The organism is Rhizobium sp. WCS2018Hpa-16, from assembly GCF_031843705.1.
Classification (GTDB): Bacteria; Pseudomonadota; Alphaproteobacteria; order Rhizobiales; family Rhizobiaceae; genus Agrobacterium; species Agrobacterium tumefaciens_C.
This window is the reverse complement of record NZ_JAVTIX010000002.1, coordinates 115,344-172,034: the sequence shown is the minus strand read 5'-3', so window position 1 is coordinate 172,034 and position 56,691 is coordinate 115,344. Positions and strand designations below refer to the sequence as shown.

The 56,691-nt window shown below is 57.9% G+C and carries 56 protein-coding genes (1 of these 56 cut by a window edge); 17 read left to right on the top strand and 39 right to left on the bottom strand.

Going from position 1 to position 56,691, the window contains the following annotated elements; translation table 11 throughout:
- On the bottom strand, window positions 1-764 hold the 5' portion of the coding sequence (locus tag RQI55_RS06960; protein ID WP_042616254.1) for a microcin C ABC transporter permease YejB. It extends 328 nt beyond the left edge of the window; the window shows 764 of its 1,092 coding nt (coding positions 1-764); its start codon is at window positions 762-764; the stop codon falls past the left edge of the window.
- A gap of 145 nt (window positions 765-909) precedes the next feature.
- A complete protein-coding gene (locus tag RQI55_RS06955; protein WP_243256825.1) occupies window positions 910-2,754 on the bottom strand; it encodes an extracellular solute-binding protein in 1,845 nt (614 codons plus the stop codon).
- Window positions 2,755-2,938: 184 nt separating this feature from the next.
- On the opposite strand from RQI55_RS06955, the gene mepA reads away from it, so the two are divergent.
- From mepA to phnN, 9 genes are all read left to right on the top strand, one after another.
- Window positions 2,939-3,997, top strand: coding sequence for a penicillin-insensitive murein endopeptidase (gene mepA / locus RQI55_RS06950; protein WP_311272438.1), 1,059 nt, complete (start codon window positions 2,939-2,941; stop codon window positions 3,995-3,997).
- Window positions 3,998-4,088: 91 nt separating this feature from the next.
- Complete coding sequence (locus RQI55_RS06945) at window positions 4,089-4,472, top strand: methylglyoxal synthase (protein ID WP_042616398.1); 384 nt, start codon at window positions 4,089-4,091, stop codon at window positions 4,470-4,472.
- Window positions 4,473-4,496: 24 nt separating this feature from the next.
- Complete coding sequence (locus tag RQI55_RS06940; protein ID WP_243256827.1) at window positions 4,497-5,513, top strand: glucokinase; 1,017 nt, start codon at window positions 4,497-4,499, stop codon at window positions 5,511-5,513.
- 96 nt (window positions 5,514-5,609) lie between these two features.
- Complete coding sequence (locus RQI55_RS06935) at window positions 5,610-7,394, top strand: ABC transporter ATP-binding protein (RefSeq protein WP_042616397.1); 1,785 nt, start codon at window positions 5,610-5,612, stop codon at window positions 7,392-7,394.
- Between the two features lie 17 nt (window positions 7,395-7,411).
- Window positions 7,412-8,239 carry a 4-hydroxy-tetrahydrodipicolinate reductase gene (gene dapB / locus RQI55_RS06930; protein ID WP_243256828.1) on the top strand — a complete coding sequence of 276 codons (828 nt, stop codon included), beginning with the start codon at window positions 7,412-7,414 and terminating at the stop codon, window positions 8,237-8,239.
- Between the two features lie 24 nt (window positions 8,240-8,263).
- A complete protein-coding gene (locus RQI55_RS06925) occupies window positions 8,264-8,899 on the top strand; it encodes a 2,3-bisphosphoglycerate-dependent phosphoglycerate mutase (RefSeq protein WP_243256829.1) in 636 nt (211 codons plus the stop codon).
- A gap of 438 nt (window positions 8,900-9,337) precedes the next feature.
- The gene (locus RQI55_RS06920) at window positions 9,338-10,045 is read left to right on the top strand and encodes a DUF1045 domain-containing protein (RefSeq protein ID WP_243256830.1); all 708 of its coding nucleotides are present in this window, start codon (window positions 9,338-9,340) and stop codon (window positions 10,043-10,045) included.
- On the top strand, window positions 10,042-11,178 hold the full coding sequence (locus RQI55_RS06915) for an alpha-D-ribose 1-methylphosphonate 5-triphosphate diphosphatase (RefSeq protein WP_243256831.1): 1,137 nt from the start codon (window positions 10,042-10,044) through the stop codon (window positions 11,176-11,178). Before RQI55_RS06920 ends, RQI55_RS06915 begins: the two co-directional genes overlap by 4 nt.
- On the top strand, window positions 11,175-11,753 hold the full coding sequence (gene phnN, locus RQI55_RS06910) for a phosphonate metabolism protein/1,5-bisphosphokinase (PRPP-forming) PhnN (RefSeq protein WP_243256832.1): 579 nt from the start codon (window positions 11,175-11,177) through the stop codon (window positions 11,751-11,753). The genes RQI55_RS06915 and phnN overlap by 4 nt, the downstream gene beginning before the upstream one ends.
- On the opposite strand, the gene RQI55_RS06905 is transcribed toward phnN, so the two are convergent.
- From RQI55_RS06905 to hutC, 5 genes are all read right to left on the bottom strand, one after another.
- Window positions 11,754-12,743 (bottom strand): Ldh family oxidoreductase, encoded by a 990-nt coding sequence (locus tag RQI55_RS06905; protein WP_243256833.1) that lies wholly within the window; start codon window positions 12,741-12,743, stop codon window positions 11,754-11,756.
- Window positions 12,744-12,844: 101 nt separating this feature from the next.
- The gene (locus RQI55_RS06900) at window positions 12,845-13,765 is read right to left on the bottom strand and encodes a TonB family protein (RefSeq protein WP_243256834.1); all 921 of its coding nucleotides are present in this window, start codon (window positions 13,763-13,765) and stop codon (window positions 12,845-12,847) included.
- Window positions 13,762-14,238 (bottom strand): TonB system transport protein ExbD, encoded by a 477-nt coding sequence (gene exbD, locus RQI55_RS06895; RefSeq protein ID WP_243256835.1) that lies wholly within the window; start codon window positions 14,236-14,238, stop codon window positions 13,762-13,764. Before exbD ends, RQI55_RS06900 begins: the two co-directional genes overlap by 4 nt.
- Window positions 14,239-14,240: 2 nt before the next feature.
- Complete coding sequence (exbB, locus tag RQI55_RS06890) at window positions 14,241-15,338, bottom strand: tonB-system energizer ExbB (RefSeq protein ID WP_243256836.1); 1,098 nt, start codon at window positions 15,336-15,338, stop codon at window positions 14,241-14,243.
- Between the two features lie 200 nt (window positions 15,339-15,538).
- Entirely contained in the window at window positions 15,539-16,273 is a 735-nt protein-coding gene (gene hutC, locus RQI55_RS06885; protein ID WP_192063198.1) for a histidine utilization repressor, read from the bottom strand.
- Between the two features lie 160 nt (window positions 16,274-16,433).
- On the opposite strand from hutC, the gene RQI55_RS06880 reads away from it, so the two are divergent.
- On the top strand, window positions 16,434-17,147 hold the full coding sequence (locus tag RQI55_RS06880; RefSeq protein WP_243256837.1) for a YoaK family protein: 714 nt from the start codon (window positions 16,434-16,436) through the stop codon (window positions 17,145-17,147).
- Between the two features lie 2 nt (window positions 17,148-17,149).
- On the opposite strand, the gene RQI55_RS06875 is transcribed toward RQI55_RS06880, so the two are convergent.
- The gene (locus RQI55_RS06875; protein ID WP_192063818.1) at window positions 17,150-17,569 is read right to left on the bottom strand and encodes a hypothetical protein; all 420 of its coding nucleotides are present in this window, start codon (window positions 17,567-17,569) and stop codon (window positions 17,150-17,152) included.
- 187 nt (window positions 17,570-17,756) lie between these two features.
- Between RQI55_RS06875 and RQI55_RS06870 the strand changes: the two genes are divergently transcribed.
- The gene (locus tag RQI55_RS06870; RefSeq protein WP_042616394.1) at window positions 17,757-18,392 is read left to right on the top strand and encodes a trimeric intracellular cation channel family protein; all 636 of its coding nucleotides are present in this window, start codon (window positions 17,757-17,759) and stop codon (window positions 18,390-18,392) included.
- Between the two features lie 73 nt (window positions 18,393-18,465).
- Here RQI55_RS06870 and RQI55_RS06865 read toward each other — a convergent pair whose 3' ends face one another.
- Window positions 18,466-18,723 carry a DUF1150 family protein gene (locus tag RQI55_RS06865; RefSeq protein WP_042616240.1) on the bottom strand — a complete coding sequence of 86 codons (258 nt, stop codon included), beginning with the start codon at window positions 18,721-18,723 and terminating at the stop codon, window positions 18,466-18,468.
- 60 nt (window positions 18,724-18,783) lie between these two features.
- Window positions 18,784-19,209: an Hsp20 family protein gene (locus tag RQI55_RS06860; RefSeq protein ID WP_243256838.1), complete on the bottom strand. Its 426-nt coding sequence runs from the start codon at window positions 19,207-19,209 to the stop codon at window positions 18,784-18,786.
- Window positions 19,210-19,392: 183 nt separating this feature from the next.
- Between RQI55_RS06860 and RQI55_RS06855 the strand changes: the two genes are divergently transcribed.
- The gene (locus RQI55_RS06855) at window positions 19,393-20,337 is read left to right on the top strand and encodes a nucleoside hydrolase (RefSeq protein WP_243256839.1); all 945 of its coding nucleotides are present in this window, start codon (window positions 19,393-19,395) and stop codon (window positions 20,335-20,337) included.
- 142 nt (window positions 20,338-20,479) lie between these two features.
- On the opposite strand, the gene RQI55_RS06850 is transcribed toward RQI55_RS06855, so the two are convergent.
- On the bottom strand, window positions 20,480-21,340 hold the full coding sequence (locus RQI55_RS06850; protein ID WP_243256840.1) for an LOG family protein: 861 nt from the start codon (window positions 21,338-21,340) through the stop codon (window positions 20,480-20,482).
- 137 nt (window positions 21,341-21,477) lie between these two features.
- Here RQI55_RS06850 and dapD point away from each other — a divergent pair, with 137 nt between their 5' ends.
- From dapD to RQI55_RS06835, 3 genes are read left to right on the top strand one after another with little or no spacing between them, the layout of a single operon-like run.
- On the top strand, window positions 21,478-22,332 hold the full coding sequence (gene dapD, locus RQI55_RS06845) for a 2,3,4,5-tetrahydropyridine-2,6-dicarboxylate N-succinyltransferase (protein WP_042616236.1): 855 nt from the start codon (window positions 21,478-21,480) through the stop codon (window positions 22,330-22,332).
- An 18-nt stretch (window positions 22,333-22,350) separates the two neighbouring features.
- Window positions 22,351-23,547 carry a succinyl-diaminopimelate desuccinylase gene (gene dapE / locus RQI55_RS06840; protein ID WP_311272437.1) on the top strand — a complete coding sequence of 399 codons (1,197 nt, stop codon included), beginning with the start codon at window positions 22,351-22,353 and terminating at the stop codon, window positions 23,545-23,547.
- On the top strand, window positions 23,531-24,127 hold the full coding sequence (locus RQI55_RS06835) for a hypothetical protein (RefSeq protein ID WP_243256842.1): 597 nt from the start codon (window positions 23,531-23,533) through the stop codon (window positions 24,125-24,127). The genes dapE and RQI55_RS06835 overlap by 17 nt, the downstream gene beginning before the upstream one ends.
- Window positions 24,128-24,140: 13 nt before the next feature.
- On the opposite strand, the gene truA is transcribed toward RQI55_RS06835, so the two are convergent.
- The 3 genes from truA to def are packed head-to-tail and all read right to left on the bottom strand — an operon-like array spanning window position 24,141 to window position 26,446.
- On the bottom strand, window positions 24,141-24,947 hold the full coding sequence (gene truA / locus RQI55_RS06830; protein ID WP_311272435.1) for a tRNA pseudouridine(38-40) synthase TruA: 807 nt from the start codon (window positions 24,945-24,947) through the stop codon (window positions 24,141-24,143).
- Entirely contained in the window at window positions 24,947-25,882 is a 936-nt protein-coding gene (gene fmt / locus RQI55_RS06825; RefSeq protein ID WP_042616232.1) for a methionyl-tRNA formyltransferase, read from the bottom strand. The genes truA and fmt overlap by 1 nt, the downstream gene beginning before the upstream one ends.
- A gap of 51 nt (window positions 25,883-25,933) precedes the next feature.
- Window positions 25,934-26,446, bottom strand: coding sequence for a peptide deformylase (def, locus tag RQI55_RS06820; RefSeq protein ID WP_243256844.1), 513 nt, complete (start codon window positions 26,444-26,446; stop codon window positions 25,934-25,936).
- A gap of 150 nt (window positions 26,447-26,596) precedes the next feature.
- Between def and RQI55_RS06815 the strand changes: the two genes are divergently transcribed.
- Entirely contained in the window at window positions 26,597-27,793 is a 1,197-nt protein-coding gene (locus tag RQI55_RS06815; RefSeq protein WP_243256845.1) for a DNA recombination protein RmuC, read from the top strand.
- 61 nt (window positions 27,794-27,854) lie between these two features.
- On the top strand, window positions 27,855-28,754 hold the full coding sequence (locus tag RQI55_RS06810; protein WP_243256846.1) for a ribokinase: 900 nt from the start codon (window positions 27,855-27,857) through the stop codon (window positions 28,752-28,754).
- Window positions 28,755-28,761: 7 nt separating this feature from the next.
- Here the strand turns inward: RQI55_RS06810 and RQI55_RS06805 are convergent, their stop codons facing one another.
- From RQI55_RS06805 to RQI55_RS06685, 25 genes are all read right to left on the bottom strand, one after another.
- Window positions 28,762-29,460: a tRNA (guanosine(46)-N(7))-methyltransferase TrmB gene (locus tag RQI55_RS06805; RefSeq protein WP_311272434.1), complete on the bottom strand. Its 699-nt coding sequence runs from the start codon at window positions 29,458-29,460 to the stop codon at window positions 28,762-28,764.
- Between the two features lie 107 nt (window positions 29,461-29,567).
- Window positions 29,568-30,833 (bottom strand): methionine adenosyltransferase, encoded by a 1,266-nt coding sequence (metK, locus tag RQI55_RS06800; protein ID WP_042616230.1) that lies wholly within the window; start codon window positions 30,831-30,833, stop codon window positions 29,568-29,570.
- Window positions 30,834-31,023: 190 nt separating this feature from the next.
- Window positions 31,024-31,443 (bottom strand): helix-turn-helix domain-containing protein, encoded by a 420-nt coding sequence (locus tag RQI55_RS06795; RefSeq protein WP_243256848.1) that lies wholly within the window; start codon window positions 31,441-31,443, stop codon window positions 31,024-31,026.
- Window positions 31,444-31,587: 144 nt separating this feature from the next.
- The gene (gene lnt, locus RQI55_RS06790; RefSeq protein WP_243256849.1) at window positions 31,588-33,177 is read right to left on the bottom strand and encodes an apolipoprotein N-acyltransferase; all 1,590 of its coding nucleotides are present in this window, start codon (window positions 33,175-33,177) and stop codon (window positions 31,588-31,590) included.
- A 194-nt stretch (window positions 33,178-33,371) separates the two neighbouring features.
- Window positions 33,372-34,508 (bottom strand): hemolysin family protein, encoded by a 1,137-nt coding sequence (locus tag RQI55_RS06785; RefSeq protein ID WP_243256850.1) that lies wholly within the window; start codon window positions 34,506-34,508, stop codon window positions 33,372-33,374.
- A gap of 17 nt (window positions 34,509-34,525) precedes the next feature.
- Window positions 34,526-35,032 carry an rRNA maturation RNase YbeY gene (gene ybeY, locus RQI55_RS06780; RefSeq protein ID WP_243256851.1) on the bottom strand — a complete coding sequence of 169 codons (507 nt, stop codon included), beginning with the start codon at window positions 35,030-35,032 and terminating at the stop codon, window positions 34,526-34,528.
- An 8-nt stretch (window positions 35,033-35,040) separates the two neighbouring features.
- On the bottom strand, window positions 35,041-36,096 hold the full coding sequence (locus tag RQI55_RS06775; RefSeq protein ID WP_192063184.1) for a PhoH family protein: 1,056 nt from the start codon (window positions 36,094-36,096) through the stop codon (window positions 35,041-35,043).
- A gap of 46 nt (window positions 36,097-36,142) precedes the next feature.
- Window positions 36,143-37,540, bottom strand: a complete 1,398-nt coding sequence (miaB, locus tag RQI55_RS06770; protein ID WP_311272433.1) for a tRNA (N6-isopentenyl adenosine(37)-C2)-methylthiotransferase MiaB — start codon at window positions 37,538-37,540, stop codon at window positions 36,143-36,145.
- A gap of 50 nt (window positions 37,541-37,590) precedes the next feature.
- Window positions 37,591-38,391 (bottom strand): 1-acyl-sn-glycerol-3-phosphate acyltransferase, encoded by an 801-nt coding sequence (locus RQI55_RS06765; RefSeq protein WP_243256853.1) that lies wholly within the window; start codon window positions 38,389-38,391, stop codon window positions 37,591-37,593.
- A gap of 30 nt (window positions 38,392-38,421) precedes the next feature.
- Window positions 38,422-38,850 carry a Fur family transcriptional regulator gene (locus RQI55_RS06760; RefSeq protein ID WP_243256854.1) on the bottom strand — a complete coding sequence of 143 codons (429 nt, stop codon included), beginning with the start codon at window positions 38,848-38,850 and terminating at the stop codon, window positions 38,422-38,424.
- A gap of 66 nt (window positions 38,851-38,916) precedes the next feature.
- Complete coding sequence (locus RQI55_RS06755; protein WP_243256855.1) at window positions 38,917-39,411, bottom strand: GNAT family N-acetyltransferase; 495 nt, start codon at window positions 39,409-39,411, stop codon at window positions 38,917-38,919.
- A 39-nt stretch (window positions 39,412-39,450) separates the two neighbouring features.
- The gene (gene tsaB, locus RQI55_RS06750; RefSeq protein ID WP_243256856.1) at window positions 39,451-40,119 is read right to left on the bottom strand and encodes a tRNA (adenosine(37)-N6)-threonylcarbamoyltransferase complex dimerization subunit type 1 TsaB; all 669 of its coding nucleotides are present in this window, start codon (window positions 40,117-40,119) and stop codon (window positions 39,451-39,453) included.
- An 18-nt stretch (window positions 40,120-40,137) separates the two neighbouring features.
- Window positions 40,138-40,701 carry a NifU family protein gene (locus tag RQI55_RS06745; protein ID WP_042616219.1) on the bottom strand — a complete coding sequence of 188 codons (564 nt, stop codon included), beginning with the start codon at window positions 40,699-40,701 and terminating at the stop codon, window positions 40,138-40,140.
- 145 nt (window positions 40,702-40,846) lie between these two features.
- Window positions 40,847-41,338: a universal stress protein gene (locus RQI55_RS06740; protein ID WP_243256857.1), complete on the bottom strand. Its 492-nt coding sequence runs from the start codon at window positions 41,336-41,338 to the stop codon at window positions 40,847-40,849.
- Between the two features lie 111 nt (window positions 41,339-41,449).
- Window positions 41,450-42,514 carry a tryptophan--tRNA ligase gene (gene trpS, locus RQI55_RS06735; RefSeq protein ID WP_243256858.1) on the bottom strand — a complete coding sequence of 355 codons (1,065 nt, stop codon included), beginning with the start codon at window positions 42,512-42,514 and terminating at the stop codon, window positions 41,450-41,452.
- 100 nt (window positions 42,515-42,614) lie between these two features.
- Window positions 42,615-43,022, bottom strand: coding sequence for a VOC family protein (locus tag RQI55_RS06730; protein WP_243256859.1), 408 nt, complete (start codon window positions 43,020-43,022; stop codon window positions 42,615-42,617).
- A complete protein-coding gene (murJ, locus tag RQI55_RS06725; protein ID WP_243256860.1) occupies window positions 43,022-44,611 on the bottom strand; it encodes a murein biosynthesis integral membrane protein MurJ in 1,590 nt (529 codons plus the stop codon). The genes RQI55_RS06730 and murJ overlap by 1 nt, the downstream gene beginning before the upstream one ends.
- A 7-nt stretch (window positions 44,612-44,618) precedes the next feature.
- Window positions 44,619-47,447, bottom strand: coding sequence for a [protein-PII] uridylyltransferase (locus RQI55_RS06720; protein ID WP_243256861.1), 2,829 nt, complete (start codon window positions 47,445-47,447; stop codon window positions 44,619-44,621).
- Window positions 47,448-47,532: 85 nt separating this feature from the next.
- Window positions 47,533-50,184, bottom strand: a complete 2,652-nt coding sequence (mutS, locus tag RQI55_RS06715) for a DNA mismatch repair protein MutS (RefSeq protein WP_243257014.1) — start codon at window positions 50,182-50,184, stop codon at window positions 47,533-47,535.
- 171 nt (window positions 50,185-50,355) lie between these two features.
- On the bottom strand, window positions 50,356-51,237 hold the full coding sequence (locus RQI55_RS06710; RefSeq protein ID WP_243257016.1) for a GNAT family N-acetyltransferase: 882 nt from the start codon (window positions 51,235-51,237) through the stop codon (window positions 50,356-50,358).
- Window positions 51,238-51,336: 99 nt separating this feature from the next.
- Window positions 51,337-53,589 (bottom strand): PAS domain-containing sensor histidine kinase, encoded by a 2,253-nt coding sequence (locus tag RQI55_RS06705; RefSeq protein WP_243256862.1) that lies wholly within the window; start codon window positions 53,587-53,589, stop codon window positions 51,337-51,339.
- 56 nt (window positions 53,590-53,645) lie between these two features.
- The gene (gene lspA, locus RQI55_RS06700) at window positions 53,646-54,143 is read right to left on the bottom strand and encodes a signal peptidase II (protein WP_192063173.1); all 498 of its coding nucleotides are present in this window, start codon (window positions 54,141-54,143) and stop codon (window positions 53,646-53,648) included.
- The gene (locus tag RQI55_RS06695) at window positions 54,140-55,000 is read right to left on the bottom strand and encodes an RNA methyltransferase (RefSeq protein WP_192063172.1); all 861 of its coding nucleotides are present in this window, start codon (window positions 54,998-55,000) and stop codon (window positions 54,140-54,142) included. Before RQI55_RS06695 ends, lspA begins: the two co-directional genes overlap by 4 nt.
- Window positions 54,997-56,169: a class I SAM-dependent methyltransferase gene (locus RQI55_RS06690; protein WP_243256863.1), complete on the bottom strand. Its 1,173-nt coding sequence runs from the start codon at window positions 56,167-56,169 to the stop codon at window positions 54,997-54,999. Before RQI55_RS06690 ends, RQI55_RS06695 begins: the two co-directional genes overlap by 4 nt.
- 107 nt (window positions 56,170-56,276) lie before the next feature.
- On the bottom strand, window positions 56,277-56,627 hold the full coding sequence (locus tag RQI55_RS06685) for a LapA family protein (protein WP_243256864.1): 351 nt from the start codon (window positions 56,625-56,627) through the stop codon (window positions 56,277-56,279).
- Window positions 56,628-56,691 lie beyond the last annotated feature (64 nt).

Below are 56,691 nucleotides of genomic sequence, written 5' to 3'. Positions count from 1 at the left end.
TGCTTCTTGATTTCATCGATGAAGGAGTTCTTGGTCAGAAGTGTCGTTGTCGCAAAGGCTGAGAGAACAAGCGCCGTCAGCGGCAGGGCTAAGTGCCAGAAATAGTCGATGATCTTCTGCCACCATGACAGTTCGGCGAAATTATCAGACGTCAATCCGCGCAACGGGAACCAGTCGAAGAACGAGCCGCCCGCAAACACCACGATCAGGAGAATGCCGAACAGGAAGCTCGGCACCGCATAGCCGACGATCACGATGCCCGATGTCCACACATCGAATGTTGAGCCATCGGAAACGGCTTTCTTGATGCCGAGCGGGATGGAGATGGCGTAGGAGATGATCAGGATCCAGAAACCGAGCGAGATGGAGACCGGCAGCTTGTCGATGATGAGGTCGATGACGGAGGAATTGCGGAAGAAGCTGTCGCCGAAATCAAAGCGGATGTAATTCCACATCATGTCGAGGAAGCGGGTCAGCGGCGGCTTGTCGAAACCGAACTGCTTTTCGAGCTTGGCGATCAGTTCCGGATCAAGCCCTTGCGCACCGCGATATTTCGATCCGCTTTCATCCAGACCGCCCTGCCCCATAAGGTCGCCGCCGCCAGACAGACGGTCGGAAGCGCTGTCTCCGGAGCCCGAAAGCTGGGCAACGACCTGCTCCACCGGTCCACCCGGCGCAAACTGGATGACGAGAAAGGAAATGCCCATGATGCCGATGATGGTCGGTATCATCAGGGCAAGACGCCGCAGAATATAGGCTCCCATCAGGCGCGTCCCGACATGGCACGAGGTCTTGATGTCATCGGCTTCGTCAAACCGTTTCCTTTCGGGCCTGCGGTCTCTACCGCAGGCAGCGTGATTCGTAATGGCTCATGTGAATCAAGGCTTGGCTTATAAAGCAAGGCCCGCATTATTTTGCCGCGGTCGCAGACCACCAGGCATCGGGAAAACCGATGCCGTACTCAGGGAGATTTTCCGGGCGAACAATCGTATTCCAGTAGGCCAGGTTCAACTCGCCCTTGTAGAATTGTGGAATAACATAGTGGTTGAACAGCAGAACCCGATCAAGCGCTCTGGCAGCCGCCACCTGTTCATCGCGATTGGGCGCGAAGATGACCTTTCGCACGAGCGCATCTACCGCCGGGTTTTTGATGCCGGCAAGATTGCTTGAGCCCTGGCGATCGGCAGCAGCCGATCCCCAAAAGTCTGCCTGCTCGTTTCCGGGGTTGGGTAAGGTCGCCCACAACTTGACAACGACATCATAATCGAAGCTGCGCTGACGGTTGGTAAATTGTGACGCATCGACTGTGCGGATCGTGGCATTGACCCCGATCTTTTTCAGGTTCTGGATAAAGGGGAGAATGGTGCGTTCCATGCCTGCGGAAGCGATCAAAAACTCGATATCGAGTTGCTGGCCGTTCTTGGCGTTGACCATGCGATTGCCTCGCAGCTCATAGCCCGCCTCTTTCATGAGCTTGACGGCCTCACGCAGATTATCGCGCTGTTTTGCCGGATCGCCGCCCACTGGATTGCGATATTCCTGCGTGAAGACTTCTGGCGGAACCTGATCCTTCAACTCCTGCAGGATTTCCAGTTCACGTCCAGCAGGAAGTCCTGATGATGCAAGCTCGCTTCCCATGAAGAAGCTGTTGATGCGCGTAAAGCTGCCATAGGCCAGCGTCTTGTTCAGATCCTCGAAATCAAACGCATAGTTCAGCGCCAAACGAAGCTTGGGGTTTTGGAACTTCTCGCGACGCTCATTGGGCACAAAGGCCTGCATGATGCCAACAGAACGGTAGATGTTGGGCAGCTGTTCTTTCTTGATGCGCCCATCCTTGACGGCGGGAATGTCATAGCCGGTGACCCAACGGCTGGATGATTGCTCCTGCCAGAAATCGATATTGCCAGATTTGAATGCCTGAAACTGCACTTCCTGATCGGCAAAAAACGAGTATGTGATGGTTTTGAAGTTGTTCTGACCTACATTGACGTTGAGGTCCTTGCCCCAGTAATCGTCCCGCAGTTCAAAGGAAATCGTGGAGCCCGGATTGAGGGCTGAAACCTTGTAAGGACCAGAGCCCATCACCGGCTCCAGCGTGCCGCGCGTTATGTCACGTGGCTTTCCATCGGGACCATTGCCCTCCCACCAATGCTTGGGCACGATCAGCAGTTGGCCGACGACCTGGGGTAGCTCGCGATTGCCCTTTTCATCAAAGAAAAAGGTGATATCGCGTTCGCCCGTCACCTCAGCCTTGGAAACATGCGCATAAATCGTTGCCATCCGGGGGCTCAGATCCTTGGCCTTCTCGAAGCTGAAGACGACATCCGCGGGCGTAACGGGCTTGCCATCGGCCCACGTGGCTTCTTTCCTCAGGCGAAACGTCGCCTTGGAAATGTCTTCGGGGAACGTCACGCCTTCGGCCAAAAGTCCATAGGAAGAAGACAGCTCTTCTTCTGCGGATTTGAACAGCGTTTCGAACACAGCGCCGACGCCGGTTGCAAGTTCACCTTTGGCCAAAAGAGGATTGAGCGTATCGAATGTTCCGGTGGCCGACATACGCAATGTGCCACTCTTGGGCGCATCAGGATTGACATAGTCGAAATGTTTGAAGCCCTTGGGATGTTTCAACTCGCCAACCGTCGAAATCCCGCTGCGCCAAATTTCGCCGTCCTGCGCTGCAGCGCACAGCGGCGCAGCCAAGGACGACAGGGCAGCCAGAGCCAACAAACCGGATTTCAACCTTGCCAATGCCATAGGGCGACAGTCCTTTTTACTTTTCATTGCTGCGCACAATAAGACAAACATTGGCAAAATATAGAGGGATTGCCTCACAAGCGGTTTATGGCTTCGAAATCCAGCAAACATGCTTTCACCAAATTCCCGTTCCAGCGTAATATTTCCAAGAGAATCATTTCAGGCATTGCAGGCGGCGGACGACATGGCAAAACATTCAAGGGGCGTGGGCAAGGCATCACTCCTGGCACTTACGGCGATGTCCATGATGGCAGTGGATGCAGTTTCCGCCTTTGCACAGGACGCACCCGCCAAGCAGGTTTTCGGCCATATGGCGCTGCCATCCGCCGGGCCCTCCGCCTCTTACGGCTCCTACGCCAAGGGTTGCCAGTCCGGGGCAGTCGCGCTTCCAACCGAGGGCCAAGGCTTTCAGGCCATGCGGCTTTCCCGCAACCGCCGCTGGGGCCAACCACAATTGGTCTCGTTCATCGAACGCTTCGCGCAGGACGCACAAAAGATCGGTTGGCCGGGCCTTTTGATCGGTGACATTTCCCAGCCGCGTGGCGGGCCGATGCTGACGGGTCATGCCTCACATCAGATCGGTCTTGATGTCGATATTTGGTGGCGGCAGATGCCAAACCAGATCATGAGCGCCGAACAGCGCGAGAGCACCCCCTTCATTTCCATGCTCGACAAAAGCAAATTCCTGACTGTGGATGATCGCAAATGGTCGCCGCTCAATGCCAAACTTGTCATGATGGCGGCAAGCTATCCACAGGTGGAACGCATCTTCGTCAACCCGGCCATCAAGCAGAAGCTGTGTCAGACATGGACGGGCGACCGCACATTCATGGGCAAGATCAGGCCGATCTACGGACATGATGAGCATTTCCACGTGCGTCTGGAATGCCCGCCGGGTGCGCCCAACTGCAAGCCGCAGGCGCCCGTGGGCGCGGGCGAAGGCTGCGATAAATCCTTGGCGTGGTGGTTCAGCAAGGAACCCTGGGCGGCCCCTAAGAAGGACCCCAACGCCAAGCCGCCAAAGCCGCCGCGCCCGATGATGGTCTCTGATCTGCCGAAAGCCTGCGCGGTCGTCGCCGCAGCCCCTGCGGCTGGCAGGGCAAGCAGTGCTCTCCAGAACGCACCCGCGCCCGCTTACGTTCAGCCGCAGTTGCAGGAGGCCGTTCCACAAGGTTTTGGCTCCGGTGGACCGGTGCCGCCCGCTGATGTCCCGCGTCCTTCATCTCGGCCCTCATCGAATTGAACCCTCCGGCTTTTCAAACGGTGCGAAGTTGCTGTAGAAGCTTCAAATCGATTTAAAGATGCCATCTGACCAAGGCTGGGGTGCAGACCAAATGACCGGGCAACGCTGTATCGCTTTGATCGCGCATGACGAAAAGAAGGATGACATGGCGGATTTTGCCCGTCAGCATCAGGATGCACTCTCGCAATTCAGAATTGTCGCCACGGGTACCACCGGCGGGCGCATACAGGATGCGTGTCCGGGATTGTCCGTGGTGCGGCTGAAGAGTGGCCCGCTGGGTGGCGATCAGCAGATTGGCGCGATGATCGCGACAGGCGATGTGGATATGCTGATCTTCTTCATCGACCCACTCTCTTCCCAACCCCATGACGTTGACGTAAAAGCTCTGACGCGGCTTGCGACCGTCTATGATATTCCGATGGCCCTCAACCGCGCCACGGCCGAACAGCTGACCGATTTTCATTCAAAACACTAAAATGCCGGCGACCCAGGAGCAGCGATGTCCACGCAGACCGACACACTTTCCTTTCCGATTCTCATCGGAGACATCGGCGGCACCAATGCGCGCTTCAGCATCGTACCGGATGCGACATCCGAGCCGACACAGCTGACCAGCGTCAAGACCGCCGATTTCAAGACGATTGACGAGGCCATCCGCAGCGCAGTGCTGGATCACACATCATTGCTGCCCGTCTCTGCAATCCTCGCCGTCGCGGGCCCCATCGAGACAGACGAAATACCGCTGACCAATTGTGACTGGGTTGTGAAGCCCAAGGAGGTGCTGGCCAATCTAGGCTTGAAAGATGTTATTGTTATCAATGATTTCGAAGCGCAGGCTTTGGCGATTGCGACTTTGGGCAGCGACGACAGGGAAACGATCGGGCCTCAGCGTCCGGATATGATCGCCTCTCGCGTCGTTCTGGGACCCGGCACTGGCCTGGGTGTCGCGGGGCTGGTCCACGCCCGTAACATGTGGTTTCCCGTCCCCGGTGAAGGCGGCCATGTGGATATCGGCCCACGCAGCGCACGTGACTATCAGGTGTTTCCGCATCTCGACACTATTGAAGGCCGTATTGCGGGTGAGCAGATCCTGTGTGGTCGCGGTCTCGTCAATCTTTATCGTGCTATCTGCCTTGCCGATGGCGTCACGCCCGTCTTTTCCGATCCTGCGGACGTCACTGCAAAGGGCCTCGGCGGCGAAGACCGCCAAGCGCAGGAAACGCTTTCGCTGTTCAGCACCTATCTTGGGCGCATCGCTGGCGATATGGCATTGATCTTCATGGCGCGTGGCGGGGTGTATCTGGCCGGCGGCATATCGCAGAAGATCATTCCCGCCTTGAGACTGCCGGCGTTCCGCGCAGCATTCGAAGACAAGGCACCGCACAAGGCGCTGATGCGCAGCATCCCCACCCATGTCGTCACCCATCCTCAGGCGGCGCTAGCGGGACTTTCGGCCTATGCCCGCACGCCCTCTGATTTTGGTCTGACACTGGACGGCAGGCGCTGGCAGGCCTGATAAAACGTCAGCACTGGTCAAAACCGGCTTGAGTGGCTATAGACGCCGATTGAATAGGCGGCGTGTCCGCTGCAACAGCTTAAGGTGGATGAACACTTGAAGACTGCCAAAAAACGGCAACTTGTTGATACCGATACGATCACATCAGTCCTGAAGCGCATTTTTGCCGAAAATGCCCGTGATCATATTCCGGGCTATGCATTTGCGATTTTCTGCCTGCTGACCGTTGCCGGCACGACAGCGTTCACCGCCTGGATCATGGATTCCATCATCAACGAGGCCTTCGTCAACCGACGGGCCGATTTGGTCTGGATCATCTGCGCATCCATTTTCGCAGCCTTCTTCATTCGCGGCATTGCGACATATGGCCAATCCGTGGCGCTGTCGAAAATCGGCAACAACATCGTCGCGCGCTATCAGAAGCGGCTATATGCCCACCTCATGACGTTGTCGGTTGGGTATCTCAGCGAATCCCGCTCCGCCCATCTGGCAGCACAGGTCAGCCAGAATATCGGTGGTATCAGGGATGTCATGAACATCACCGTCACAACGGTTGCCCGCGACCTTCTGACCTTCATTGCGCTCGTAATCGTGATGATCGTCAAAGACCCGGTTCTGTCCATCGTCATCGTCTTCATCGTTCCACCGCTCGTTCTTGGGCTTCGCTATATTTCCAAGCGTCTGCGACAGGTTACGCGTGATGCCGTTGTTCTCAACAGCCGCGTTTTGGGCGCCATGCAGGAAACGCTGCAAGGCATCGCCATCGTCAAAGCCTTCACCATGGAAAAGCAGCTGGAAGAGCGCGTCGACAAGGTGATCGACTCGGCGGAATGGCGCGCCAACCGCATTGCCCGGCTGACCGAAAAAAGCGCGCCCTTGACGGAAACGATTGCCGGTCTGGCCGTCTCAGGCGTTCTGGCCTATGCCGCCTACCGCGCCATTTACGATAACGTTCCCCCCGGCGCTTTCTTTGCCTTTGTGACGGCGCTTCTGCTGGCCTATGACCCGGCACGTCGTCTTGCCCGTGTGCAGATTTCGCTGGAACGTGCGGTCGTCAACGCCCAGATGATCTACGAAATTCTCGACATGGAGCCTGTCCAGAGACAGAAGCCAAACGCGCAGCCGTTGGCGGTCTCGGTCGCGACGGTGGAACTGCGGGATGTCGTATTTTCCTACAAGGAAGGCGGGCCGATCCTGAAAGGCGTCAGCTTTATTGCCGAAGGCGGCAAGACGACCGCTCTGGTGGGACCATCGGGTGCTGGCAAATCGACGATCATCAATCTTATTCCCCGGTTTTATGACCCAAGCAGCGGCTCGATCCTCGTCGATGGGCAGGATATTGCTGACGTAACGACCCATTCGGTGCGCCAGAACCTCGCTTATGTCTCGCAGCAACCTTACCTTTTCGAAGGAAGCATCCGCGACAACATTCGCTATGGACGGCCTGAAGCGACCGATGCCGAGATCGAAGAGGCGGCAAGGCTTGCCTATGCGCATGACTTCATTCTGGCGCAGCCGCAGGGCTATGACACACCCATTGGCGAAAACGGCATGTCGCTATCCGGTGGCCAGCGTCAGCGTCTGTCGATTGCGCGTGCTCTGGTGCGTAACGCCCCTATCCTTCTTCTGGATGAGGCCACGTCCGCGCTCGATACCGAGTCGGAGGCCGTTGTCCAGAAGGCCCTCGACACAGCAATGTCCGGTCGCACGGTCATTGTCATTGCCCACCGCCTTTCGACCGTAGTCAAGGCTGACAAGATCGTCGTGATGAACGAAGGCCTTGTCGTGGAAGAGGGCGATCATGAGACGCTTGCGCGTCGGGAAGATGGTCTTTACGCACGTCTCAACAATCTTCAGGCGACGGGCGTTCGCGCCCTTTGAACCAACGGTAGGACCCGATGAGCGACAATGTCATGAAACTGGTGGTCGTTGGCGCGGCCGGGCGCATGGGCCAGACCCTTATAAGGGTGATCCATGAAACTCCGGGCGTCGAACTTCACGCAGCCGTCGAGCGTGAAAGCTCGCCCTTCATTGGGCGCGACGCGGGCGAACTGTCCGGGCTAGGTCCTATCGGTATTCCAGTCACAAGCGATGCGCTTGCGGCTTTCGTCCATGCGGATGGTGTGATCGATTTCACGTCTCCAAAGAGCAGCGTAGAATTTGCAACGCTCAGCGCACAGGCACGCATTGTCCACGTTATCGGAACGACAGGCTGCTCAAATGAGGACGAGGCACGTTTCGAGGCCGCCGCTCGTCATGCGAGAGTGGTCAAATCAGGCAATATGAGCCTTGGCGTCAATCTGCTCGGTGTCTTGACCAAGCAGGCTGCACGGGCGCTCGATGGCAAAAACTGGGATATCGAAATCCTGGAAATGCACCACAAGCATAAGGTCGATGCTCCCTCCGGCACAGCCCTCCTTTTGGGAGAGGCGGCAGCGCAAGGCCGTGATATCGACCTCTCGACCAACTCGGTGCGCGTTCGTGACGGCCATACCGGCGCTCGCGAGACCGGCACAATCGGTTTTGCAACATTGCGCGGCGGTTCTGTCGTCGGTGACCATTCCGTTATTTTTGCAGGCGAAGGTGAGCAGGTTACGCTCGTCCACCACGCCGCCGACCGGTCCATTTTCGCACGCGGCGCTGTTTCCGCTGCCCTTTGGGCCAGGGATCAAAAGCCCGGCCTTTACTCCATGCTGGACGTTCTCGGTCTGGCTGACGCCACATAATCAACCCCTGGGAGAGCAATCGATATGAGCGGAACACTCGTCCTCGTTCGTCACGGCCAAAGTGACTGGAACCTGAAAAACCTGTTTACCGGCTGGCGCGACCCGGACCTGACGGAGCTCGGCGTTCAGGAAGCCAATGCCGGCGGCAAGGCGCTTGCAGATTACGGCATCAAATTCGACGTTGCCTATACATCGTCGCTGATCCGCGCCCAGAGAACCTGCCAGATGGTGCTCGACAATGTCGGTCAGTCCGGCCTCGAAACCATTCGCGATGAAGCGCTGAACGAGCGTGATTACGGCGATCTTTCCGGTTTGAACAAGGATGATGCCCGCGAAAAATGGGGCGAAGATCAGGTTCACATCTGGCGCCGGTCCTACGACATTCCACCTCCAGGCGGCGAAAGCCTGCGCGACACGGGCGCTCGCGTTTGGCCTTATTACCTGACCGAGATTTTGCCCCGCGTTTTGAGAGGTGAAACCGTTCTGGTAGCAGCTCACGGAAACTCTCTGCGTTCGTTGGTGATGGTGCTGGACAAGTTGAGCAAGGAAGAGATCCTGAAGCTCAATCTCGCGACAGGCGTGCCGATGGTTTACAAGTTGAATGCAGATTCAACAGTTGCTTCGAAAGAAGTTCTCGGCGACATGTCGGCAGCGCACTAGCCATTCCAATAAAAAAGCGCTGGACCTTCAAGGTTCCAGCGCTTTTAACGATCCAAATAATTTTTGCGATCCATGAGCTTAGAGACCGCGACGTTCACCAAACCAATAAGCACACGCGACGCTTGACGTGGCAAATACAGCGAAGAAAAGCGCAATAATAACTTCGATTTCCATTAGCCTTTACTCCCTCGGTTGGTGATGACTGTGCAGATATAACGTGCAAAGCTTGAAGAAGTTTCATCGCTGTTGCATGTATGCTGGTAACGGTTGCGTTTCCTCGCTATTTCGACCCCAGCAAACGTCTTGGCAGGTGGAAAATTCCGGTAGCCCATCATCATTCCGTCACGCGAAAGGGTTAGTTGGCCCTTGCGGCCTTGCATGGCAAGGGCGTATGACCTCAACAGTTCCGTCACTGCGGATAGCTGAAAGTGCGATTGAGTGCGCTACGCGATCTATTTTACCCCCGCCGAAAACGATGCGCTAAGCCGCAAAGCCTCCCGCTGGCTCGGGCGTGATGCCTTTACCGACACCATCCATAACGACCACAGCGACTATGCCGAAATAACCGCAGAGCCGCGACGCTATGGATTTCACGCGACGCTGAAAGCGCCGTTTACCCTTGCTGATGATCGCAACGAGGATGAGCTTCTCGCAGCTCTGGAGAGTTTTGTCCGCAGCCGTCATGCCTTCGATATCCCAAGGGTCATCATCGGCAATCTCGGGCCATTCTTCGCAATCGTGCCAGACGAAACGCACCAGCCGCTCCAGAATTTTGCGGCTGACGTGGTAACGCATTTCGAGTCCTTCCGCGCCCCCCTCTCCGACGCTGATATCGCAAGGCGCAGGCCGCAGGATCTGAGCGAGAGCCAGAGGCGCAATCTGGTGGATTGGGGCTATCCGCATGTCATGGACGATTTCCGCTTCCACATGACACTGACAGGACCCGTGGACGTATCGAACCGTGCGCATATGTCTGAGGTTCTCAACGCCGAATTTTCCGATTTCACCAATCGTTTGCTGCCTATATCGGGCCTTGGCCTGTTTGTTGAACCGGCACGCGGCCAACCGTTCCGCGTTCACACATGGTTGCCGCTTTTGAACGCTAATGAACACCAGAATTCCGTCCAGAAAGAAGTATTCCCATGACCGAGCAGGTTTTCAGCAATGCACGCATCGTGCTCGATAACGAGATTATTGAAGGCTCCGTGCTGGTCAAAGACGGGCTGATTTCCGATATCAGCGCTGGGTCATCCCATCTTGGTGAGAATTTCGAAGGTGATTACCTCATTGCCGGGCTTGTGGAACTACACACCGACCATCTGGAGCAGCACTATTCGCCGCGTCCGGGTGTGACGTGGAACAAGACGGCGGCTATTCAGGCCCATGACGCGCAGGTCGCATCATCCGGCATCACCACCGTATTCGATTGCCTTCGCCTGGGTTCCGACGAGGATGGCGGCTTTGCACGCGGCGAGATGCGCGAGATGGCCGATGCCATCGAAAAGGCGCAGAGCGAGAACCGCCTGCGCGCCGACCATCTTCTGCACCTTCGCTGCGAGGTCGCCTCATCAGACGTTCTTGAGCATTTCGAAGACTTCGAAAACGACCCTCAGGTGAAGCTGATTTCGCTCATGGACCACTCTCCGGGCCAGCGCCAGTTCCAGACCATGGACCAGTATATCGTCTTTTATCAGAAGAAGCGTGGCCTCAGCGATGAGGTCTTCAAGGCCTTCATAGATCGTCGCGTCGCGGCATCGGCGAAATATTCCAGCAAACATCGCGACTATCTCTCTGAGCAATGCCTCAAGCGCGGCATCACCATTGCCAGCCATGATGATGCAACACATGCCCATGTCGATGAGGCGATCAGCCACGGCGTGAAGCTTGCCGAGTTTCCGACCAGTGTCGAAGCGGCCAAGGCATCGCATGGGGCAGGCATGAGCGTGCTGATGGGCGCACCCAACATTGTGCGCGGCAAATCCCATTCCGGCAATATTGCCGCTCGCGATCTGGCCGAACTCGACGTTCTCGACGTTCTGTCGTCTGACTATGTGCCCTTCAGCCTTCTCTATGCGCCGTTCCTTCTCGCCGATCAGGTGGATGGCATGACGCTTCCGAAGGCGCTTTCGATGGTGACGGCAACGCCTGCCTGCACGGTTGGGCTATCAGATCGCGGCCGCATTGCCACCGGTCTGCGCGCCGATATCATCCGCGTTCATCGCGACGAAGATGTGCCGGTTGTGAGAGGCGTGTGGCGGCAAGGCAGGCGCGTTGCATGAGCAATATTTCCAAGCGCCCCGGCGTCATGATTGTCGTGGTCGGACCGAGCGGTGCGGGAAAAGACACGCTGATGGACTTCGCCGCGCGCCGTTTCGAAACGCATGATGGCATCCATTTCGCCCGCCGCGTCATTACCCGAAGCCATGATGCGGGTGGGGAAAACCATGATGCTGTCAGCGAGGCCGAATTTGCGCGCCGGTTGGCTTCAAGAGAGTTTTGCGTATCCTGGCAGGCGCATGGCCTGAGCTACGGCATACCGGCCTCGGTAAACGACAGGCTTGCGCGGGGCGAAACCGTTATTGCCAACGGTTCCCGCTCCGCCCTTGGTCAGTTCAAATCCGTTTTCGCCACTATGAAGGTGGTGAATGTCGTGGCACGGCTGGATGTTCTGGCCGCGCGGCTCGAAAGCCGGGGCCGCGAGAGCCGGGAAGAGATTCTTCTTCGGCTCCAGCGCAGTTCGCTCGATGTCTGCGGTGACTTCGACGTCACGACAATCGACAATAGCGGCGCGCTGGAGACATCAGGCGCGGCTTTCGCCGCGCTGCTGAATGAGCACATCCGCTCCGGCCAATAATCAGAGCGCCCGGATCTGGGTCATCATATCATCGTCAATGACGATGCCCTGCTCCAGCGACTGTCTGCGAAGGCCCTGGCTGCGGCGGCCCGGCAGCCGGACATTGTCCTGCCCCTCGATCTCGGCAGCCATCATGGCCAGCCGGTGGGCGAAGATATAGTCGCCCGCAATGGCCGGGTCGATGGCGATGATGGTGTGACCCAGCGAAGGTGCTGTGCCGGTGTCGTCGAGCAAGGATGATGCTTCAAAACCGAAGTTGCCACCCGTCAGTCCTGCGGCCATCACCTCCACCATCAGCGCAAGTGCCGCACCCTTGGCATCTCCCGCAGGCACCATCGTTCCTTTGATCGCTTCATCGGCGTCAGTGGTCGGGCGTCCGTTGGCATCCAGCGCCCAATCATCGGGAATGCTCTCACCCTTCTGACGCGCAGCCATGATCTTGCCGCGCGCGACCTTGGACAGAGCGAGGTCGATAACCAGCGGATCGGCACCCTCGATCGGGGCTGCAAACGCTATTGGGTTGGTTCCATAAAGCGGCTTGATGCCACCCCAGGGGGCCATGGAGGCCGGTGCATTGGCGACCATGAAAGCGACAAGGCCCAATTCTGCGAAGCGCTCTACCGTTAGCGCCATGACGCCCGCATGGTGCGACCGGCCAATCACCGCAAGCGCAATCCCCTGCGCCTTGGTAATCGCCGGAAGGCGCTCGACGGCGGCGTCGATAGCCGGGTAAGCATAGCCGTGAGCTGCATCCACTGACAGAACGGCGGGACGAAGCAGCGTCACAACGGGTTCGGCTTTTCCATCGACCTTGCCGACATGCAACTGGCTGATATAGGCCGGAAGCCTGCGGATACCGTGCCCACCCTGCCCTGCGGCCTCTGCTGCAATGAGGGCGCGGGCAACAGATCGCGCATTTTGGGGCAGAACGCCGTTTTTCTCGAATATGGAAGAGACCAGCTCTTCCGCCTGCTCAATGCTGAATTTCATGACTATGACTGTTTCCCGATGAAGAAACAGGCATAACCCATTCCTGCTTCAGAAAGCCATATGGCAACAGCGAAAACAGGTGGACCCGCTCTGGGCGGGTCTCACTGGATTTCGATTCTTACCTGGAATGCAGTTTGAGAGCCCGGCGGCGGCTCGGGTACGGTGATACCCTCGATAGAACCAGCAATCTTCCTGTCCACGGTCGTATCTCCTGTGGAGCCTAGAACGCGAACGCCACCGATGGAGCCACCACCGCTCACGTTAAAAGCGACGGTGACGGCCATTCCTTTGGAGCCTTCACGCGATACGCGACGTGAGACGGCGGAACGGACCCTTGAGTTCCACTTTGCGGGCGAAACAGAAGACGAGAAGAAACCTGCGCTGGTTTTGGCCGCTGCGGTGCGGTCCGACTTTGTCGTTTCGACCCTGGCGGCCGTCTTCTCGGCGGATGCGGGAGGTGCAGGGGTTGACTTGCGTTCAACCTTTTTCTTTTCGACCTCTTCCTTCTTTTTCTCGGCAACAGGCGGCGGTGGCGGGCGCAACACCGGCAGCGGCACTTCGACGTTTTCGAGCGCCGCCATCTGCTGTTCCTGTATCGGGTCGATCTCTTCTACCGGCTCTGGCGGTTCTTCCGGCAAGGGTTCGACCACCTCCTGCGGAGGTTCCGGCATTGGCTCAGGCTCAGGCGGCGTTTCCTGAACGATTGGCTCTGGCATGGGCTGTGGCATTTCGGGAGGAGGCACATCCTCTAACGGCTCGGAAACTATACTTTTGACGTCCTGAACGTCCTCCACATCATTGGTTTCAACCGTTTCTTCCGTCTGCACGGCTTCCGGAAGCGCAGCAAGTTCAATCATGATGGCCGCTGGCGGGCCGCCATCGACTTCCTGCTCGACCGGTTCCTGCATCAGGTAGTAGGCACCGCCCGCATGGACGGAAAGCGTCAACAGACCGGCAACCGCCCAGAGGGCAACTTCTCCCAGCCGGGAGCGTCCGGGAATGGGGAAGGAGCCGTCACTCATGGCGTGGCTCCACCGGGCGCAGGCGCAGGTCCGGCTGCGGGCGGGCTTGCAGCCGCCGCGCCCTCTAGGCCCACAAGCGCGATCTTGAGATAGCCGCTGTCACGCAGCATGTTGATGACCTCCATGAAGTGGCCGTAGTCGACCGCCTTGTCGGCACGCAGGAAAATACGAGTGTCTTTCTTGCCGCCTGTGCGCGCATCAAGGCTCGCAGCCAGCGCATCCTTTGAGACAGCGTCATTGCCAAGATTGAGCGAGAGGTCATCCTTGACCGTGAGGTAGAGCGGCTCTTCGGGACGCTCCGCGGGTTTTGCGCTGGATGCGGGCAGATCGACATTCACATCGACAGTTGCCAGAGGTGCCGCCACCATGAAGATGATCAGCAGAACCAGCATCACGTCGATGAAGGGCGTGACGTTAATCTCGTGGTTCTCGGAGAGTTCGTCTCCACCGCCTTCCCGAATACCGCCAGCCATGATCAGCGCCCCACGAGCGAGACGGCAGGCCGCGCAGAGCTGCCTGGCGGAATGCGGCGGAAATCAAGATCGCGGCTGACGAGGCGTTCGACACCGGCAGCGACATCGGCCAGCAAGTGGCGATAGCCGGTGATGGAACGGGCAAAGACGTTATAGATCACCACTGCCGGAATGGCGGCAACCAGACCGATGGCGGTTGCCAGAAGGGCTTCGGCAATACCGGGTGCCACGACGGCGAGATTGGTCGTCTGCGATTCCGAGATGCTGATGAACGAATTCATGATGCCCCAGACCGTTCCGAACAGGCCGACAAAAGGTGAAACCGAACCGATGGTCGCCAGAACGCCCGTTCCGCGTGACATGCGGCGTCCTGCATGGGTTTCGATGCGACCGAGAACGGAAGAGACGCGCTCCTTGATGCCACCGCCATCCGTGTGCTCCACAACAGCGTCGGAAAGCTGCATTTCATGGGTCGCCATGCGCAGCATGAGCGCGCCTGGACCACCCTTTTTCTCCAGCGCATCAGTGGCTTCTGCGAGCGTCCGCGACTTGTGAACGATCTTGAGCGTGGACTTGGCGCGAATGCTTGCACCGGCAAGCTCGATGGTCTTTGCAATCCAGACGGTCCATGTCATCAGCGATGCGATGGCTAGCCCGATCATCACACTCTTGACCACCCAGTCGGCGGCCATGAACATGCCCCATGGGGACAGGTTGTGCGGAATATCCGTGCGTGCATCAGCTGTGCCGGTGGCCGGAGCCTCAGCTGCGGCAGGCGCTTGCGGATCGGCGAGCGTCGGCTGAAGCGGCGCATCATTTGCGGCTGCAGGTGCCGCCTGCGGCTGTGGCTGCGCGGGCGTGGCGTCCGACTGGGTAGGCGCAGCAGGTGCCGGGGTGGGCTCTACTGGTGCGGGATTGACCTGTGTTTGCGTCGATGGCGCCGCGTCCTGCACAACAGGCGCAGGCGCTGTTGACGGTGGCGCGGGTGGCGTCTGGGCCAGGGCTGAACCGGCGCAAAGACCGGCAGCCAGAGATAGCGTGATGACAGCAGACCTGCACCGTTTTTTCGACAAAGCAGTGGAGTTTGACAAAAAGGTCATTCTATCAGGTGCCATCATCATAATCCCGGATCTCGTAAAAGCGAAGATTTGAAAGCCACAACCTGCATGTCTCGAAAAATCTCGGATGCAATCGTGTCTGCTTGCCTCGCTAACAAAGTTGACTGGGAAAGACAACTAATAGATCAGGAAAATATGATCCGCAAACTCGCCTTATGTAAAAAGACTGTGGGAGATAAGGCTTAGATCTGCTGCGACGGCATGAATTGCGCCACCAGCTCGTGACGATCTCCGGGATAAGTCACTTTTACGTGAGTGATATAGGCCTGTCCGTTCGATGTTCGGCGTTCTATCACCAAACAGGCGGTTCCGTTGGGAATGGCCAGCGCTTCAGCCACGCGCTTGTCTGCCGCTATCGCACGGATGCGATGTTCGGCGGCACTCCAGGGCACCATCTGCAACAGCCATGATCCCGGCCCTGTCGTGGAAAAATCGGCATCCTTTGCTTCGGGCACGGTTGAGACGTTGATGACCCGCTCTTCAAGACAAAAGGGCGCGTCGGCGGCAAAGTGGCGGCAGGTCAACGAGAGGACCGAAGCACCCGCTTCCACACCCAGCATGGCCTGGTCGGCGGCGGTCGATGTCCGCAATTGGCGACGATCAAGCCGGTAAGCATAGATCAGCCCAAGCGCCTGCACCTCACGTTGAATGTCCTGAATTTCCAGAACGGCCGATTGCGCATGCGGCTGCGTCACGAAGGAGCCGGAACGGCGGCGGCGCTCGATCAGACCTTTCTTCACCAGCTCGCCCAAGGCCTTGTTCACGGTCATCCGTGAGCAGCCATAGTCCAGCGTCAGTTCGTGCTCGAAGGGAATGCGGTGGCCGGGCGGCCATTCGCCGGACAGAATACGCCCTTCGACATCGCCCATAATCCGCTCATGCAGTGATTTTTCCTGAACCCGAGGGGCGTCAGTCATAAGTTCGCTCGTCCTGTTGCATCGTGCGGTGATACCATCCCCCAACCTGCTTAGCCATATGGAGCATCATCACGGTTGAAAACCAAGTGGCGGCGGGCTTACACTCCCCTTGTTCCGGGCACGCAGATCGCAAGGGTCCGAACACGATATACGAGACCTCATGACCCGACAGAGACGCCGCACAATCATCCGCGCAAGGCGCACGGCAGCTGGCATTGCGCTTGTTGCCGCCATTTCCTTCATCGCGGGCATGACGGATGCGATCGGTGTGACCATGTCGGGAGATTTCGTATCCTTCATGACCGGAAACACGACCCGCGCAGCGCTCTCTCTGCAATCCGGCGATACGGACCATGGCCTGATCCTGCTGCTCGCGATTCTGATTTTCGTGGCGGGCAATGCGGGTGGCGTCATTATCGCGCAAACCTCGCAGCGGCGGCTTTTTACCGTTCTGTGCTCGGTCAGCCTTGCCATGGCCTGCGCCGCGCTGTTGCAGACCCGCGACATGACATTGGGGGCATTCTATCTCGTTGTTTTCGCCATGGGCATGATCAATGCTGCCGTTGAACATGTCGAGGGCCTGCCGATTGGCCTCACCTATGTGACCGGCGCGCTTTCCCGCTTCGGGCGCGGCATCGGGCGTTTCATTCTGGGTGAGCGCAAGCTGGACTGGACCATCCAGATCGTGCCGTGGATCGGCATGGTGACAGGGGCCATTTCAGGCGCAATTCTTGCGACCTTCGTTCAGGCTCAGGCACTCTTGATTGTCGCTTTGCTGATCTTTGCCCTCGCGCTCGCCAGCCTGCTCATGCCCCACGCTCTGAGCCGCCGGTTCCAGGCCAATGTGATGACCGGAACCGTCAGGCGGAAATAAGCCTATTTGGCGGAAATCGTCACGAATTTCGTGCCCCGGACACGCACGGTCATGATGCAGGGCGCGGTGTCGGTGCGCTCGCAAAAACGCGGGTGCATTTTCAACTCGAAGACCATGTTGCCGAAACGCATGATGAAGTCATAACCGTAGATTGTGGCGGTCGCGATCATCAGATAGCCGCCTTCCTTGACCTGCACATAGAAATTATAGGGGCAGCCATCCTCGTTGCAGCTGCGTCCCTTTTCGCCGTCGCAGGTCAGTTCGCCACGGTTGGTCAGTGCATCCATCAGCCCGTCATTGTTGATATCGAGGCGGGTCACAAAACCGGGGCCGAACTCCGCCACTTTGCACTCGGTGCGAAAGTGGTCTTTCTCGTAAATCTCGGGGTCGCTGACCAATTGCTGCTGGGCCTGCGCCATCATGGGAAACGCCAGAAGCACAAGCGTTTGAAGCGTAACGAAGAGAAGGCGTTTCACGGCATTTTCCTTTGGGTCTGTTTCCGCTATGGATGCGGCGGCATGGGGCATGTCATATTTGATCCGGCTGTGGATTCTATCCGGCGGCCCTTGCGTCACACTGACCGCGCAAACATTCGAGGAGCGCCTTTCCATGACCCTTCTGGCCTTTCTCGATTATGCCGGCGTTGCCGTTTTCGCAGCAACGGGTGCGCTCGCGGCCTCCCGCAAGCAGCTGGATTTCATTGGCTTTCTGTTTTTTGCGGCGGTGACAGGCATTGGCGGCGGTACGCTTCGCGATCTCGTTCTTGGCCGTGCTCCGGTATTCTGGGTTATCAACCCCACCTATATTCTGGTCTGTGCCGTCATCGCAGCCCTCGTCTATTTGACAGCCCATCTGCTGGAATCTCGCTACCGTCTCTTGATCTGGCTGGATGCCGTGGGCCTATCCGCCTATTGCGTGATGGGAGCCGCTAAAGGCTTGGCCGTTACCGGCTCGCCCACCGTGGCCATCGTGACCGGCACTATGACCGCGACCTTTGGGGGTCTGTTGCGTGATATTCTGGCTGGCGAACCCTCGGTACTTTTGAGGCCGGAGGTCTATATCAGCTGTGCCTTGGCGGGTGCCTGCGTGTTCACCGCCGCCCACGCCATCGGCATGCCACTTCTTGTCGCGTCTGCCGTCGGCGTGCTCACCGCCTTTGCCATTAGAAGCGGCGCGCTGATTTTCGGTTGGACATTCCCGCGCTACCATCCCCGCCCCGGCAGACCGCCTGAAGACGTCATGTAGGTCTCCCCATCGCCTCAATGCAAAAGGCGCCTTTCGGCGCCTCAGACAGTTCATCAATAAAGATCTGAAATTCTCAGTGCACGCTGATGGTGCGTAATTCATCTTCCGCAGCCTTGAAGAAGGTGCTGGAGCGATTGTCTGTCAGAAGGATTGGGGTACCATCCGCACCAAAGAGGGCCCATAGATCAAGGCCGGGATCGATATTGGGCGCTTCAGGGAAGCAGCGGTTCACTTCCTCGGCGCGTATCTTGCGGATATATCCAACCTCTCCTGCACCGATGTGAGCGAGCTGTGACTGGGTCAAACGCGCATGCGCTTCTTTCAAGAGCATAATCCGGCCTCCATATTCTTCAGACGTCGCGCCGCGGTGCGTCGCTTGGCGTGCAGAATCCTATTGTGAAACGGAAATGTTAATTTTTTTCACCACACTAGAGATTTCTGGTCGTGTGAGATCAATGGAAAGAAGGCCGTTGCGAAGGCGCGCAGCATTGACCTGCATCCCATCCGCCAGCACGAAGACGCGCTGGAACTGGCGTGCGGCAATGCCGCGATAGAGATAGTCCTTGGCATCCTGCTCTTGCTGGCGACCGCGAATGACCAGTTGGTTGTCTGCCGTGGTGACTTCCAGCTCATCCTCGGAAAAACCGGCAACCGCAATGGTGATGCGCAGGCGCTCCGGGCTCGCTCCATCGGCCACCAGCCGTTCAATATTGTAGGGTGGGTAACCGTCATTTGCCTTCGCCATCCGCTCCAGCGTTTTTTCCATGGCGTCGAAACCCAGCATCAACGGATGGGTGAATGGTGTCATACGGCTCATATCTCTTCAGTCCTTGTGCCCAAGCGACGATCGTCTGCCCCGTTTACGGCGGCATGCTTTCATATGGTAATATGGTGTTTGCAAAGCAAGAACGCCGTGGCGGGAAAAGTCTGAACCTCCGCATGCTTGACAAGCTTCCGAAACAGGCTTGAAAAGGCATGTCATACAAGAAACAGGACAATCATGGCCGAGCGCAGAAAAATCATCATCGACACCGACCCTGGACAGGACGACGCAGCCGCCATCATGCTGGCGTTGGCAAGCCCAGAGGAAATCGAAATTCTCGGCCTCTGTGCCGTTGCAGGCAATGTGCCGCTGAAGCTGACCAGCCGCAACATTCGCATCATGCTGGAACTGTGCAACCGCACCGACATTCCCGTCTACGAAGGCTGCGAGCGCCCGCTGGTGCGCGACCCCATTACCGCCGAACACGTGCATGGCAGCACCGGGCTGGATGGCCCGACCTTGCCGGAGCCAGTTCTGGCCGCGCAATCCCAAAACGCCATCGACTTCATCATCGAAACGATACGCCGTGAACCGGAAGGCACAATCACGCTGTGCACCCTCGGCGCGCTGACAAATATCGCAACCGCCTTGCAGAAGGCGCCCGACATTGCACCACGGATCAAGGAACTGGTGCTGATGGGCGGCGGCTTCTTTGAGGGTGGCAACATCACGCCAGCGGCGGAATTCAACATCTATGTCGATCCGCATGCAGCAGACATCGTGTTTCGCTCAGGCATTCCGCTGGTCATGATGCCGCTCGATGTGACGCACAAGCTGCTGACCACCAAGGCCCGCATTGCTGCCATCAGAGAAATCGGCACGCGCCCTGCCATTGCCATGGTGGAGATGCTGGAGTTCTTCGAGCGTTTCGACGTGGAAAAATACGGCTCCGATGGCGGACCGCTGCATGATCCGAGCGTCATCGCCTATCTGATCAAGCCGGAACTCTTCGATGGGCGCGATTGCAACGTCGAGATCGAGGTCAATTCCGAACTCACCATCGGCATGACCGTGGTCGACTGGTGGAAGGTGACAGGCCGCGAGCCGAACACCCGCGTCATGCGCGATGTGGATGCAGACGGCTTCTTCGCACTTCTGACCGAGCGCTTCGCCCGGATTTAAATCGGAAGGAGAGAGCCAATCGCTCTTTCTGCCGTCATATCAGGGCTTGTCCCGAGGATCTAATCACGGCCAATGTTGTGGTTCTTTAGATCCTCGGGTCAAGCCCGAGGATGACGAATTCTGTGCCTGTTGGCAGCATCAGTCAAAGCTCATAGAAATCCGCAATGACCTTCCAGGCATCTTCGGCCGTTTCGGCGAAATGCAGGAGATCCATATCATCGGGTGCAATCGTGCCGAAATCGGCAAGCGCCTCGAAATTGATGATGGACCGCCAGAAGGCCTCACCGAACAGGATCAGCGGGATGGGTGCCATGCGCTTGGTCTGGATCAGGGTCAGCGTTTCAAACAGCTCATCCAGCGTGCCGAAGCCGCCCGGAAACACCACCACAGCCTTGGCGCGCATGAGGAAATGCATTTTGCGAATGGCGAAATAGTGGAAGTTGAAGCTGAGTTCCGGGGTCACATGCGGATTGGGTGCCTGTTCATGCGGCAACAGGATGTTGAGGCCGATGGATGGCGCTCCGGCTTCCGCCGCACCGCGATTGCCCGCCTCCATCACACCCGGGCCACCGCCGGTCATCACGACATATTCGCGGTGATCCTGCTTTTCGGATTCCTTGGCGCAAAGCTTGGCGAACTTGCGGGCCTCGTCATAATAGACGGACGCAGCCTCGAGGTTTTTGCGCTGGGTTTCATTGCGGGCCGCCCAGGCATTGCCGCCGGGTTCTGGAATACGCGCGCCGCCAAACAGAACGACGGTGGAGTTGATGCCGCGCTCAGAAAGGATCATTTCCGGCTTCATCAATTCCAGCTGCAGCCGGATGGGGCGCAACTCTTCACGGCACAGAAAATCGGGGTCGGCGTAGGCAAGACGGTAGGTTGGCGAGACCGATTGCGGGGTCTGGGGAACGCCCTCCGCCTGCTGCTTGTCAGCGGAACTGGATTTCAACGGGTCCCAGGAGCCGTCCTTACGCCGCAACTTGCCGTTTTTCAGTCTTGCCATCTCAATGCCTTTCGTCTGCCTGCGCCAAATCACATTGACGCCCTTGAAACACTCGCTTAGAGCAATTGGCCATGTCCGGCCAGCGGTGCGGATATTCCCTTTATGTGACGATAGTCAGCGAAGTTTAAGGAATCCTCATGAGCATCTCGGATCTTGGCTCTCTTGAAACAATCATCGAATCTGCATTCGATAATCGTGACAGCGTCAACATATCGACCAAAGGCGAAATTCGCGATGCTGTCGAGACTTCCCTGAATCTGCTGGATGCCGGCCAGGTGCGTGTTGCCGAACGGCAGGCCGATGGCAAGTGGACCGTGAACCAGTGGCTGAAAAAGGCCGTGCTTTTGTCTTTCCGCCTCAACGACATGGACATCGTGACCGGCGGCCCGGGCGAATCCACCTGGTGGGACAAGGTGCCATCCAAATTCGAGAACTGGGGTGAAAACCAGTTCCGCGCAGCAGGCTTTCGCGCTGTACCAAACGCTGTCGTGAGACGCTCGGCCTACATCGGCAAGAATGTTGTCCTGATGCCATCCTTCGTCAATCTTGGCGCCCATGTCGGTGAAGGCACGATGGTTGACACATGGGCAACCGTCGGCTCCTGCGCGCAGATCGGGAAGCATGTACACCTGTCCGGCGGCGTCGGCATTGGTGGCGTTCTGGAGCCTCTTCAGGCCGGACCGACCATCATCGAAGACAATTGCTTCATCGGTGCACGCTCGGAAGTGGTCGAAGGCTGCATCATTCGCGAAGGTGCGGTTCTCGGTATGGGCGTCTATATCGGACAGTCCACCAAGATCGTCGATCGCGCCACCGGCTCCATCACCTACGGCGAAGTGCCGCCTTACTCCGTGGTCGTTGCTGGCACCATGCCGGGCAAGCCCTTCCCCAATGGCGAGATGGGGCCAAGCCTCTATTGCGCCGTCATCGTCAAGACCGTCGATGAGAAGACCCGTTCCAAGACCGGCATCAACGAGTTGCTGCGCGACTGACAAGAGTAGACTGACCCCATGAATGCCCCCGATCCCGTCGCCAATCTCGCCGCTCTCATCCGTTGCCCTTCGGTCACGCCAGTAGAAGGTGGAGCACTAACGCTGCTCGACACGCTGCTGACACCGCTGGGCTTTGCCGTGGAGCGCGTAATGGCGACGGAAGAGGGTACGCCTGACGTCGAAAACCTCTATGCACGCATCGGCACGAAAGGTCCGCATCTGATGTTTGCGGGCCATACCGATGTGGTGCCGGTGGGCGATGAGGCGGCCTGGAGCCATCCACCTTTCTCGGCAGAGATCGCTCATGGTGAGATGTTTGGTCGAGGTGCTGTGGACATGAAAGGCGGTATCGCCTGTTTCATCGCAGCCATTGCCCGCCACATCGAAAAGCACGGTGCACCTGACGGGTCGGTCTCCTTCCTCATCACCGGTGACGAGGAGGGGCCATCGATCAACGGCACATCCAAACTGTTGGAATGGGCCGCTGCCAAGGGCGAAACATGGGACGCCTGCATTGTGGGTGAACCGACCAACCCCGACCGCCTTGGCGACATGATCAAGATCGGCCGTCGCGGATCACTGTCCGGTCGCATCACCGTCCATGGCGTTCAGGGCCACGCGGCCTATCCGCATCTGGCCGATAATCCCGTTCGCGGCCTTCTGCAGCTCACCCACGCGCTGATGGACCCGCCATTCGATCAGGGAACCGACAATTTCCAGCCATCCAACCTGGAAGTGACGACCATCGATACCGGCAACCCGGCAACGAACGTCATTCCGGCCAAGGCGACGGCTGCCTTCAATATCCGCTTCAACGATACGTGGACAGCGGAGACCGTGCGCGCCGAAATTATCCGCCGTCTGGATGAAGCCGCCGCCGATGGTGCGCTTCGCCCGGATCGCACGCCGGTCAAATACGATATCGTCTGGGCAGATCGTCCAGCTCATGTCTTCCTGACGCGCAACAACGCGCTCATCTCATCGCTCTCAGGCGCTGTGGCCGAAGTCACCGGCAATGAGCCCAAGCTATCGACGACCGGCGGCACGTCGGATGCGCGTTTCATCAAGGATTATTGCCCGGTGGTGGAATTCGGCCTCGTCGGCCAGACCATGCACATGGTGGACGAGCGCGTGGCCGTTGCCGATCTCGAAACGCTGACGCGCATCTATGAGACCTTCCTGCAACGCTGGTTCAGCCATGCCATCGCGGAGTGAAGTCGCGCTCTATATGAGAGGCCTGTGGCTGCTGTTTCTGGGCGATCCAGCCGGGGGACGTCTGCTGGACCTCTCCGACCGTGGAATGACGCGGTCCTTTTATGCCGCACTTCTCTGCCTGCCATCCATGGCGCTGTCCTGGTACTGGTGGCATGAGGCCTATGTTTCCGTCTTGCCGAAGGGCGTCGGCACCGGCGGCCTGTTCTTCGTGCGGCTGGCCATGGTCGAGGCAATCTGCTGGATGGTGCCCTTGATCCTCATCGGGCTTTTGCTGATGTCATTTGGCGCCAAGCAGAAGTTTTCGGCCCTCATCGTCGTCGCCAACTGGCTGTCGCTGCCGTTTTCCTACGCCTATGCGGCGCTGATCCTCATCGCGCTGCTCGTCCCCTCCTTGCAGGGACTGATTGCGATCCTGTGGTTTTCGCTGCTGCTGACGCTGGTGTTCAGCTTCTCGCGGATCGTAAAGTTTTTCGTGCGTGAACAGCCCTTGCTAGTGGCCGCGATCGTCATGACGCTGCTCATTCCCGGCATGCTTCTCTCAGAGCTGTTGCAACGGTTTCTCGGCGTCTATCCGAGCTGATCCGCCGATGCGATCACGATAGATCGTCACCGTCAGCCGCCAACTCAGGTCTTGGCTGTCGCGGCGGTATCACATCGGGATAATCCACCTGCATGAAATAGAGGCCCTCGGGCGGCGCAACAGGGCCGCAGGCCTTGCGATCTCGGGCCTCAAGGGCCGCCTTCACATCATCCACTGTCATGCCGCCATCCCCCGCCAGTTTCAGAGTGCCGGCAAAGGAGCGGATCTGATTGTGCAGGAAGCTTTGCGCCGTAGCGCGGATTTCGATCAGGTCGCCATCGCGTGTCACATCCAGCCGGTCAAGCGTGCGCACCGGGCTGTTTGCCTGACAGTGCACGGAGCGGAATGTCGTGAAATCATGTCGCCCGACCAGCGTCTGCGCTGCCGCGTGCATGGCCTCATGGTCAAGGTCTTTGGATACCCACCATGCGCGCTTGTGTTCCAGCGCCAACCGCGATTTGCGACAGATGATGCGGTAAAGATAATGGCGGCGAAGGGCTGAAAAGCGTGCGTCGAAATCCTGCGTGACCGCTGCGACGTCAAGAATCGACACCGCCTCGCCCGCCATGGCCAGATGGGCGTTCAGCGCATTGCGCAGCTTGTAGGGTTCCCACTCCCGCGTCAGATCCACATGGGTGACCTGCCCCTTGGCGTGAACACCGGAATCGGTGCGACCAGCGCCGCGAAAGCTGACGGTTTCTTCTGTCAGCGACAGAACGGCAGCCTCCAGCGCGCCCTGCACGGAGGGGCCGTTGGTCTGTCGCTGCCAACCGTAATAGGGAGAACCATCATATTCGACGGTCATGCGAAAGCGTGGCATCAGCCGAGCCTCGTTCCGACAGAGACCTTGGTGCCGCGCAGAAAATCATCCGCCAGCATGGGCTTGCCGCCGGCCTTTTGCAGGCGCAAAAGGCGAACTGCACCGCTGCCACAGGCAACTGTCAGGGCATCATCCAAAACCGACCCCGCCTCGCCCATGCCGCTCGCAACCTGCGATTCCAGCACCTTCACGCGCTCGGCCTTGCCGCCTATATCCATTTCGAACCATGCGCCGGGAAAGGGCGAAAGGCCCCTGATGTGGTTGTGCACATCCTGACTGGAGCGGGAAAAATCGATGCGGGTTTCACCCTTGTCGATCTTGGCCGCGTAGACCACACCCTCCTCCGGCTGCGGCGTGACAGGCAGATCGCCATCTTCGAGCTTCAGCATCGCCTCGCGCATCAGCCGCGCACCCGCCAGCATGAGACTGTCATGCAGCGCGCCGGCTGTCATGTCAGCCGTAATCGTGATGCGTGCTGTGAGTGCGACGGGGCCGGTGTCCAGCCCCTTTTCCATCTGCATCACCATAATGCCGGTTTCCGTATCACCTGCCATGATGGCACGCTGAATGGGGGCGGCACCGCGCCAGCGCGGCAGGAGTGAGGCATGGCCATTATAGCAGCCGAGGCGCGTGCCGCTCAAAATGGCATCCGGCAATAGCAAGCCGTAGGCCACGACAACCGCCACATCGGCATTGAAGTCCCTGAACGTCGCCCGGTCTTCTTCCGCCTTGAAATTGAGAGGTGTCAGAACCGGAATGCCGAGCAATTCGGCGGCCTGATGGACAGGTGACTTCTGGAGATCAAGGCCACGACGTCCGCCGGGGCGCGGCGGCTGCGTATAAACCGCCACGATCTCATGGCCTGCATCGACAAGGGCGCGCAAGGTGGGAACGGAAAAGTCCGGTGTACCCATGAAAATGATGCGAAGTGCCATGGATGCCCCCTGTCCCGCAGATGTACCCGTCGATCTAAAGAGATCGGCGGATCAGAATTTTGCGCGGGCCGCTTTGGTGAATTTCTTGATGACCATTTCCCGCTTCAATCGGGAAATGTGGTCGATGAACAGCACACCGTTCAGATGGTCGATCTCGTGTTGCAGACAGGTTGCCAGCAAACCGTCAGCCTCAAGCGTCTGCTTCTTGCCGTCGCGGTCGATATAAGCCAATGTCAGGGCAGCTGGGCGCTCCACCTCGGCGTAATAATCCGGGATCGAAAGACAACCCTCCTCATAGGTCGAAATATCATCCGACACGGTGAGGATTTCAGGATTGATGAAAACGATTGGCTTGCGGTCTTCATCCTCGCGCGAGATATCGATGACAAGCATGCGGCGCGGCACGCCGATCTGAATGGCGGCAAGGCCAATGCCCGGCGCATCATACATGGTTTCCAGCATGTCATCGGCCAGACGCGTGATCTCGGCATCCACCTGTTCGATGGGCTTGGATTGCTGGCGCAGCAAAGGATCAGGCAAAATAATAAGAGGTTTGATCGTCATGGCTTCCCCATAACGCATCTCTTCTTTCGAGGAAACAAAAAATAGAAGGCACCATTCACGGCCCGAAAGACGAAAAAGCGGACTCATTTACGCCGTGGAAATGTTCATGCTTTGATCTGACGAATCACGGGAAATCTGTTAGATTTGCTTATGAACATTGATTTTAACGCTCTTGGTACGACAGCTTTCAGTCTTGGTGGCAACGACATATCGGTTGGCGCAATGCTCGCCCTTCTCCTTGTCGGGTGTCTTGTCGCGGCGATCCTTATCTTCCGAAGGCCGCCGGTGGTAGACCAGTCACGGGATGAAATCACCGAACTTTTGCGAACCCAGTCGGAATTGCACGGCCGCATCGCCGCCATGACGGAGAGCCTCAGCGCCCGTCAAAACGAAATGAGCCAGACGCTGAACGACCGTCTGGACGGCATGTCGCAGCGGATCGGCACGACCTTGACGGAGCAGACCCGCTCCACCCATGAAAATCTCAGCAAGCTGCAGGAGAGACTTGCGGTCATCGATGCTGCGCAGGGCAATATTCAGGATCTGGCCAAGGATGTGATCGGTCTGCAGGCTATCCTTTCCAACAAGCAGACACGCGGCGCCTTCGGCCAAGCGCGTATGGAAGCCCTCATTGCCGACGCCCTGCCCTCCGGCTCCTATAGCTTGCAGCCCACGCTTTCTAACGGATTTCGACCCGATTGCACCATCAGAATGCCCAACAATGCACCGCCGCTGGTGATTGATGCAAAGTTTCCGCTCGAAGCCTGGAATGCACTGAAAGCCGATGATTCGCCTGAGGCAAAGCGGGCCGCCACGCAGCAGTTTCGTCGCGACATGGAAGTGCATATTCGTGATGTCGCCGACAAATATCTGATTTCGGGCGAAACGCAGGACACCGCCTTTATCTTCGTGCCCTCGGAATCGATCTTTGCCGATATTCACCAACATTTTGAAAATCTGGTCCAGCGTGCGCACCGCTCCCGCGTGGTCATTGTTTCCCCGTCCCTCCTGATGCTGTCCGTGCAGGTCATCCAATCGGTGCTGAAGGACCAGCGGATGCGCGAACAGGCTCACCTCATTCAGGGTGAAGTGGCCCTGTTGATGGATGATGTGCGGCGGCTGGATGAGCGGACGCGCAAATTGCAGTCGCATTTCGGGCTGGTGCAAAAGGACGTGGACATGATGTTGACCTCGTCTGACAAGGTTCTGGCGCGCGGTGTCAAAATCGAGAGCCTGGATTTTGCGCCCTCGCAAAAGGAAATCGCTCATCTGGAAGCCGAGCAGCTGCGCCGCATTTCAGAGGTTCGCGCCGGTTCTGCCAAGCTGAGGGTGGTTGACGACGAGTGATACACCCGGCAAAGTCGCCGTCTGTTTCGACTTCGTTTTTACCCCCTTTGGAATGACCCGCATGATCACAGTTTTCGGCTCCATCAACATGGACCTCGTCGCCATATCCGACCGCCTGCCAAAGCCCGGCGAGACCGTGACCGGCAAATCCTTCTCGACCGCCGCCGGTGGCAAGGGCGCCAATCAGGCGCTGGCCGCCCGTCGGGCCGGTGCTACCGTTAAAATGGCTGGTGCCATTGGTGATGATGCGTTCGCCGCGCCCGCCTTGACGCTTCTTCGTGATGCGAGAGCGGATCTGTCGCTCATCAAGACCGTGGCCGTGCCAACCGGAACCGCCGTTATCCTGATTGGCGAAGGCGGGGAAAACATGATTTCGGTCATTCCCGCCGCCAATGGCGAAGTTTCGCCCGAAGATGCAGACCGCGCAATCTCTGAAATGGCAGCAGGCGATATTCTGATGCTGCAGTTCGAGGTGCCTGCAGATGCCATCGAGGCCGCGCTCAAAGCCGCCAAGGCGAAACGCGTCACGACCATCATCAACACGGCACCGTTGACTTCGCATGCGCAGCGCCTGTCGCGCATGGCTGATATCGTGATCGCCAACGAGACGGAGTTCGAGCTGCTGATCGGGAAGGATAATCTCTCCGCCGACCAGCGGGAAAAAGAGCTTGTCTCTCTTCACAATGAAACCGGACAGACGCTCATCGTCACACTGGGTGCAGAAGGCGTCATCGCCATTCGCAATGGAAAGCTGGTCAAGGCAAAGGGCCTGAAGATTGAGCCCGTGGATACGGTCGGCGCTGGCGACACGTTCTGCGGTTATCTCGCGGCCAGCCTTGATGCTGGTCTCGATTTTGAAGCCGCACTGCGCCGCGCTGCTGTTGCTGGCTCACTGGCCTGCACTCGCCCAGGCGCACAGCCATCCATCCCCGTCGCATCCGAGGTGGACGCGAACATCTGATCAGCAATCAGGTACGGATAAAGGTGAGATAGGCGGAGCTGCGACCCTCGCGCTTCGCCTTGTTCTCGTAGCGTGTGCCCGGCCATGTTGCGAATGGCGTTGTCCAGTCGGCAGAGGTCTGCGCTGTCCATTCAAAACCGCCATGGCGCGCACAATGCTGCAGTGTCCAGTTGAGATAGGTATCGATATCGGAGGCGAAACAGAACTTCGCGCCGGGTTTCAGCACACGGTGAAACCGCGCTAGATTGACGTCCGAGACGAAACGGCGCTTCCAGTGCTTCTTCTTTGGCCATGGGTCCGGATAGAGAAGATCGATGTGATCAATGGACGCATCCGGCAACCAGTCCAGCACCTGCGTCGCGTCATCATCATAAAGGCGGATGTTCATCAGTTCCCGCTCGCGGACCGAGCCCAGCAATTTTGCCATGGAATTGACGAAGGGCTCGACGCCGATAAACCCCGTGCCTGGGTTTTCACCCGCGCGGTGAATGAGATGCTCGCCTCCGCCAAAGCCGATTTCGAGCCGGATGGATTTCACATCGGCCGGAAACAGTGCCGCAAGCGTCTGGGGTGGAGGCGTCGCAAGGTCGAGCTTCAGCAATGGCAAGAGGTTCTCGATGGAATCAGCCTGCTGCTCGCGCAGAGGCTTGCCTTTGCGCCGACCAAAAAACGCTTCCGTTGAGCGTGAGCGTCGTTCTTCCGTCATTTCCACACTCTCATGCAAATGGAGAACCCGCACCGTGCCTTCCATGGCACCGCGCGGGTTTCAAATTTTTCAAACCATATCTCTCAATCAGCGATGATTGACAAGCCTTATGCGGCTTTCAAAGCATCCTTGAGCGGCTTGACCAGATCGAGCTTCTCCCAGGAGAAGGAACCGTCACGGCCAGCCTTGCGGCCGAAATGACCGTAGGAAGATGTCTTGGCATAGATCGGCTTGTTGAGGTCAAGATGACGACGAATGCCCGATGGCGAGAGGTCGATGACCTTGCGGATCGCGGCTTCGACTTCATCTTCGCTGAGTGTGCCAGTCTGGTGAAAATCAACATAGACGGACAGAGGCTGAGCAACGCCGATGGCGTAAGACAGCTGGATCGTGCAACGATCTGCCAGTCCTGCTGCAACAACGTTCTTGGCAATATAGCGCGCCGCATAGGCTGCCGAACGGTCAACCTTTGTGGTGTCCTTGCCGGAAAACGCACCGCCGCCATGGGGGGCTGCGCCACCATAGGTGTCCACGATGATCTTGCGTCCGGTCAGACCCGCATCGCCATCAGGACCGCCAATCACGAACTTGCCGGTCGGGTTGATGTACCACTGGCAATCATCGGCAATCTTCAGATCACCCAATGCTTCGCGGATATAGGGCTCAACGACGGAGCGAACCTTCTTGGAGTCCCAGCTTGCGTCCAGATGCTGCGTCGACAGAACGATGGAAACGGCTTCGGACGCCTTTCCATCGACGTAACGCACGGTAACCTGGCTCTTGGCGTCAGGACCAAGCTTTGCAGCTTCGCCTTCGCCGCTTTTACGGGCCGTGGCCAGAAGCTGAAGGATGCGGTGCGAATAATAGATCGGCGCCGGCATCAGATCAGGCGTTTCCTTGCAGGCGTAACCGAACATGATGCCCTGGTCGCCAGCGCCTTCATCACCCTGCTTGTCGGATGCGTTATCCACGCCCTGCGCAATATCAGCCGACTGCGGGTGCAGCAAAACGTCGATCTTTGCGGTCTTCCAATGGAAGCCTTCCTGCTCGTAACCGATATCGCGGATGGCCTTGCGGGCTGCGGCCTTGAACTTGGCAGGGTTGATGACCGGATGGCCCTTCGCGTCATTGACGACCTTGCCGTCCTTGTCCTTCTTCAAAAGTGTATCGGGAACACGCACTTCACCGGCGATGACAACGCGGTTGGTTGTGGCCAGCGTCTCGCATGCGATGCGCACAGTCCAGGGATCAACCCCGGTCTTGGCGGCTTCGCGGTAAATGAGATCAACGATTTCATCGGAAATGCGGTCACAAACCTTGTCAGGGTGACCTTCAGCAACGGACTCGCTGGTGAATAGGTAGTTGGCACGCATGCGGGATTCCCCTCAAAGAAACGGTCCTGATTTGTTAGTCAAATTGTGTGGAAAAAACAAGGACACAACGACATAAATATATCTTTATATCGGAATTCCTAAAATCATCCTTACCTAAACAGAAACAGGACCGCCCAATAAAAAACGGCCCCGAAGGACCGTTTGAAATGCGACAACTGAGCCGATGATCTTACTCGGCATCGCCTTCGGCCGCCAAGGCCTTGACGAGATCGACGATGCGGCGGCGCACCTTCGGGTCTGTGATCTTCACGAATGCGCGGTTCAACTGCAGGCCTTCCGAGGAGGAGAGGAAGTCCACGACATAATTGGAACTGCTGGCTTCCGCCATGCCGGTTGGCGTGACACCCTGATCGCCTGGCGCATCTTCAAAGAAGAACGACACGGGCACATTCAAGATACCGGAAATATTCTGAAGACGGCTCGCGCCAACCCGGTTCGTTCCTTTTTCGTATTTCTGAATTTGCTGGAACGTAATGCCGAGGCTTTCGCCGAGTTTTTCCTGGCTCATACCCAGCATGGTCCGACGAAGGCGGATACGGCTTCCGACATGAATGTCGATTGGGTTCGGCTTCTTCTTATTCTCTGTCATTTATTAAGGTCCTGACATTCAGTTCTTCGGTTTATCGACTACACGCCTGTTCAAATCCTGAATTTCTGGATTGTCACCGCACGCAATATATCATGTGCGTTGTGCAACCTGACAAGTTCACTATGCAATTTTAGGGGTTTTGGGTCAATTCTTACGTTTCATCAAACCTATCCGCGAAAACACTGATATTACGAGCAATATTGCAAAGAACAACCAAAAGTATATTTGTCGCATATCGTCAATAAGCACACCAGTAGCGGCACCACTTAAAGTGGAATCAATTATCCCTGTTTGACCATAGTCAAGTCCTGCGACAATTCGCCCCACTGCGTCAATTGCGGCAGAAATACCCGTATTTGCGGCACGAATCACCGGCAGCCCTGTCTCGACGGCACGGATGCGCGCCTGCTGCAAATGCTGATAAGGTCCCGGCGTATTTCCGAACCAACCGTCATTCGTGACATTGAGAATGGCGGTCGATGTCGCGATATCCTTGGGTACTTCGCCGGGGAAAATGATCTCGTAGCAAATGAACGAATAGAGTTTCTTGCCCGATGGCAGCGTGATCGGCTCACGCGTCGCCGCCGATGAAAACCCGCCGGGGAGGTTGATCAAATTCTGGATGCCAAAACGGCGCAGGATATTTTCAAACGGAACATACTCACCGAAGGGAACGAGGTGAACCTTATCCGTCGCGCCAATGATCTGGCCCTCGCTGTCGATCGCGTAGACGGAATTGTAGTAGCGGGTTTCCTGCCCAGCTCCTGCATCTTCCATCCGCACGGCACCCGTCAGCAAAATCTGTCCGTCAGACAGGGTCTTTGCGATTTCCTGAAGGGCATCGGGGTTCTGCGTCAGAATAAAAGGGACGGATGTTTCGGGCCATACAATGATGTCAGGAACTTTCTGGCCAGATGTTGGTGGCAGTGCCGAGAGGCGCAGATGCTCCTTGAAGATCTCGGTGCGGTCGGCGTTGAGCATCTTGCGGGACTGGTCGATCCCCGGCTGCACGATTCTGACCGTCAAGGCATCGCTATCGGCGACCAGCGGCTGGTTCAATCGATAGGCGCCATAGCCCAGATGCGCGGCCAACATTGCCACGGCGATACAGAGGCCGGGAATCATGCCTTTTTTGGTGCCCAGAAGTGCCGGGCTGGCGAAGACGAAGACTGCCAGCATCGACATGCCGAAAATGCCGATCAGGTTCGATGTCTGCATCATCAGCGGAACGGGCATCAAACCAAATCCGACGCTGTTCCAGGGAAATCCGGTCAGAACAAAGCTGCGCAACCACTCGATCAGACCGAAGGCTGCGGCAAGAGCGGCAATCCGGCCCCAACCATCGGACCAGAGCATATTGGCCAGCATGACGGCAAACCCGTAAAAAATGGCAAGACAGGCGGGCAGGCCAAGAATGGCAAGGGGCAAGGCCCAGGCAAATTCGTCCGCTTCCAGAAGCAGCGCATTTCCCATCCACCACAGGCCAGCCACGAAATAGCCCAGCCCGAAAAGCCAGCCGATTGTGAATGTCTTCCAGCCGCGGGACCACGCGCCGCCATCGGGGTTTCCGGTGGCACCGTCAATCAACCAGACAAGAAGCGTGAAGGATACAAAAAGAGCTGCGAAGAACCCGAAGGGCGGAAAGGCCAGCGCGCCGATTGCACCCGCGGCGATGGTCAGGGCTACCCGGCCAAAACCATTGCTCAACATGATCTTGCCCGCCAGCCGTTCCATGTCATCTCCAAGCCTGAAGGCGCCGCAAGGCGTTGATCCACGGAAAACGCACCGCTCGCCTACGGCTGTAATGTAAAAAAAAGCGCCCGTCCACCGCGTGCCGTCTCGTCAGGGCCAAGGCTTGCCGCACCGGGCATGCGAAAACCCCGAAGCCAAGTCAGGGGTTTCCAAGATCCAACTATGTAAGCCTGAGATCAGACGCTCGCATTGTCAGAGCGGTTTTGCGGTGACGGCAAAGACAGCACAACATGGCTTGCAGCATTGGCCGGTGCCTGGTCATCTTCACCTTCGGACGACTGGTTGCGCACGATGCGAACACCCTTGATGCGGCGAGAATCAGCGTCGAGAATGTGGAATTCGAAACCGGGAACGGCACGAACCACTTCACCCTTCACCGGAATTCGGCCAAGCGCAAAGAAGATCAGCCCGCCCAGCGTATCGATTTCCTCGATATGCTCACGCACGTCGAAATCATGCCCAATGGCCTCGGCAAGCTCGGTCAACTCAGCGCGCGCATCGGCGATAAACACACCGTCAGACAGGCGCGAGAACATCGTCTCGTCCTTGTCGTGCTCGTCGTCAATATCGCCAATCACCATCTCGACAATATCTTCATGGCTCACGAGACCGTCCGTGCCGCCATATTCGTCGATGACCAATGCCAGCTGTGTGCGCTGGGCCTGCATGGTTTTCAGCAAGGTGGAGGCCAGCATGGATGATGGCACGAAGAGAATTTTGCGCACTAGACCGGCGTCGGCCAGCGTCTTTTCCAGATCGACCCGGGCAAGGTCAAAATTCGAGCGGGGAGACTTTGCAACCCGTGCGCCCTCATTTGCAACGGCGCGCGAGCCGACGCGGCGCTTGTTGCGGGCCTGCTTGCCAATAAAGGCCAGCAGGTCGCGAATATGAATCATGCCCTTAGGATTATCCAGTGTCTCATCATAGACAGGCATTCGCGAGCGACCGGTTTCCTCAAACAGGATCATCGCTTCACCAACGGTCATGTCCTGATCAAGCCCATCAATATCCACACGCGGGATCATGATGTCTTCGACGCGCACTTCCCGGAAACGCAGGATATTGTTGAGCATCGCCCGTTCTTCAGGCGTAAAGGCGGCACCGATTTCGGTGTCGGTCATCAATGCGTCGGTGATGTCTTCACGAAGACGCTCGCCCTGCGATGGCTTCAAGAGCCGCGAGATGCGAGACCAGATGCTTGCCCTGGGCTTTGGCTGATAGTCCTGACGTAAGGGACTACTGCCTTCCTCCGATGAGGATTGTTCCCCGGTGTCTTTGCCCTCGAGGGGCGGTCGTGCCGAATGTTCGCTCATGGTCCCAAACTGTTAAATCAAAGCGGTTCCTGGCCCGCATAAGGATCAGATAGACCAAGCTTGGCCAAAATGCGAGTCTCAAGCTCTTCCATTTCTTCCGCGTCTTCGGTTTCGATGTGGTCGTAGCCGAAAAGATGAAGGAATCCATGGACCAGAAGGTGCGTTAAATGATCATCGAAACTCTTTTCGAGATCGCGTGCTTCACGCTCAACGGTCTCAAAAGCGATGATGATATCGCCCAGCATCGGCCCGGGCATGTCTCCCGGTTCCAGGGGATAGGCCGGAAAAGACAGCACATTGGTCGGCTTGTCCATGTCACGCCATTCCGCATTGATCTCGCGGATTGACGCATCATCGGTAAAGACGAGCGACAATTCGGTCGTATCAGGCGGAAACGGCTGTTCTTCCTCAGCTTTCAGAAAATCAACAGCCAGATCCAAGACCCGGCTGCTGAACGCAAAAAGCTCTTCTTCCGATGGCCATTTTTCAGCTTCGACGCTGATCTGAATATCCAGTGACGTCATGTCTTGCTTCAGTTGCCCCTCGGCAGGCTTTCATCCGGCACAGCCGTCTGCGCTTCGTAGGCGCGGACGATGCGTGCGACCATCGGGTGGCGAACAACATCGACATCCTTGAAGCGAACGACAGAAACACCTTCGACGTCAGTCAGAATCTGAAGGGCATCAACGAGGCCGGATTTCATGCCGCGTGGCAAGTCCACCTGGCTTGGGTCGCCGGTTACGATCATGCGACCATTTTCGCCCAGACGCGTCAGAAACATCTTCATCTGCATGGTCGTCGTGTTCTGCGCTTCATCAAGGATGACGACAGCATTGGCGAGTGTGCGTCCACGCATGAAGGCAAGCGGCGCGATTTCGATGACACCCGCCTGAATGGCACGCTCCACCTTGTCACCCGGCATCATGTCGTAAAGCGCGTCATAAAGCGGGCGCAGATAGGGATCGACCTTTTCCTTCATGTCGCCGGGCAGAAAGCCCAGACGCTCACCGGCTTCAACAGCCGGGCGGGACAGAATGATGCGATCCACAACGCCGCGTTCCAGCAATTGCGCCGCATGCGCCACGGCGAGATAGGTCTTGCCGGTGCCTGCGGGGCCAACACCGAAGACGAGCTCCGACCGTTCCAGCGCCCGCATATAGACATCCTGCGTCGGCGTGCGGGCAGCGATGGTCTTTTTGCGGGTGGAAATCTGCGCCATGGAGACCTTGGCCTTGCGCTCCATCGTCGGCAGGGTCAGCTGATCGTCAGCTGCCATGGCCATGCGGATGGCGCCTTCGACGTCGGACACTTCAACGGTGCCGCCTTTTTGAAGGCGCTCGTAAAGGCTATCCAGTGCGCGCCGGGCCTGATTGGTGGCCACCAGCTCACCCGTGATGGCAACCGAATTGCCACGCGGGCGCGCGTCGATGTTCAAACGCTGTTCCAGCAATTTGAGGTTCTGATCGAACTGACCGAATAGCTCTCCGGCTATCCTGTTATTCTCGAACGTGAGGACGAAGTGATTGGCGTCGGTCGCGGCTGGGCGTGGCTGGCGCGATGGGGGTGATACCAATTCGGTTGCGTTCAAGCGGTCAGGCTCCCGTTCTTATCAGTGTGGGTCCCTCACTCTAGCTTCATGCCACCTCGGCAAACAAGCTGTTTGGACCCGTCGCGGTGATTCGTACATGAATAATGTCGCCGATTTTCATGTCGTTTGCATCAAGATTCACAGATTGCAGCCAAGGAGATCTTCCGATCAACTGACCGGGCATGCGGCCCGGCTTTTCCAGCAGCACATCCATGGTTTTACCAACCAGTGATCCAGCGAACTCATGCTGTTGCTTCAAGAGCAATGCCTGAAGGCGCTCTAGCCTCTCGGACTTCACATCTTCAGCCACCTGATCGGTCAAATCCGCACCCGGCGTGCCGGGGCGTGTCGAATATTTGAACGAGAAGGCCTGCGCGTATTTTACCTCTTCCACCATGGCCAGCGTGTCTTCGAAATCACGATCCGTCTCGCCGGGGAAGCCGACAATAAAGTCTCCAGACATGGCAATATCAGGGCGGGCGCCTCGAATCTTTTCGATAAGCCTAATATACTCATCGCCCGTATGGCGACGGTTCATGGCCTTGAGAATTCGATCCGAGCCGGATTGCACGGGAAGATGCAGATAAGGCATCAGGATGCGCAGGTCGCGATGCGCCTCGATCAGTCGCTCATCCATGTCACGCGGATGGCTGGTGGTGTAGCGCAGGCGGGCAATACCTGGAATTTCGGCCAGCCGATAGAGAAGTTCGGCAAGGCCCCATTGCTGGCCGTCAGGTCCTGCGGATCGCCACGCATTGACGTTCTGGCCAAGCAGCGTGATTTCCCGCACGCCGGAATCGGCCAGTCGCTTGGCTTCATCGACGATCTGCTGGACCGGCCTCGATACTTCCGATCCGCGCGTGTATGGCACTACGCAGAAGGTACAGAACTTGTCGCAGCCTTCCTGCACAGTCAAAAAGGCGGTGACGCCCCGCGCCCGGATCTTCGACTGTTCAGCCGCTGGCAGGTGCTCGAACTTATCCTCGACGGCGTAATCCGTTTCGATCACGCGCTCGCCACCTCGCACACGGCGCAGGGCCTCAGGCAGACGGTGATAGGTCTGCGGGCCGATCACAACATCCACGGCAGGTGCTCGGCGAAGAATTTCCTCGCCCTCAGCCTGGGCCACGCAACCGGCCACGCCGATCACGAATTCGCGGCCCTGCTCTTCGCGTGATTTTTTCATATCGCGCAAACGGCCGAGCGCGGAGTAGACCTTCTCCGCCGCCCTTTCACGGATATGACAGGTGTTGAGAAGCACCAGATCCGCCTCGTCAATGTTCTCGGTCGGCTCGTAACCGTCTTTGGTCAGAGCATCGCTCATGCGCACGGAATCATAGACGTTCATCTGACAGCCATAGGTCTTGATGAAGACCTTGCGGCTGTTGGTACCGTCGAAATGCGTGTTTGGGGCGGCCTCAAGGCCGATCATGTCCTGGGTCATGGCCGTTATCTAATGATTTTAACCGCTACATTAAACAGAAAAATGCGAGATCACCGCGACTTTCGCCAGCCGCCGCGCAAACTGAAATTCAGCAGGTCCCTCAGCGACGCCGTTGTCCTTGCGCTCAAGACCTTGCGATTATCGCCGCGATGGAAGGGAATGGTCTCTCCAAACGAAACATCGACATCGATAGCGCCCGCCTTCATCAAGGCAAACAGCGACGGGATCAGTCCGATCGTTCCCGGCCAGGCAATCACGCTGCGGTGGTATCTCCCCATTGCCATGCCGTTGATGCCGGTATAGGCGATGGCCACCGGCTGCACATGGACCATCTGCCCCGGCACCTGCTCGGCGGCGCTCGATGCCGCACCAAAGAGGGAGGACTTGATCGGCAACAGCCTGTTGCCATCCGACGTGGTTCCCTCGGGAAACAGAACGACGATTTCATCATCCGCCATTCGCTGGGCAATCTCGTTGACCTGCGCACCGGCGCTGCGCTTTTGCTCACGCGTGATGAAGATGGTTTTCTGCAGCCGTGCCAGAAGCCCGAAGACCGGCCAATCCCGCACTTCCGTCTTTGCGATGAAGGCAACATCGGCCACGCTGCCCAGTATCATGATATCTGTCCACGAGACGTGATTGACCACCAGAAGCAGCGGCTTTGAAGCCTCAACAAACCCGTGTGTATGAACCGTGATGCCCAGCGCGTGGCAAGCGATCCTGTGCCACGTTCTTGGCAGACGCCGCCGGATTGGCCAATCGAAGCAGAGGCCAAGCAGCTGAATCGGCAATAGAAACAGCGTGGCCACCGTCAGAACGACGATCAGGTAAATAAGCCGCAACCACTTCATCGCTTCATCCGCTCGTGGTCCCCTCGGGTTTCAGCGCTCGTCGGGCTTGAGAGGAACGCCATAAAGCTCCAGCCGGTGATCCACCAGCTTGAAACCGTGTTCACGCGCGATCTTTTCCTGAAGCGCTTCAATCTCTGGCGAATGAAACTCGATCACCACGCCATGCTTGAGGTCGATCAGATGATCGTGATGCTCTTCCGGCATGGTTTCATAGCGCGAGCGGCCATCACGGAAGTCATGCCGCTCAATAATGCCGGCATCTTCGAACAGTTTGACGGTGCGATAGACGGTGGAAATCGAAATGCGGGGATCGACCGCTGACGAGCGGCGATAGAGTTCCTCGACATCGGGATGATCGTCAGCGTCCTGGATCACGCGCGCAATCACACGACGCTGATCGGTCATGCGCATACCGCGCTCGGCACATAATTCTTCCAGGGTTTTGGAAAGGTCTATCACGTCGTCTGGCTTTCAGATGCTTCCGTTCGGATGGCGCTTGCGCGCTGCGTTCAATCCTTACACGAACTAGCGAAGATCACACTGCATGACAAGCGCCGTCGATTTCGTCCCATCTTTTGCCGTGTAATAGGCCGGTCTTTCGGCCACCGTTTTGAAACCGAGTTTCCTGTAAAGGCCGATGGCCGAGACATTGCCACCATCAACCTCCAGAAACATGGTTTCGGCACCGCGCATCATCGCCTCACGCATGACAGACTGCATCAGCCGCCAGCCCAGGCCAGAACGACCGAACTTCTCGCTGACAGCAAGCGTCAGGATTTCCGCCTCGCCTGCCGCCTCGCGGCACAGAACGAAACCGCCGAGCGGCTTGCTGAAAAACGCATTGGTCTGGCGCGCCACCATGCCGAACACACTGGATTGGCCCAGAAGGCCAGAGAACTCCGCGTCACTCCACGGACGCGGGAAGCGTTCCTGATGAAGCAAGGCCACGTCAGGGCAATCGGCGTGCTCCATGGCCAGAATTTCGAAATAGGGTTTCCAGCTGAGATAGTCGTCAAACATGTCAGGGTTTCATCCGCGGCTACACATGAATTGCCCGTATCAGGCTACCGGGCGACGTTCCAGTGCAAATCCGGTCTGCGGCTTGGCATCGGGTCCGCGCAGATAAAGCGGCGCTGGTTTGGGCATGCCTTGGGGTTTGCGCGCTGCAATGCGTGCCACCGTCACGATATCGAAATGATCAGGCCCGGAGCCGATTTCACCACCGACAAAAAGCGGCGCGGCCGAACCAATAATATCGCCCTTGAAATCGGCAAGCACGGCTTTTGCCTCATCCAGCCCCAGAAGGGCGGCATCGCCCAAGGGCTGCCCATCCGCATCAAACATCTGGAGATAGGCTTCATTCCGCTTGGCATCGAGCCCAACGGCCACGGCTCGACCGGGATTGTCTTGCAGATGACGGGCCGCCAGCGTTTCCAGCGTCGTCACGCCCACGGCCTCAACGCCAAGTGACAGGGCAAAGCCACGTGCTGCGGCGACACCCACGCGAATGCCGGTGAACGAACCCGGCCCGATGGTCACGCCGATCTTTTCCACGGCATCAAGCGTCAGCGACGCCTGGCCTAAAGCATCGTTGATGATGCCCATCAACAGCTCCGCATGGCCCTTGCCGATATTTTGGGTCACTTCACCCAGCACGACTTCGCCAGCGCTGTCATAAAGACAGGCAGAGCAATCCACACCTGATGTGTCGATGGAAAGAACGATCATCTTGAAAGCCGCCTCTGGTCAGACGGCCTCGACCTCTTGCACCTCAGGAACAAAGTGGCGCAGCAGGTTCTGAACGCCGTGCTTCAATGTTGCCGTGGAGGACGGGCAACCGGAGCATGCACCCTTCATATTAAGGAATACCGTGCCATCGCGGAAACCGCGGAAGGTGATATCGCCACCATCCTGCGCAACGGCAGGGCGCACGCGTGTTTCCAGCAGTTCCTTGATCGTGGCGACAATGGTTTCATCGCCAGCCTCGAAGAATTCTTCTTCCTCATCGGAAATCTCAGCCGCAACCGCCGTGCCCATCAATGGGCGACCGGACATGAAGTGCTCCATGATTGAACCGAGGATCGCTGGCTTCAGATGCTGCCACTCGGCACCATCCTTGCTGACGGTGATGAAGTCGAAGCCGTAATAGACGCCGGTCACGCCCGGAATTTCAAACAGCACCGAGGCCAGCGGCGAGGCTTGCGCCTGCGCGGCATTCAGGAATTCCGCCGTCCCGCTTTCAAGAACAACCTTGCCCGGAAGAAACTTCAAGGTGGCTGGGTTCGGTGTGGATTCCGTTTGAATGAACATGTCGATCTCCTACGGGACAGGCGTTGGCCATCCCGGAATTTAGAATACTTCCAAAGTATGCCGGACGAAGCCTGACTTCAAGTCCTGACATGATAAACCCATTCAAGAAATAAGCATCTCTTGTTTCAGGCTGGCGCGCTCTTTCTCAGCAAAGCGCGTCGATTTCCTCATCCGTCAAACTATCCGGCAGAACCGTGACAGGAATAGGGAACGCCGTTCCACGCCCGGCAATGGACGAAACCAGCGGTCCTGGGCCTTCCTTTGTTGAACCTGATGCCAGAACCAGGATGGCGATATCGCGATCCTCCTCGATCAGCCCGTGGATCTGTTCGGCCGCACTACCCTCGCGAATCACGGCTTCGGGCTCCAGCCCCACATTTTCGCGCACCTTCTGCGCAACTTTCGCCAGCGATGCCTCGGCTTCCTCACGGGCCTCGGCGCGCATGATCTGCTCTACGCCGAGCCACTGCTGGAAATCACCTTCCGGGATCACATAGAGAAGCACCAGAGCGCCGTTGGAATTCTTTGCGCGGCGACCGGCATAATGGACGGCCCTTTCGCATTCTGGCGTCCCGTCGATGACCACCAGAAATTTCCGGCGGTGTCCTTCGAGACGCGAAAGCCGTTTCGATACCATTGCCTACTCCTGTTTCCCCCGTCACGGCAAAGCCGCCCGACGCCCCGGGCGGACTTTATATCAAATTCCCGCGATTAAAAATGCTTCGTCAGACGGGAAATGATCCTCGCCTTAGCGAAGGAAGCCGATGATGTCGCGCACTTCATTCATCGTCTTTTCTGCAATGACCCCTGCCCGTTCGCCACCCTGCTTGAGGATCGCGTCGATATGGCTGACATCATCCAGAAGGCGGCGCATCTCGCTGTTGATCGGGGCGAGTACGTTCACGGCCAGATCGACAAGCGCCGGCTTGAAGGCCGAAAATTGCTGCCCGGCAAATTCGGTGAGGACATCAGCCTTCGTCTTGTCGGACAGGGCTGCATAGATACCGACAAGGTTCTCGGCCTCCGCACGGCCTTTCAGGCCCTCGACTTCGCTCGGCAACGCGTCCGGGTCCGTCTTCGCCTTCTTGATCTTGCGCGAAAGCGTGTCGACATCATCCATCAGGTTGATGCGCGACAGGTCCGACGGATCGGACTTCGACATTTTCTTTGTGCCGTCCTTGAGCGACATAACACGCGGGGCCGGACCACCGATGAGCGGCTCAACCATTGGGAAATAGGCGTGGACCGGCTCGTTACCGACGGTAATGTCGATGCCGAGGTTCGCATTTTTGATGTTGGCGCCAAAATCGATATTGAACTTCTGGGCGATGTCGCGGGCCAGTTCAAGATGCTGTTTCTGGTCATCGCCCACGGGAACGTGGGTGGCGCGATAGACCAGAATGTCAGCGGCCATCAGACTTGGATAGGCGAGCAGACCGAGCGAGACCTGTTCGGCATTCTTGCCCGACTTGTCCTTGAACTGCGTCATGCGCTCCATCCAGCCGATGCGCGCTACGCAGTTGAACACCCAGGCAAGTTCCGCATGCTGCGGAACGGCAGACTGGTTGAAGACGATATGCTTGACCGGATCGATACCCGCCGCGATGAAAGCGGCAGCAATCGAGCGCGTCTGCGCCTTCAGATCGCTGTGGACCAGTTGTGCGGTAATCGCGTGCATATCGACAACGCAATAGATGCAGTCATTGTCTTCCTGCAGCGCCACGAATTTGCGGATCGCGCCGAGATAATTGCCGAGGTGGAGATTTCCGGTTGGCTGGACGCCTGAGAAAACCAAAGGCTTGAATGCGTTCATGATCGTCCTCGAAAAGGCTTGTGGAGGGCCTTGCCTCATGTTTCAAATTGGCCGCGCTTATGCACCCGCAACAGCCTGTAATCAAGGAGTTTCGGTGAATTCAGCGCGCTGGCTGCAACAGATCCCATTTGTTGCCGTAGATATCGACGAAGACGGCCACAGAGCCATATGCCTCGTAGCGTGGCTCCTCCAGAAACTGGATGCCCCTTGCCGTCATGAGCGCAAAATCACCAGCAAAATCATCGGTGTGAAGAAAGAAGGCGACACGCTCGCCCGTCTGGTTGCCGATGGCCGCATCTTGTTGTGGGCCATCGGCCTGCGCCAGCAGCAGCCCAAATCCAAGGCTTTCCCTCGGTGTCACCACCACCCAACGCTTTCCGTCGGGAAGCGGCTCATCGGACACGCAGTCGAAGCCCAGCAGATCGCAATAGAAAGCCTTCGCCCTGTCGTAGTCATCAACGACGAGCGTGACCAAAGCGAGATGTCTGGACGACACAAAACTGGCCATCAAGTCTCCTTGTCTTCGACCACGGTCTTCGGTTTGCGTTTCAATCCCCGCTTGACCATGCCAAGGCTTGCGCCACCCGAGAGAAAGGCCAGTCCGAAATAAAGGACTGCGGCGACAAAAACGAGGCCGAGAAGCGTTCCGGCTCTGACCGGTATGGAGGCGGCGGATGACAACTCGAATGCGAAATAGGCAAGCGCGTAGTGGATGGCCAAGGCCATGAGTCCCGCGGCAATCAGAAGCCGGGGAATGCGGGTCAAAAGCGGAAGGTCGACTTTCCAATGGCCGCGCCACAGAAGCATGCCGAACAGCAGAGCCGCATTCACCCAGCCAGCGGTGATTTCAGCTGTCGCAATTCCAGGGCCGCCATAGGTCGGAAACAGGGTAAGCGCCATCGAGACATTCACGGCAACCGAGATGGCAGCAAAGATCATCGGTGTACGGGTGTCTTCACGGGCGAAGAAGCCCGGAATGAAGGCCTTGATCAGCACGAAGGCGGGAAGGCCAAGGCCATAGATCCCGAGGATTTCAGCCACGGTTCCTGTTGCGGATGCGGAGAAGTTACCGCGCTCATAGAGGAAGCGCACGATGGGCTCAGCCATGACCAGCAGGGCAGCGGCGGCAGGAAGGGTCAGGAACATCACGAATTCGACGGAGCGGTTTTGCAGATTGGCCGCTTCTACCTGATGTCCCCCGCGCAGTGCGCGGGCAAGCTCCGGCAGCAGCACCGTTGCCACGGCAATGCCGACCACACCCAATGGCAGCTGATAGATGCGGTCCGCATAGGCCATTGACGAGATGACGCCGTCCTTGCCAGAAGCGATGTTGGTGTTGATCAACAGGTTGATCTGCGTGATGCCGCCGGTGATCGCGGCAGGAAAGGCCAGCACCAGCAGGCGCTTGACGTTGCCGGTCATTCGCGGACGCCGAAAGCCGATCTTGATACCGGCGTTACGCACCGCAATCCAGACGATGGCCAATTGCACGAAACCAGCCGCCATAACGCCCCAGGAGAGCGCGAAGCCCACCTGCAACGGGTCATAATTCTTCCACCAGGCAAAACCCAGCACGCCGATAAGAATGATATTGAGGAAAACAGGCGCAATGGCCGCGGCGAAATAACGATGCAGAGAGTTCAGCATTCCGCCCATCATCGCCGCCAGCGACATGCAGGCAAGATAGGGGAACATGATCGTTGCAAGGCGAACGGTGTTATCGAATTTCGTGGGATCATCGACAAAGCCCGGCGCAATCACTGTGCGCACGATGAAGGGCATCGACACTTCCATCAGGATGGTCAGCACCATCAACACGGTAAAGAGAACGCCGAAAACCTCTTCCGAAAAGCGCTTCGCGCCTTCCATCCCGTTTGCTTCAATTTCCTTGGCAAAGAGTGGCACGAAGGCGGAGTTGAAGGCGCCCTCGGCAAAGAGACGACGGAACGTGTTGGGAAAACGGAATGCCGCATTGAAGGCATCTGCCACAGGCCCCGTGCCCACGGCTGCGGCCATCAGCATCTCACGCCCGAAGCCAAATAGGCGGCTACCGAGTGTGGCAAAGCCGACGGTTGCGAATTTCGCGATCAATCCCATTGTGTCGTCAAGCCTTCGCGGTGCGTGCAGCGGGCAGAGCCGCGACATCGGGATGGGCGATGATGCCCGATGGCATACGGTCGCGCAGTTCGTCTTCCTGCTCGGCCATAACGGCTTTCAGGCGTGAAGCGATGCTGGCCTGGCGGTTGTCGGTCATCACCTTCTGGCCGAAGAGATCGGTCACATAGAACGTATCGATGACCTTCTCGCCAAAGGTGGTGATGCGGGCAGAGGTGATGTCGAGCGACAGATCGGCCAGAACCGCCGTCATATCCGCCAACAGGCCCGGCCTGTCGAGGCATTCCACCTCAATCACCGAAAACTTGTTGGAAAGGCCGTTGGAGATGGTGACTGAGGGCGGAATGTTGAAGGTCTTGCTCTTCTTGCGGCTCTTGGTGCGCGTGGCGATGATTTCCGGAATGCCCTTTTTGCCCGCCAGAACCTCTTCGATCATCTTGCCGATCGTGTTGGCGCGGCGGGTCTCATCCTCATCGATGGGGAATTCGCGGTTGATGAGGATCGTATCAAGCGCACGCCCATCCGAGGTGGTGAAGATCTGCGCATCGGCAATGTTGGCACCGGCAGCGGCACAGGCCCCTGTTATGATGGACAGAAGGCGTGGATGGTCGGGAGCCAGAACGGTGATTTCGGTGATGGCGTGGAACGAGTGGGTCCGCACCATGGTCGACAGTGCTTTTTCCTGCTTGTCGGTCTCGCGCAGAAAGCGCGTGTGGCGGATCTGGTCGTCAAGATCGACAGACAGAAGGTAGGGCTCATAATGCAGGCCGGTATATTTGCGCCGTGCCTTCTGGCCCCAATCGGTCAGCGAATCGTAAAGCGCCTGGCGGGCGACCTTGGCACGCTCCTTGCGCGATGTTTCCGAAAAGCCACCTGACAGCAACAGCTCGGTTTCATAATAGAGCGTGCGCAAAAGCTGGCCCTTCCAGCCGTTCCACACATCAGGCCCCACGGCCCTGATATCGCAAACGGTGAGGATCAGCAGCATTTTGAGCCGCTCCATCGATTGCACCTTGTCGGAAAAGTCGGTGATCGTCTTGCGGTCGTGCAAGTCACGTGTCTGCGCCACCATCGACATCAGCAGATGCTGCTCGATGAGCCAGACCACCGTTTCGGTCTGCTTGCTGGAAAGGCGGAAGCGCTGGCAAAGCTTGCGCGCCACCCGCGCACCGGCAATGGAGTGATCCTCCTGCCGACCCTTGGCCACATCATGCAGCAACACAGCCACATAGAGCACCTCGCGGTCTTCAATCGCCGGCATCAGCTGGTTGACGAGCGGGTGGGTATCGACCGCATGCCCCTTTTCGATTTCCGACAGCACGGCCACAGAGCGGATCAGGTGCTCGTCCACCGTATAGTGATGATACATGTTGAACTGCATCATCGCGACGATCTTGCCAAATTCCGGCATGAACTTGCCCAGAACACCCGCCTCGTTCATGCGCCGCAGCGTCAGCGCGGGGTCCCGCCTCGATGTCAGGATGGACAGAAACAGACGGTTGGCCTCTTCGCTTTCGCGCAGTTCATGGTTGATCAAGGCCATGGAACGGGTAACGACACGCAAGGCATCCGGGTGTAGTTCCAGATTGTTGATGTCAGCCACATGGAACAGCCTGATGATGCTGACAGGATCGTTGCGAAACACATCGGCATTGGCCAGCGCAATGCGGCCACGATCTTCCACGAACTGATCGGAGCCGGGTATCTTGCGCAGCCGGTGGGCAAAACGGCTGAAGACGCCCGAAAGGCCGGGCACATCCTTGGCCTGCCTGTCTTCCAGTGCCGCACACAGAATGCGGGTCAGGTCTCCCACGTCCTTCGCCACAAGGAAGTAGTGCTTCATGAAGCGTTCAACCGCCGACAGACCGGGGCGCGGCTGGTAATTCAGCGCGGCTGAAATCTCACGCTGAATGTCGAATGACAGGCGCTCTTCCGCCTTGCCGGTGATGAAATGCATCTGGCAGCGCACGGTCCAGAGAAAGTCATCGGCCTTTTCGAAGAGTTTTAGCTCACGCTTTGAAATGACGCCCAGCTTGACGAGTTCTGCCGTGTCGCGGACGTGATAGTAATATTTGGCAATCCAGAACAGCGTGTGCAGGTCGCGTAGGCCGCCCTTGCCTTCCTTCACATTCGGCTCGACCAGATAGCGCGTATCGCCTGCCTTGCGGTGGCGCTGGTCGCGCTCGGCAAGCTTCGCGGCAATGAATTCCGGTCCGCTGCTGGCCGCGACTTCGGTTTCGAAACGCCGCTCCAGCTCATCGGCCAGCGATTGCTTGCCGCAGATGGCGCGCATTTCAAGAATGGCGGTGCGGATCGTCATATCGGCCTTGGACAGGCGGATGCACTCATCCACCGTGCGCGTGGCGTGGCCAACCTTGAAGCCGATATCCCACAGAATATAGAGAACGAACTCTATGGCCTTGGTCATTTCAGGTGTGTTTTTGGAGGGCAACAGGAACAGAAGGTCGATATCGGAGCCCGGAGCCAGCGTTCCACGGCCATAGCCGCCAACGGCGGTGATTGCGATCTGGCACGCATCATTGGGGTAGACATGCTCACAGGCAAGGTCAAACAGCACTTCGATCAAGCGGTCCTGAAGCCATGAAATCCGGCGCGCGCAATCGATACCGCCGCCTTCCGTATCCAGCAATTCACGGGCCTTTTCGCGACCTTGCGCGCTGGCTTTCTTGAAGATCGGCAACAGGTCGGCGCGCACATCGGAAACGCGCTGCCCATCGCCCTGAAAAACGCGTTGGCATTCCCGCTTCAGCGCATCAACATCCAGTATCGATGAGAAATCCAGGTCTTTCATGGCCATTGATGCCGATATCCATTTCATCCGGTCTATGCATTCGGCATAGGCCTATAGCGATTTTAAGGCGTGATGGACAGCATTCTAAGGCTCAAGCCTTGCCAAGTTGTTTCTTGAGCGCATAAAGCGCATCCAGCGCCTCACGGGGGGTCATCTCATCCGGGTTGAGCGCGTTTAACGCCTCATCCACTTTGGAATTGCCATTGCTGCGGCTTTCCTCGCGCCGCACGGCAATCTGAAACAGCGGCAGATCATCGATCAACTGGCTTGCCGGGTTCTTACGGTCTGCATCTTCAAGCTGGTTGAGAACCGCCCGCGCCCGCTCGACAACCGACGCCGGAAGGCCAGCAAGCTTTGCCACCTGAATACCATAGGAGCGATCGGCCGCACCGGGGCCCACCTCGTGCAGAAAGATCACGTCACCTTCCCACTCGCGCACTTTCATGGTCGCATTGGACAGACGCCCCAGCTTTTCAGACAGCACCGTCAATTCATGGAAATGGGTGGCAAACAATCCACGGCAACGGTTCACCTCATGCAGATGCTCCACCGCCGCCCATGCGATGGACAAGCCATCAAAGGTTGCCGTTCCGCGCCCGATCTCATCGAGAATAACCAGCGAGCGGTCTGTGGCCTGGTTGAGGATGGCAGCCGTTTCCACCATTTCCACCATGAATGTGGAGCGGCCTCGAGCCAGATCATCAGAGGCACCCACACGGGAAAACAGGCGGTCGACAATGCCGATATGCGCCGCTTTCGCCGGAACGAAGGAGCCGATCTGGGCCAGAATGGCGATCAGCGCGTTCTGACGCAGGAAGGTTGATTTACCGCCCATATTCGGGCCGGTCAGCAGCCAAATCGCGCCGTTGCGATTGCCGTTTACAGCCGAGAGATCGCAATGATTGGCAATAAACGGGCCCGAAGACTGGCGGCGCAGGGCCTGTTCCACCACCGGGTGGCGTCCGCCCTTGATATCAAACATCATCGAGCCATCGACCACGGGGCGGCAATAGGCCTGTTCGGCGGCCAGATGCGCAAGACTTGTGGCAACGTCGATCCTGGCAAGCGCCAAAGCGCCTGCCTTGATGGCCTCCGCATTGGACACCACGGCCTGCACCATCTGCTCGAAGGCCTGCAATTCGATGGTGAGCACCTGCGAGGCGGCATTGGCGATGCGGCTTTCCAGGTCGGCAAGCTCGGTGGTGGTAAAGCGCATGGCGCCTGCCATGGTCTGGCGGTGGATGAAGCGCGCCTTGGCCTCATCTCCCGTCATCATCACATCGGCATTGCCCGCCGTTACCTCGATGAAATATCCCAGCACATTGTTGTGCTTGATCTTCAGCGACTTGATGCCCGTCTCTTCGGCATATTGCAGTTGCAGACCGGCAATCACCCGGCGGGACTGGTCGCGCAGCGCCCGGATATCGTCCAGTTCGCCGTTGGAGCCCTCCCGGACGAAACCACCATCGCGTTTCAGCAAGGGCAACTCTTCGGCAAGCATGGCGCTCAACATGCCCTCAAGCGTTGCCGGCAGCGCCTTCAGCGCCTCAAGCGCCTCGGCCAGCTCATCCGGCAACAGGCCCTGATCCAGAAGGTCGGCAACGTTGGCTGCGGCAGATAGGCCCAGCCGGATAGCGCCAAGATCCCGCGGCCCGCCGCGATCCAGCGCCAGCCGCGACAGCGCACGCGGCATATCGGCCACCTGTTTCAGCGCCTCACGCAAACCATCGGATAGAGACACATCATCCAGCAGATAGCCGATAGCGTCCAGCCTTGCGTTGATCTTGTCGGCATCCGTCAGCGGCGACATCAGCCGCTCCGCAAGCAAACGCGCTCCGCCACCGGTCACCGTACGGTTGATGGCGTGGAGCAGCGATCCGTCCCGGTCGCCCGACAGCGTCTTGGTCAGTTCCAGATTGGCGCGTGTGGCGGGGTCGATGAAGAGCGTGGAGGCTGCACTTTCCCGCTCAGGCGCGGCCAGAGGCGGGCGTTCGGCAATCTGGGTTTTTTCGACATAGGCAACGGCAGCGGCGGCCGCCGCCATCTCGACGCGGGAAAAGGTGCCGAAACCATCCAGCGTGGTCACACCGAAATAACGGGCAACCCGGCCTTCCGCCGTGGCACTATCGAACAGCACCGCCGGCTGCGGCACCGCCACACGGCCCAGCACATCGAAAACGGCTTTCAGCTCGTCATCATGAAACAGGCTGTCGGCAACGATCAGCTCGCGCGGATCGATGCGCCAGATATCGGCCAGAAGCCGCGTCAGCGTTGTCTCGGCCAGACGAAAGACGCCAGTGGAAATATCAATCCACGCCAGCGCAAACTGCGCCTCGGAACTGCCCCTGATCCGCGCAAGCGCCATCAGATAATTGGATTCCTCCGGCGAAAGCAGCTTTTCTTCCGTCAGCGTTCCCGGCGTGACCAGACGCACAACATCGCGGCGCACCACGGATTTTGAACCGCGCTTTTTGGCTTCTGCCGGATCTTCCGTCTGCTCACAGACAGCAACGCGATATCCACGCAGGATGAGCTTTTGCAAATAGTCATCGGCAGCATGAACCGGCACGCCGCACATGGGGATGTCCTGTCCCAGATGCTGGCCGCGTTTCGTCAGCGTGATGCCGAGCGCGCGGGACGCTTCCGCCGCATCATCGAAGAACAACTCGTAGAAATCACCCATGCGATAGAACAGCAGCGAACCGGGGTTGTTCGCTTTGATCTCGATATATTGCTCCATCATCGGCGTAGCCGAGGCGCGGCTTTCCGGTGAAACGAGCGAGGCGGTGGAATGAACGTCCGTCAATGGCTTTACAATATCGCTGTTGTCTAGGGAAAACGAGCGCAGAGACTAGCGGTCCCACCCCTTCACCACAACACACTCAAGCCGCCTGCCCACAGGAAGGTTCAAATCTTACCCGTTGAAGCGATAGGCTTCGCCGCCGTAATAGTTGATGTAGCGACCCGCAATCGATGAAACAGGCAGGATGACGAGAACATCCGTCGTGTTGAAGGCATGGTCGACCACGGCACCGGAGCCGAACATGGCACCAAGACGCATGTAACCCTTGATGAGCGGCGGCATCCCAACAAGCGCCTTGCGCGGGTTGATCGCCTCAACCGGCATCATATCCATCTCGCGGTAAAGCCCCGGCAGCGCCTGCGCCGCCCAATCGCCCTTGGCACCGCAGGTGTGGTGCAGGAAGGACAAGGCCAATGCATGGGCTTCCGGCTGGACACCGGGAAAGGAGGCGCAGCCAATCATCGCATCCATGCGGTGGCGCACGGCATAGGCCCAGTTGCCCTGCCACAGCAATTCAACGGTTCGCTTGGTGCGATATTGCGGCAGCACGCAGGAGCGGCCCAGTTCCATGAAGCGTTTGCCGGGATGGCGGGCGATCAGGCCTTCGATATCGAATTCGCTGGCCGAATAAAAACCATTATAGGCAAAGGCCGTTTCCTGGCGCAGCAGCCGGTAGGTTCCCACGATCTGGTCTTCCGGGTCACCCTCTATCGAATTGTCCAGCACCAGAAGGTGGTCGCACACCGAATCGAACGCATCGATATCGCGGTTGCGGCGCATGGCGTCTGCGGGAAGCCGCGCACCCATTTCTTCCACAAAGACCCGGAAGCGAACATGTTGCGCCGCATCGATCTCGCGTTCGTTCCTGGCAAGCCGGGTCTCCAGCGGACCAATGCGCCCGAAGACGTCGTCGTTGCGCGGTGGCGAAACCGGCCCGATATTTCCGATGACATTGCGTTCGCGAATGTCGTGTTCAAGAATTTCCGTGACCATGGAGAATCGCCCCACCACCGTGTTTGTTCTGGCTGTCATAAATCACTTCTTGACGACAAAACAGTGACAGTTAGCCGCGTAACAGGCAACAGTTCCGGTCTAAAAAACACCGGTGCGATTTTGAGGAAACAGTCGCAGCATTTCTTCGATCAGGCGCTTGGGTTCCACCGGTTTGGCAAGCACGGCAGCAATTCCCGCGCCCAGCAAAAATGATTGTGTATCCGGCGTCGTATCGCCGCTCAGAACCATGATGGGCAAGCGCTTTTGACTGTTCAAGGATGCCCTGAGTCGCGGCAGCACCTCCAGCCCATCGCCAAAGGGCATGTGAAGATCGGAAATGATCAGATCGGGCAAGGAGGCGCTTTCAACGGTCAAAGCGTTGGTCAAGGCTTCGAAATCGCTGACCATGCGCACGCGGCAGCCGGATTTTTCCAGCACAGCCCGCAGGATACGGGCATTGACGGGATCGTCCTCCGCTATGAGCACATCAAGCTCGTAGGATGTTTTATCGAGCGCGGATGAAAAACCGAAGCCAGGATGCTGGTTGTCATTGATGGCATCGCGTCGCTCCACACCACGCAGGCGACCACAGAGAACATCGACCAGAGACTTTTCCCGCAGCGGACGGATCAACCAGGCATCGAAATCTTCCTTGGGCTGAGAGGCACGCTCTTCCGGGTTGACGAGCAGAATCTGGCGCACGGGCCGATCAGGTCTTGACGGCCAGTTTTTCAAAACCTCGCGGAACGACACGGCCACACGGTGGTCGATGATGATGTCAGTGATGTCGGAGAGTTCTTCAGGCGCTTGCAGCCTGTGCGCCTTCAACTGTCGGGGTGTCGAGAGCAAAGTGCAGGTGCCTCCTAGCGCTCGGATTACATCCACTGTCGCCACAGCCGCAACGCCTGCCGGCGCAAGCAGAAGAACGTTGGATCTGGCAAGCGCCGCCGTACGGCCGGGCGCCATATCGAGCACAGGTGCAGAGGCGGGCTTGAATGTGGCGGTAAAGACGCTGCCTTCACCCTTCCTGCTCTTCACCGTCAGTGCGCCGCCAAACTCTCTGATAATGCGGGCGGATATGGCAAGTCCCAGGCCCGTGCCAGCATTTTTCTGAGATCTGGAGCCCGCCTGTTCGAACTCTCCAAAAATGCGCGCCTGTTCGGCCTTGCCGATGCCGGGGCCCGTATCCTGCACCCCAATGGACAGCGTCTCGCCGCTCATCGAGGCGCGCACCAGCACGCCGCCTTTGGTCGTAAACTTCACCGCATTTCCGATGAGATTGAACAGCACCTGGCGCAGCCGCGCGGGATCGAAATCGAGGCAATCCGGCACGTCTGCCGCGATGATGGAGGCGATCTCGATGCCTTTTTCATGGGCGCGGTGAGCCAGCATTTCCACCACACTCTCGATCAACTGGCGCAGGTTTTCCGCTCTCGGATTGAGCCTGAAGCGCCCGGCCTCCATGGTCGAAAAATCAAGCAGGTCTTCGACCAGTTGCACCAATGATTGGCCCGATTGGCGCATGCCATCCAGATAATTGCGCTGCTCCTGCGTCAGCTTCGTTTGCGACAGCAGATGGTTCATGCCGAGAATGCCCGATAATGGCAGGCGAATTTCATGGCTGACAGTGGCCAGAAGCCGTCCCTTGGCGGCATTGGCGTTTTCAGCCCGCAATCTTGCGTCTTCGCGGGTTCTGAGCGCTGCGCGCTCATCGGTCACATCCCGGGCAAGGCTGGAAATGACCAGACGGCTGCTGGCCGGATCATTGGCCACCACATCATGCCAAGTGAAGATACGCTGGCCGTAGGGCGTGGCTATTTCCACATCATAACAATGGGCTTTTCCACCGGGGCGAAATGCGATGCCGATTTCCTCACAGGTCTTACCGTAGGGTTCCGCGCAGCCGGTCATTTCGCAAAAGGCGGCATTGGCGTTGACGATGCGCCGGTCCATATCGCGTGTCACGACAATATCGCCCATCGCCTCATGGATTTCCGCCATCAAGGCAGCGTTCTGGCGGTGGCGCGCATCGAGGAGATTGGCGTGCTGCATGGATGCCTGGCGCAGCATGGAAGAGCGGACCATCATGTAGACGGCGCAGAACACGCAGATCGCAACCGAGACCGCCGCCATGTAAAGCGCAGCGTTGCCGCCGAGATAGACGGCGCTTGCGAACGCAAAACCGCAACCGGCTGTGAACAGCGTCATGGCGCGGAGCAACCGGATATAAAGGGGTGATCTCAGACGTTCCGCACGGGCGGGAACGGCCGACGCTATGGTCAGTCCCTCATCCGCCTCAACGGAAGCGAATGTTTCGGAAAGCCGGTCTTTCAGTATCGCCAATTCGCTCATGCAAACGGTGCTAACATGGAAGCTGTTTGGATTGGCTTGGCAGGAAGATTAAAGTTTTAGCTTTTCTTCGCCCGGGCGTGAAGAATTTCATCCAGAATAACGCAGCCAGCGCCGATGGTGATGAAAGAGTCCGCCAGATTGAACACAGCAAAGGACCATGTCTGCGTGTGAAACAGGATATAATCGATCACGTGGCCATAGAGAAAACGGTCAAAGATATTGCCCGCTGCGCCTGCAATGATCAGCGCGAAACCGAGATGGGCAAAGGTGCGGTCGGCGTCAGTCTTGCGCCAAAGCCAAATCACGAAGCCAACGATGACAAGCCGCATGGTGACGATGAACCAGCCTTCCATGTCGGCCAGCATCGAGAAGGCAACGCCGAGATTATAGGTGCGGTATAGCGCCAGAAACGGCATCACAGGCACCATCTCCTGCAATGGGAGATAGGTTTCGACCATAATCTTGATGACCTGATCAAGGATCAGCGCGATAACAATCAGCGACACAGCCGGAACCAGTCTTGAGAACAAAGCGGGCTTTGTTATTTCCATCATGTCACCGGTGCAAGTTCGAGAAGGTGGCGGCGAGCTTCAAACAGCATGACACCGGTCGCAATCGCCAGATTGAGCGAATCGGCACGGCCCTGCTGGGGGATGCGCGCCAGCTGATCTGCTTTCGAGGCAAGCTCCGGCGGCAGGCCGCCCTGCTCATTGCCCATCAAAAGCACCGTCGGCTTCTTTTTATAATCGATGGTTCTGTAATCAACTGAACCAGCCAGATGGGTCGCCACCACGCTGACACCGGCTGATTTCTTCCAGCTCAGAAATTCCTCGACGGTTGCATGCGCCACCGAAATCGCAAAGACCGAGCCCATGGTGGCGCGCACTGTTTCCAGCGAAAACGGATCGGTGCAATCGCCTATCAGGATCACGCCGGAAGCGCCTGCCGCATCAGCCGTGCGGATGATAGTGCCGAGATTGCCGGGATCGCGTACTCGATCCAGCGCGATATAGGTCTGGCCGCTTTCCGGCTGGATATCCCTGAGGTCAGTCCATTTCTGATCGAAAATCCCCACCACCATCTGCGGATTGTCGCGACGGGTGATTGAAGACAGGATCTTTTCGGTGACCTCAAGCACGAGGCCGCCGGAGGCGACGGTCTTTGTCGCGACCTGCTCGACCAGCGCCTTGCCCTTGGCATTCTTTGCGTAAACCAGCGTGCGGATCGTCCAGCCCAGTTCCAGCGCATCGATCACCAGCTTCAGACCTTCGGCCATGAAGGTGCCAGTTTCTTCCCGCCCCTTTTTTTGGGTCAGGTTCTTGATGTCCTTAATAATGGGATTGGAGAGGCTGGTGACCTCCTTGACCTGCCCTACCCGGCCCGGTCTGTTTTCACGGCGCTCATCGTTCATTTTGGCACCCAACGGCTAAAGAGTGAGGTGGAAAGGGCGCGCCCTTGCGTCTTGCCATCAAGGCCAGCTTCGCGGATCACGAGTTCGCCGGAGGAGACTTCACCGCCCGCGCCGCGCATGGTTTCGCGCATCAGTTCATGCATGGAATAGAAACTGGCGCGGATGGAATAGGCGGTCAGCACAAGGCCCAAAGCATTTGGCGACAGAATTTCGCGGCACACATCCAGCATCAGCGGGAGGTGGTCGAACAGTTCCCAGATCTCGCCATGGGTTCCGCGACCGAATTTCGGCGGATCGGTGAGAATGATGTCGTAGGTGTTGCCGCGCCGTTCTTCGCGCAGAATAAACTTCATCGCATCTTCGCAGATCCAGCGGATCGGTGCGTTTTCGAGCCCGGCCAGCGCCTGATTTTCACGCGCCCAGCCAATCGCCTTCTTGGAGGCATCCACATGGGTGACCTCGGCACCGGCAGCAGCCGCCACCAGCGAGGCGACGCCCGTATAGCCAAACAGGTTGAGCACCTTCAACGGCCGGTCAGATGCTTCAATCTTAGCCTTCAGCCATTCCCAGTGAACGATCTGTTCCGGGAAGACACCTACATGGCGGAAGGCGGTAAAGCGGCCCAGAAAATTCACGCCGAGAAGGGACAGCGGCCATGTTTCTCCAAGCGGCTCTTTGGGAAAGCGCCACCGTCCCATGCCGTCCTCATCCGTATCACCGGAGAAGATGGAATCGGCGTTGTCCCACACACGCTGCGGCAAGGTTGGTCGCCACAAGGCCTGCGCTTCCGGCCGCACGATCCGGTACTGGCCATATTGCTCGAGCTTGAGCGCATTGCCGCTGTCGATCAGGTGAAAATCACCTGCGCCAAGCGATTCCAGAATAACGGGTACATTTTCTGCGGGCAGAGCGCCGGTGCGGTCCTTCAGGGGACGCGGCGGAACCTGTTCGGCCTCGCTCGCCTGCGGTCTGGCCTTTGGCTTTGAGGAATCCTTCGGCGCGTCCCGTGGGCCAGCCTTCATCGGCGGGGCTCCGGCCGAGCGAACGTAATCAGGCGTGCGCGTCCTCGTTTCGGCATTTTTGGGCCGAGCGGGCTTGGCAGCACTTTTGTTTCGAGGTTCCTGCCCCGCGCGCTGCTTGGCGCCCGGGCGGTTTTCTTTTTTCTTCAACGGGGTTCTTTCCAGGTCTGACCGCATCTCATGCGACAGCGAATATCATCAAGGCGCGCCATTATCAAAGGGCTGCGGCTGAAACCCGTATCGCTTCACGCGGAATTTTACTTGGCGGCGATCTGCGCGCTGGTTGGCGCGCTGACAACAACCGCATTGGCAGCCGCCTTGTGACGATTGGCCTCATCGTGCCAGCGCACCGCTTCCTTGGCTTCGGTGCGCGCCCGCTTGCGGTACTTGCCCTGAGAAAACCAGGTGACCAGAGAACCCAGCACCACACCCAGAATAAGCGACAGGAAGATGAACACGAAAAACGGAGCCGAAAATGACATCAGCGCATCATCCGTTTTGAAGGGATTGAGCGCCAGCGTCACAGATTGCCGGTTGGCCACACACAAAACCACCAGAATGATGGCGAGCGGCACGAGAACCAGAAGGTTGATGATCTTTTTGGGCATCCAACGATACTCCGTCTTTGGGGGCCTTCAGACAAACCGCTATGGGCGTCACATAGGAGGCTAA

Bases quoted from the DNA above. Each gene is read 5' to 3' on its own strand.
- lspA (WP_192063173.1), bottom strand. From the start codon at position 54,143: ATGATGGAAATAACAAAGCCCGCTTTGTTCTCAAGACTGGTTCCGGCT.
- RQI55_RS06705 (WP_243256862.1), bottom strand. From the start codon at position 53,589: ATGAGCGAATTGGCGATACTGAAAGACCGGCTTTCCGAAACATTCGCT.
- RQI55_RS06795 (WP_243256848.1), bottom strand. From the start codon at position 31,443: ATGACAGAGAATAAGAAGAAGCCGAACCCAATCGACATTCATGTCGGA.
- RQI55_RS06810 (WP_243256846.1), top strand. From the start codon at position 27,855: ATGATCACAGTTTTCGGCTCCATCAACATGGACCTCGTCGCCATATCC.
- RQI55_RS06870 (WP_042616394.1), top strand. From the start codon at position 17,757: ATGACCCTTCTGGCCTTTCTCGATTATGCCGGCGTTGCCGTTTTCGCA.
- RQI55_RS06945 (WP_042616398.1), top strand. From the start codon at position 4,089: ATGACCGGGCAACGCTGTATCGCTTTGATCGCGCATGACGAAAAGAAG.
- RQI55_RS06915 (WP_243256831.1), top strand. From the start codon at position 10,042: ATGACCGAGCAGGTTTTCAGCAATGCACGCATCGTGCTCGATAACGAG.
- mutS (WP_243257014.1), bottom strand. From the start codon at position 50,184: ATGATGGAGCAATATATCGAGATCAAAGCGAACAACCCCGGTTCGCTG.
- RQI55_RS06685 (WP_243256864.1), bottom strand. From the start codon at position 56,627: ATGCCCAAAAAGATCATCAACCTTCTGGTTCTCGTGCCGCTCGCCATC.
- RQI55_RS06785 (WP_243256850.1), bottom strand. From the start codon at position 34,508: ATGAGCGAACATTCGGCACGACCGCCCCTCGAGGGCAAAGACACCGGG.
- dapD (WP_042616236.1), top strand. From the start codon at position 21,478: ATGAGCATCTCGGATCTTGGCTCTCTTGAAACAATCATCGAATCTGCA.
- RQI55_RS06745 (WP_042616219.1), bottom strand. From the start codon at position 40,701: ATGTTCATTCAAACGGAATCCACACCGAACCCAGCCACCTTGAAGTTT.
- miaB (WP_311272433.1), bottom strand. From the start codon at position 37,540: ATGACCCAGGACATGATCGGCCTTGAGGCCGCCCCAAACACGCATTTC.
- RQI55_RS06720 (WP_243256861.1), bottom strand. From the start codon at position 47,447: ATGGCCATGAAAGACCTGGATTTCTCATCGATACTGGATGTTGATGCG.
- dapE (WP_311272437.1), top strand. From the start codon at position 22,351: ATGAATGCCCCCGATCCCGTCGCCAATCTCGCCGCTCTCATCCGTTGC.
- murJ (WP_243256860.1), bottom strand. From the start codon at position 44,611: ATGGGATTGATCGCGAAATTCGCAACCGTCGGCTTTGCCACACTCGGT.
- RQI55_RS06940 (WP_243256827.1), top strand. From the start codon at position 4,497: ATGTCCACGCAGACCGACACACTTTCCTTTCCGATTCTCATCGGAGAC.
- RQI55_RS06730 (WP_243256859.1), bottom strand. From the start codon at position 43,022: ATGGCCAGTTTTGTGTCGTCCAGACATCTCGCTTTGGTCACGCTCGTC.
- RQI55_RS06925 (WP_243256829.1), top strand. From the start codon at position 8,264: ATGAGCGGAACACTCGTCCTCGTTCGTCACGGCCAAAGTGACTGGAAC.
- tsaB (WP_243256856.1), bottom strand. From the start codon at position 40,119: ATGATCGTTCTTTCCATCGACACATCAGGTGTGGATTGCTCTGCCTGT.
- RQI55_RS06905 (WP_243256833.1), bottom strand. From the start codon at position 12,743: ATGAAATTCAGCATTGAGCAGGCGGAAGAGCTGGTCTCTTCCATATTC.
- phnN (WP_243256832.1), top strand. From the start codon at position 11,175: ATGAGCAATATTTCCAAGCGCCCCGGCGTCATGATTGTCGTGGTCGGA.
- RQI55_RS06955 (WP_243256825.1), bottom strand. From the start codon at position 2,754: ATGGCATTGGCAAGGTTGAAATCCGGTTTGTTGGCTCTGGCTGCCCTG.
- dapB (WP_243256828.1), top strand. From the start codon at position 7,412: ATGAGCGACAATGTCATGAAACTGGTGGTCGTTGGCGCGGCCGGGCGC.
- RQI55_RS06835 (WP_243256842.1), top strand. From the start codon at position 23,531: ATGCCATCGCGGAGTGAAGTCGCGCTCTATATGAGAGGCCTGTGGCTG.
- RQI55_RS06815 (WP_243256845.1), top strand. From the start codon at position 26,597: ATGAACATTGATTTTAACGCTCTTGGTACGACAGCTTTCAGTCTTGGT.
- trpS (WP_243256858.1), bottom strand. From the start codon at position 42,514: ATGAACGCATTCAAGCCTTTGGTTTTCTCAGGCGTCCAGCCAACCGGA.
- RQI55_RS06880 (WP_243256837.1), top strand. From the start codon at position 16,434: ATGACCCGACAGAGACGCCGCACAATCATCCGCGCAAGGCGCACGGCA.
- exbB (WP_243256836.1), bottom strand. From the start codon at position 15,338: ATGACCTTTTTGTCAAACTCCACTGCTTTGTCGAAAAAACGGTGCAGG.
- RQI55_RS06875 (WP_192063818.1), bottom strand. From the start codon at position 17,569: ATGATGGCGCAGGCCCAGCAGCAATTGGTCAGCGACCCCGAGATTTAC.
- RQI55_RS06740 (WP_243256857.1), bottom strand. From the start codon at position 41,338: ATGGTATCGAAACGGCTTTCGCGTCTCGAAGGACACCGCCGGAAATTT.
- RQI55_RS06755 (WP_243256855.1), bottom strand. From the start codon at position 39,411: ATGTTTGACGACTATCTCAGCTGGAAACCCTATTTCGAAATTCTGGCC.
- exbD (WP_243256835.1), bottom strand. From the start codon at position 14,238: ATGGCTGGCGGTATTCGGGAAGGCGGTGGAGACGAACTCTCCGAGAAC.
- metK (WP_042616230.1), bottom strand. From the start codon at position 30,833: ATGCGTGCCAACTACCTATTCACCAGCGAGTCCGTTGCTGAAGGTCAC.
- RQI55_RS06855 (WP_243256839.1), top strand. From the start codon at position 19,393: ATGGCCGAGCGCAGAAAAATCATCATCGACACCGACCCTGGACAGGAC.
- lnt (WP_243256849.1), bottom strand. From the start codon at position 33,177: ATGGAACGGCTGGCGGGCAAGATCATGTTGAGCAATGGTTTTGGCCGG.
- mepA (WP_311272438.1), top strand. From the start codon at position 2,939: ATGGCAAAACATTCAAGGGGCGTGGGCAAGGCATCACTCCTGGCACTT.
- truA (WP_311272435.1), bottom strand. From the start codon at position 24,947: ATGCCACGCTTTCGCATGACCGTCGAATATGATGGTTCTCCCTATTAC.
- RQI55_RS06860 (WP_243256838.1), bottom strand. From the start codon at position 19,209: ATGAGCCGTATGACACCATTCACCCATCCGTTGATGCTGGGTTTCGAC.
- fmt (WP_042616232.1), bottom strand. From the start codon at position 25,882: ATGGCACTTCGCATCATTTTCATGGGTACACCGGACTTTTCCGTTCCC.
- RQI55_RS06900 (WP_243256834.1), bottom strand. From the start codon at position 13,765: ATGAGTGACGGCTCCTTCCCCATTCCCGGACGCTCCCGGCTGGGAGAA.
- RQI55_RS06865 (WP_042616240.1), bottom strand. From the start codon at position 18,723: ATGCTCTTGAAAGAAGCGCATGCGCGTTTGACCCAGTCACAGCTCGCT.
- RQI55_RS06765 (WP_243256853.1), bottom strand. From the start codon at position 38,391: ATGAAGTGGTTGCGGCTTATTTACCTGATCGTCGTTCTGACGGTGGCC.
- RQI55_RS06850 (WP_243256840.1), bottom strand. From the start codon at position 21,340: ATGGCAAGACTGAAAAACGGCAAGTTGCGGCGTAAGGACGGCTCCTGG.
- ybeY (WP_243256851.1), bottom strand. From the start codon at position 35,032: ATGACGTCACTGGATATTCAGATCAGCGTCGAAGCTGAAAAATGGCCA.
- def (WP_243256844.1), bottom strand. From the start codon at position 26,446: ATGACGATCAAACCTCTTATTATTTTGCCTGATCCTTTGCTGCGCCAG.
- RQI55_RS06710 (WP_243257016.1), bottom strand. From the start codon at position 51,237: ATGGTCACGGAAATTCTTGAACACGACATTCGCGAACGCAATGTCATC.
- hutC (WP_192063198.1), bottom strand. From the start codon at position 16,273: ATGACTGACGCCCCTCGGGTTCAGGAAAAATCACTGCATGAGCGGATT.
- RQI55_RS06805 (WP_311272434.1), bottom strand. From the start codon at position 29,460: ATGACGGAAGAACGACGCTCACGCTCAACGGAAGCGTTTTTTGGTCGG.
- RQI55_RS06695 (WP_192063172.1), bottom strand. From the start codon at position 55,000: ATGAACGATGAGCGCCGTGAAAACAGACCGGGCCGGGTAGGGCAGGTC.